The organism is Blautia sp. NSJ-140 (assembly GCF_022868965.1).
Lineage (GTDB): Bacteria > Bacillota > Clostridia > Lachnospirales > Lachnospiraceae > Blautia_A.
On record NZ_JALIFS010000006.1, the window covers coordinates 1 to 57671 of the forward strand.

Below are 57671 nucleotides of genomic sequence, written 5' to 3' on the forward strand. Positions count from 1 at the left end.
TTGCCTTTCTGCCAGGACGACATAGGATCACAGTAGAAAACCCGGGATAAACGAGCTGTATCTCCAGGACGTTCAAATATTTCAGGGTCTTTAAAAGAGGAGCCATTGTCTGTGAGGATAACAGGAAATAACTTGTGGTATAGAGCTGCTCCAAGCTGTTCATACAGCCAAAGGAAAACCTCCCTGACATTTTTACGGTCATCGGCTTCAAGTAGAAAAAGGAGCATAAGGTTACAATTACGGAAGAGCATAGTCAGAAGTACTTTTTCAGATTTTCCACCAGCGCCTTCCACAACATCTAACTCTACAACATTTGTGTCTGGATATTCTTCAAGATATTTTTCAAAATGATGGTATGTCCTATTTTCCCGGCAGCCGGTGTTTTCAGGAGCTTTTCTGGTCTTGCGACGTTTTTTATAGCGTACTTTGCGTGGGAGATCCAAATTGATAGCAGTAAAATATCCATGATCAATGTAGTTATATAATGTACGGATAGAACAATTGATAAGCTGCTGATTGGAAACATAAATATGAGATAATGGCTGTCCTTTAAGGAGAAAAGGTGAAACCAGCTGATCCAGCTGTTCCAGAGATTCGGGTGTCTGGTTGATACCTGAACGGGAAGAAACCTTAATCTCATTATAAAGGTCATGGGCATAATGGGCACGGTAAAAATAGAAGTCATGGGAACAGGTACGTATCTGGTTGCAGTTGTTGCAAACATACGGTGGTTTTTTGAGCCTGTCGCAAAGTACAGGAGTAAAAGCACGGCAATACATGGCACAGCGCTTAGAACGGCACTTAAAGCACAATGACCGGCAGGAAAGGTTGCCACATACATTTCTTTTGTCACAGGAATGAAAGAACTGGCATTCCGAGCGTTTCTTCTGGAGGTCATCCTGATAATGAGGAACATGTATGATATGACGCCGTATCTCCTTTGAGATGGTGGAAGAATCCTTGTTTAACTTGCGAGCAATCTGAGAAAAGTTTTCCCCAATCTGTATACCATGTTCGATAGCAGCACGGTCAGCGAGAGTAAGGTGTTTGCGGTTTCCAATATTATAAGTAGCCATAAGTAAATCCTCCTTTGTAATAAAAATGGATCATTTCCGGTGATCGGAGGATATGGGCCAGTGTACCCTGGCATTTGTTATAGGATAGCTTATTGCAGGACTAAGTTCCACCCCTAATTTCAGCAAAAGAACATAAAGGGCTGAGAGTGGAAATTAGTTTTTCATTTTAGGAAAATGTGAAGAAAGTGTGAAATTAGCACTCGCCTCTTGACTTCGCTAGTAATAAGTGTTATATTACATATAGAACAAGGGAGGAGATAAAAAAAGAACTTCCTGATGTTCAGAGTAAAACCAAACGATCACCACTGCGGAATGACCCGAAGTGGTAACTATATACCGGCAACAGTTGGATTTCTTGATCCACCGGAACGGCTTTTCAATTTGAAAGGAGAAATGACTTATGATGTTCCCGAGTGTATTTGGAGAAAACTTATTTGATGACTGGATGGATGATTTTGGATTCAGAGATAATTTCTTTAGCGGAAAGAATCCTCTTTATGGCAAACATGCAAAAAATATCATGAAAACTGATGTACGTGAAACAGATAAAGGCTATGAGCTGGATGTAGATCTTCCAGGATTTAAGAAAGATGAAGTACAGGTACAGCTGAAGGATGGTTATCTTACCATCTCCGCTGCCAAGGGTCTTGACAAAGATGAGGAAGACAAGAAAGGCAATTATATCCGCCGTGAACGTTATGCTGGCAGCACAAGCAGGAGTTTCTATGTTGGTAATGGTGTAAAAAACGAAGATGTCCATGCAAAATTTGAGAACGGTGTTCTGAGACTTTCTATTCCGAAAAAAGCAGCTGAAGAGATCGAAGCTGATAAATATGTATCTATTGAAGGCTGACATTGACTCACTCTCACAGGAGGAGAATCCATAGAGATTCTCCTCCTCTTTTTTATACACAATAATACATATGGCACTCTCTTTCCAATTTACTGCATGCTCACAAGTACTTTTACTCTATAGTAATGATCCTATTGTCAAAGCTTTCATGATATTGGATATTTTTTAACAAATATACTTGATTTTTCGAATATTTTTTATATATTTTGCATTATATTGTTTTATTTTTTTGAAATCAATGGTATAATATGCACAGCTAATCGGATATTTGCGATCCGCATTTGGTTAATTAAATCTGTTTCGTAATCCTTCAGGATAATTCTCCTGAACAACCACGTAAAACACGATCACGACAGGAGGTTTTTATTATGGATCAGGACAACATCATAAAAATTTACGCGCGCAATGACAACCGCATACAGCTTAAAATGATTCCGGGACACTTCGTAACATCCCAGTCCCATATCACACACTACCTGGATCTCACCACCATGAAATCCAGATGCGCTGAAGCACAGCGTATTGCATCCGCTCTCGCAGCAAATTACGAAGCATCCATTCCGGTAGACACCATCGTCTGCATGGACGGACTTGAAGTGATTGGTGCTTATCTCGCCGAAGAACTGACCAAGGCCGGCGTTCTTTCCATGAATGCACACCAGACCATCTACGTCATCACCCCTGAGTTCAACAGCACCGGACAGATAATCTTCCGCGACAACTATGAACCAATGATCAATGGAAAAAACATTCTCATCCTAAATGGTTCCATCACCACCGGATCCACATTGAACCGGGCTATCGAAAGCGTTCTGTACTATGGCGGTAAGATCCGCGGCGTGGCAGCCATCTACAGCAGTGTAGACAGTGTAGCCACACTCCCTGTACACTCTATCTTCCAGGCCAGAGACATCCCGGACTATCACTCCTACCGCTCTGACAACTGCCCACTGTGCAAAAACCGCCAGAAGATCGATGCTATTGTCAGCAGCTACGGATATTCTGTATTATAAAATTCAGATCAGTCAACGAATCCCCCATGGATAGCAAAACCAGTGGGGGATTCTCTTTATCCTTTCCAATTATAACTGATATTCTCTGTACATGGCTTCACGCATTTCTTTATCTGTAACAACCTTCTGGATCTCATTGCCACGACCATCAAGTATAAGCCTGTTGATCAAAACTCTAAGTCGCTCCTCCCCCTGAGCCATTCCCTGGGCCATTCCCTGTTCTCGCCCCAGTGCTTCAGCCTGTTCTTTAGCTTCCGCCATCAGCCTTGCCCTTTTCTCAGATTCCAGTTCCAGAACATGTCCACCCATAATCTCACCTATTCCTTTCCGGACTTTCTCCTCATTTCTGAAAATATGATCAGATATCCGAGTTATCAGTCCAATCAGATCACTGAACAGTTCGGACCTTCCAGATTCAGTGATCTCTGCTTCCAGTTTACTCCGGATCACTTCATATTCATTCAGTAATTCCTGAAAAAGTTGTGGATCCTCACTCATCTCATGCCCTCTTTTTTCATATCGCATGATATAAAAAGGAAGCAGCATAAGAAGACTCTTTTCAAATATCTTATCTTTTGTATAATTCTCTACTTTAATGGCAGGCACTCTGTACAAATGACATCCTCCATCTGGAAAAACCACATCCACTTCCAGAAAATCCGGCGTATTCCTACTGTTTCTAAGATACAACACACAAGAACGCGGAAACTCCATCCGATACCTCCGTCCCTGCTTTCTGGCAAACTCAACAGCAGTTGCAAAATCATACTCTATCATCCGTACAGCCATTGTCCTGTCATCCGTACTCTGACATTCTATATGATAAATCCGGTTTCCGATCAACAGCCGCGAATCCATAATAATCTCACCATCCACCCGCTGATACTCATTACGCAACTGCACAATCTCCACATCAGCCGGATATGATGTATGAAAAACATCATTGATCAAAGGCACGACCAGAAACGTCATTTTCTCCATCATAGTACGAAAAACATCATCAAAAATCGTATTATCTCTCAAACAATACTCCTTCTGGTATATACAATTATACCATCAATCAAACACTTCAGAAACCCTGTATACAGTTTTTATAAATATTTTTCGAAAAAACGCTTCAGACATTGAAGCAAAAAGAAACCAAATAAATGGCTAGATCTTATAAGATACACAAATCATATCACACATCCCACCACAACACCACAAAAAACCATCTCCAAATTTCGACACCACCATCCAACGTCCAGCAACGCGCCGACCCTCACAATCTCCCTCCAAGCCACAGGGAATCTCACTCTTCCAAACTACAAGCGTCCAGCAACGCGCCGACGCTCACAACCTCCCTTCAAACCACAGGGAATCTCAGCCTTTCCTCCCAGCCATCCAGCGCAGCGCTGATGGCTCATCCAACTCCCGTCAGACCACTCTAGCCCTCCCACCATGACCGCACAGTGTGAGGTTTGCAGCAGAAGTCCGGGTGCTTTGGAGTGAGCCTTGGTCCATACTTAGCGTCTGAGGTGGTTCACGGAGAGGTACCCGGCGGCCACAAGCCGCAGGGTAAGGCCCATCTGTCTGAGCCAGGTACGCATCAGCGTACATGGCGAGTTATGGGCCGGCCGCTCCGTGAGACACCTCAGACGCTTAGTATGACCAGGCGAAACGACGGCACCCGGACTTCTGCTGCAAATCTCACACGTCCGTCCGTGTCATCTTGCCCCCACCAAACACCTGTGCTATAATCAAATTAATCAAAAAACCGAGGTAAACCACACATGAACAAAAAAGAAATCGCAGAAATAAAAAAACAATTCACCCCTGACCGCTGCTCCATCACCCGCATCTGCGGCTGCTACGTAGACGGTGAAAAAAACAAAAAAACCGAACTCAAAGAAGCCTTCTTATCCTTATCAGAGGAAGAAACCTTCAAATACTTCGACATCTTCCGAAAAACCCTCACCGGCACCATCGGAAAAAACCTCATCAACATGGAATTTCCCTTGGATCAGGAAGACGAAGGCGGAACCCAAAACTTCCTCATGAAACTCCGCAAAAGCAAACTCACCGACGACACCCTCACCGAAGCCTTCTACGACAAAATCATAGAAAACTACGACTACGGTGAAAACTACTACATCATCCTCATCCATGCAGTCTACGACATCCCCGGCAAATCCTCCGACGGCGCCGAAATGTTCGATGCCTCCGATGAGATCTACGACCACATCCTCTGCAGCATCTGCCCGGTCAAACTCTCCAAGGCAGGCCTGCATTACAACACAGAGACAAACAACATTGAAGACCGTATCCGGGACTGGCTGGTAGAAATGCCTGACTGGGGCTTCCTCTTCCCACAGTTCAACGACCGCAGTACCGATATCCACGGGCTTCTCTACTACACCAAAAACGCCGAAAATCTCCGCTCCACCATGATGGAAGAAGTCTTCGGCTGCACCACACCACTATCTGCCGGAACCCAGCGCGACTCCTTCAATGCTCTGGTGGAAGAAACACTTGGTGATGACTGTGCCTACGACACAGTCCTTGAGATCCACGAAAAGCTTAACGACCTCATTGAATCCCAGAAGGACGAACCGGAACCTGTTGTCCTCACCAAATCCGAAGTCAAACGTCTCTTCGAAGAATGCGGCGTAGAAGACGAAAAGCTTCAGAACTTCGATGAACAATATGAGCTTGCTGCAGGAGAAAAATCTGCTCTGGTAGCATCCAACATCACCAACACCAGAAAATTCGAGATCAAAACCCCGGATGTGGTGATCCACGTGGCACCGGACCGGGCAGAGCTGGTAGAAACTCGGATCATCGACGGCCGCAAATGCCTGGTGATCCCCATGGAAAGTGAAATAGAGCTCAATGGCATCCGTGTCAGCGCACTGAACTCTGTTGAAGATACATCCGCAGAACCACTTCCTGTTAATGATATTACTGACATTAATAACAATAACACCGAAGAAGAAATCCCATTTTAAAGGAGACCTTATGAACGATAAAAAAATCCTGTTCTTCGACATAGACGGCACACTGCTTACGTCTCACCCATTCAAGGTTCCGGAGAGCACCAGCCGAGCCCTCACAAAAGCCCATGAAAACGGTCATCTTCTTTTCATCAACACCGGCCGCACCAAAGTAATGATGCCTTCTGCACTCTCAGAGCTTCATTTCGATGGCTATATATATGGCTGTGGAACCCACATTTACATGGATAACAAATTGCTTTTTTTCCGCACAGTCCCAAATCTTCTGTGCAAGGAAACCGTAGATCTTCTCCGCAAATGTAAAATCGAGGCACTTTTTGAATCCAACACTGAGATCCTGTATGATGGCGCATCTCCGGCCCAGTCCGAATTCGGAGTCAAAATGCGAAAAGAAATTCCAATGGTCGACATCACGAAATTCAATCGGGAGGATGCCTGCACTTACTCCTATGACAAATTCCTGGTACATATGCTTCCGGATTCCAATGTCGAAAAATTCCGCAGCTTTTGTAATGATCATTACACCTATTTTGATCACGGAGACGGAATCTGGGAAGTCACACAAAAGGGTACCAGCAAAGCCACAGGCATGGAATTTCTCCTGGACCGCCTTTCCATCCCCAAGGAAAACTGCTACGCATTCGGAGACAGTCCCAACGACCTTCCCATGCTGAAAGCTGCCGGAGTCAGCGTTGCTATGGGAAATGCTTACGGAGGCATCGAAAAGCACTGCACATACCAGACAAGCGCAGTGGACAGGGACGGGATTCTTCACGCATTGGAGCATCTGAATCTGATCTGATGATCCGTAAAGCAGGCATGAGCATTACAAAAAACGAGCCGTGTACGATAAACTCGTACACGGCTCGTTGTCTTTTCTCTTATCATTCCATTGCAAACATTGTATCTTATTTCTCAGCTTCCGGTGTAGCAGCTGCCTCATCTTCTGTACTGTCTGCAGTCTCCTCATCAGCCTTTGCAGAATCTCCCTCTGTCTCCGGTGTCTCGGTCACATCGGTCTGCTCCTCAGCTGCCGGTGTCTCGGTTGCCTCAGCCTCTGCAGAATCTGCTGTCGGTGTCTCAGTTACATCCGGGTCCGGTGTCGGAGTTGGAGTCTGGATCGTAAAGCTGTGATTATCTGTGATCTTGATCTTCTTGATCAGTTTTTTCTCTTCTTTGATATCTGCTTTCTTCTTCCATCCATCTGTTGTATCATTATAGAAATCATCCTTCTTGGTGTTTGTCAGAGACTCTTTCTTACTCTCCGTTGCAGTTTCATCATTCTTGGAATCCAGTCTCACAACATACCATACGGAATCTGTCTTGATGATTTCTTCGTTCAGTGCACCCTCATCCAGCTTTCTTAAAGCGGCACGGACCTCATCCGGATAAGTAGTTCCGTTGGCAGCACTGTCATCACCTTCCTCATAGGCAGGGCATGTTCCGGTTGTTGCAGTCATATCCTCGGAAATCTCATCTCCAAGAGTATTGAAATCTGCAGCCGGATCCTCTTTAACCTTGTCATAGAACTTCTGAAGATTCTCTTTATTCTTCTTGATATCATCATCGGAAAGATCATCTCCGCTGACTTTTGCACTTGCATAGCTGAAGGACATCTGCTGATATTCTTTCTCATCCAGCTTCACGTCCGCTTTGGCTTCAATGGCATCCTTCATCTTCACATCGTATGTCTCAAGCTCGAGGAAAGTCTTCACCATATCTTCATCAACCGCAAGCTCTGCAATTGTCTCATCGGAATTGGCAGCCATAAAGTTCTTGGCAGCTTCCTCAAGAGCCTTCTGCTCATCATCTGTAATTTCAACATCATACTCGGAAGCGTGTTCTTTCTCCAGACACATCTTCTCAACAGTCTCAACAGATGTTGTTACCGCATTTTCACCGTAAGTCTCATCGGAATCATCATCCATTTTGGTACTCCAGATAGACATATCGTTTCCGCCGCCAAGATACATCTTGTACATTGCCTCAGCCTGTGCCTGCTGCATACGTGCTGCCAGACTTACAACGCCAAGCGGGATCTCCTGCTTATTGACTGTCAATGCGATCTTTGTACCATCGAGTTTTTTATTTCCGCAGCCTGCCATCATTCCTGCTGCTGTAACGCAGACAAGAGCAGTAACTGCCGCTTTCTTTACTGAATTTCTCATTTCATCCTCCATCTATCCGTCCATAAGAATCACGGTCCGGCTCTTATTCCATAATACTTGATTATAAACGTTTTCACCTTTAAGAGCAAGGAATTTCACGAACTTACACGACATTTCACAAATTATCCACAAGTCTTTCCGGGGAAATATCCGGTATCCACAAACCGGATATTTTTTCCCGTGGATAACCCCGAGCCTGCCTGATTCTTCCCTTTACTCCAGTGGCTCTGCCAGTTTTGCCAGCTCCCCCGCAAACTTCATCAGCTCTTCGATCAGCCTTCCCTGTGGTGTCAGGATAAATTTCGGCTCATGATCAGCCTTAAACTGCAAACCTCTCCTGTACTGCGCCATAATAGCCGGGATACCTGCAGGATCCAGCTTGGCCTTTTCATAGAGCGTGATCCGGACATCTTTTCCAAGCTGCTTGATCTCCGTCACATATCCCTGATGAGCAAGAGCCTTCAGCCTTGCAATGGCGAGAAGGTTCAGCACAGCTTTTGTCGGCTCTCCAAAACGGTCGATCAGCTCCTCCAGCATATCGTCATACTCCTGCTGGCTTTCAATACCGGCAATACGCTTATAAATATCCAGCTTCTGGAACTCGTTGCTGATATAGGAATCCGGAATAAACGCATCAATGTTAAGATCAATGGTCGTCTCAAAATCATCCATAGTCCGGATTCCCTTTGCCTCCTTGACAGCCTCACTGAGCATCTTGCAATAAAGGTCATAACCAACTGCGTTCATATGCCCGTGCTGCTGAGCACCAAGAAGATTTCCTGCTCCACGAAGCTCCAGATCCTTCATAGCTATCTTAAAACCGCTTCCAAGGTCTGAATACTCCCTCATGGCGCTGAGCCGTTTCTCCGCGGTCTCCTGGAGCATCTTGTTTTTGGTATACATCAGGAATGCATAAGCAGTCCTGTTGGAACGTCCTACACGCCCACGTAGCTGATAAAGCTGGGAAAGGCCATATCTGTCCGAATCATGGATGATCATGGTGTTTACGTTGGAAATATCCAGTCCTGTTTCAATGATAGTGGTAGAAACCAGCACATCCACATCTCCGTTGATAAAATCATACATTACCTGCTCCAGTTCCCTCTGACTCATCTGTCCATGTGCAAAATCCACTCTGGCCCCCGGCACAAGTCTGGATATCCGAAGGGCTACTTCGGCAATGTCATTGACTCGATTATATACGTAATACACCTGTCCACCCCGGCGAAGCTCCCTGCGGATGGCTTCCCGGACAGTCTCCTCATCGTACTCCATAACGTATGTCTGGATCGGCACACGATCTATCGGTGGCTCTTCCAGAACGCTCATGTCACGGATACCGATAAGACTCATATGAAGGGTTCTCGGAATTGGCGTTGCTGTCAGCGTCAGTACATCCACATCTTTTTTCATCTGCTTGATCTTCTCCTTGTGAGTAACACCGAAGCGCTGCTCCTCATCAATGATCAGAAGTCCAAGATTTTTAAATTCCACATCTTTTGAAAGAACTCTGTGAGTGCCGATCACAATATCTACCTGCCCCTTTTTGATCCCTTCGATGGCCTTTTTCTGCTGGGCAGATGTCCGGAAACGACAGAGAAGCTCCACCTTTACCGGAAATTCTTTCATACGCTGTACAAAAGTATTGTAATGCTGCTGTGCAAGAATGGTGGTAGGGACCAGATAAACCACCTGCCGGCTTTCCTGTACTGCCTTAAACGCAGCTCTTAAAGCAACCTCCGTCTTTCCGTAACCAACGTCACCACACACAAGACGATCCATGATCCTGGTGCTTTCCATGTCTCTCTTGGTATCTTCAATGGCTGCCAGCTGATCCTCTGTCTCCTCATAGGGAAACATCTCCTCAAATTCCTTCTGCCATACGGTATCTGGTCCGCAGACATATCCCTCTTTCTCCTGGCGTACTGCATAAAGCTCTACCAGCTCTTTTGCGATATTTTTTACCGCACCCTTAACACGACTCTTGGTCTTATTCCACTCCTGACCGCCAAGCTTGTTCAGCTTGGGCGTTTTTGCATTTTCAGAGGATCCGGAATATTTCTGCAAAACATCCAGCTGGGTTGCCAGAATATAGAGATTACTGCCGCCCCGGTATTCGATCTTGATGTAATCCTTCACAACACGGTCAACCTCTACCTTTTCGATTCCACGATAAATACCCAGTCCATGCTTTTCATGAACAACAAGATCTCCAATGGAAAGCTCCGCAAAATCCTGGATCCGGTTTCCGCTGTATTTTTTCTTTTTTTTGCGCTTCTTCTGCTCTTTGCCGAAAATATCGGTTTCCGTCATCACTGCAAATTTGATCAGCGGATACTGGAAGCCACGTCTTGCATGACCATAGACCACCATAATCTCTCCGGGACTGATGATACGATCCATGTCCTGGCTGTAAAAAGCATTCAGACCTTCCTCTGAAAGATCTTTTGCCAGACGCTCCGCCCTGGTCCTGGAACCGGAGAGCAGTGCGATTCGGTATCCCTGCCTCTTATACTGAAGGAGATCCTTTACCAGAAGCTCAAAGCTGCTGTTATAAGAATCTACAGACTTCACTGTAAGATCAAATTCCTCATTGATCTTCCATCCGGAACGTCTGGGAGAGAGTGCGGATACAGCCACACAATTCCGTCTGTTCAGCTTCTTCTGCAGTTCCTGAAAACCACATAGCCACTGCTCCGGAAGATTTGCCTCGCCTTTTTCCTCTCTGTGCATACGACTCTGACGGTACTCTTCCTCCACACCCTCGCCGTTTTCTGCCAGGTGGTTCAGTTCATCCAGAAACACCAGTGTTTTTTCTTCCGGAAAATAATCCAGAAAGGATACCATATCCTCTCCGTCCATCTTTTCCGCGGCCGGATAGATCGTAATTTCATCTACATTTTCCAGGGATCTCTGGCTTTCCGCATCAAAGCTCCGGATAGAATCCACCTCATCATCCCACAATTCGATACGCCAGGGATTATCCTCTGTCAGCGGATAGATATCAATGATTCCTCCACGCACAGAAAACTGCCCCGGAAGCTCTACCTGACCGGTGCGTTCATATCCCAGCTCTACCAGCTCTTCCTTCAGCTGATCCAGATCGATCACACTGTCACTTTTAAAATGAAGAAGCCTGCTTCTGATCTTTTCCAGCGGCATCAGGAAATCCATACATCCGTCAATACTGGTAACAACGGTCACTTCTTCCTGTTCCAGAAGTGCCCGGATCACACGCATCCGCTGCCGGATCAGAAGATTTCCGTGAATATCTGCCTGAAAAAACAGAAGATCCTTTGCCGGATAAAAATATACATTTTTGTCATAGAAGCGGTAATCCTCATAGATTTCCTTTGCATTACGCTCATCATCCGCAAGGATCAGATGATATGGAAAAAGCCCGGAAAGTCCATACATCAGATGGACCTTCTGGGACTCCATGCATCCGGAAACGTTAAGAATTCCGCAATTTGCGCCACAACGCTTTTTTATTTCCCCAAACTCTGCAAGACCCTGCAGAGGCTGCAAAAATGCTTCCATACAAACCTCAATTCTTAGGCTTTTTCCTGTTATACTTATTCATCGCCGCATCTACGCCCTCGGACAGGATCATCTCCACAGCCTCTGCCGCATCATTGATCCCTTCATCCACAAGCTTGCGGTCACTGTCCGAAAAATGCCCCAGCACAAAATCTGCCAGATCCCAGTCTTTCGGTTTCGCACCGACACCAACACGGATACGGATAAATTTTTCAGTTCCAAGACGGCGGATGATATCCTTTATCCCGTTATGTCCGCCCGCACTGCCTTTTTTGCGAATACGAAGCTGTCCAGGCTCCAGATCGATATCATCGTAGATCACGATCAGCTCTGTCTCCGGATCGATCTTGAAATAGCCGGACATCTCCTGGATCGGACCACCGCTTAAATTCATATAGGAAAGCGGTTTCATCAGAATAGCTTTTTCACCGCCGATGATACCTTTTCCATACATGGCATTAAATTTTACGCCACCCTGCGGGATATTATTCTTCTCCACAAGACAGTCAACGGTGTCAAAGCCCATGTTGTGGCGTGTAGCCTCATACTGCTTTCCCGGATTTCCCAAACCTGCAATTAAATACATAAAAACTCCTCAGCTGTAATTTACCTGTTTCAATGCCAGGCCTTCTTATGCCTTAAGGCATACAAATGCTCTGATCGTATCAGTTGAAATATACCATCTCATCAGCAAGTGGCTCGCAAACTTCCACATGCTCTGCGTAAAGTACGATTCCCTCTCCCTGATATTCCATTCTCTTCTCAAACGCAACCTTCGCGGTAACATCCACCCACTGGCCTTCTGCGATCTTCGGAGCAAAAGCGCTCTTGCAGATATAACCAAGGAATGTGGTATCATCTGCACAGCATGTCATGGCTGTTCTTCCGGGAACAAAGAATTTACTTCCCATTCCACGCGGCTTCAGGGCACGTGCTTTAAAGTGAACGGTTTTTCCGACATAGCGGTCCGGATGATCCATGGAATCCACAAACCAGATACCATAATCCTCCGGAAGAATATCGATCACCGGCGCATCAATATCAAATGGCATCTCATCCTCAAAAAGATCACCAAGCTCGCCTTCTTCATCCTCAAAAATAATCTCCGCACGCTGGTTCACCACCTTGATGCTTCTTCTGTAAGAAGGAAGCGGATCATTCTCCTGGCAGCGGTTAAAGATAACCATATCAGCATTGCGGACCATGTCCATAAAAAGGGACTTCATATTCGCCATATAAACCTGGAATGTGCTTGCATCCACACAGGTGATATGCTGCTCCACGCCCCAGCCTTCCGGTTTTTCCATCTCTTCAAATTTACTTACCAGCCACATGCCATTGTACTCAATGATCACCCGCTCCGGCTGATACAGGATTTCCATTGCCGCAAGTCGTTCCGGTGTAAGCTCTTCCTCGCTGTCAATGATCTCCACAACGGTATTGCACTGTTTCGGTGCTTCCTCATCATATTCTTCCTCACCTTCTTCGCAAAGGATCAGAAGTGTTTTTCCATCGATCTGAAAGTAATCCTGCTGCAGGGTAAAGCTCAGGAAAGAGGTCTTGCCGCTTTCCAGAAAACCTGTGATCAGATAAACGGGTACTCTGGTCTCTTCCATAAATCCATCCTGTCAGATACTGTACGATTTAATGTACAGTATCTGTTTCCTTTCTGTAACAATCTATATCTGTATTCCGCTTTGGTTTTGCGTCAAAACGGACATTTATTTTATCATATGCTTTATGCGATCCCGAAAAGCTCTTCCAGAGCATGCTCGTCAAGTTTGGAACCGATCACGCACAGACGGCCTGTATATTCTGGTGCGCCCTCACGGATCTCGGTTTCTTCCGGAACCATATCAAAATAGATCCATGTTCCGTCCTCTGCCGGAAGCATTCCTTTTGCACGGAGAATGATACCATATTTGTCAGACTCGGAAAGTGCCTCAAGGATCTTCTCAAGTCCCTCACGTGTGAATTTCTTAATCGTCTCACGGCCCCAGCTTGTGAAGACCTCATCTGCATGATGATGGTGGTGGTCATGTCCACAGCCACACTCTCCGTCATGATGGTGGTGCTCATGCTCTTCATGATCATGTCCGCAGCCGCACTCTCCGTCGTGGTGATGATGATGCTCATGCTCTTCATGATCATGTCCGCAGCCGCACTCTCCGTCGTGGTGATGATGCTCATGCTCTTCATGATCATGTCCGCAGCCGCACTCTCCGTCGTGGTGATGATGCTCATGCTCTTCATGATCATGTCCGCAGCCGCACTCTCCGTCATGGTGGTGATGATGCTCATGCTCTTCCTCAAGCATCTCCTGCTCCAGGGATACCGGATGCTCCATAACCTCTACCAGTTTCTTACCGTCAAGATTCTCAATCGGAGTCGTGATGATAGCAGCATCCTTATTCAGGCTACGGAGAAGCTCCAGAGACTCCTGAACCTTTTTCTCACTTGCAATATCGGTACGGCTCATGATGATGGCACCTGCATACTGGATCTGGTTATCAAAGAACTCACCGAAGTTCTTCATATACATTTTGCATTTTTTTGCATCAACAACAGTTGTATAGCTGTTCAGTTTAATGTCAACCTCGTCCTGAACACCCTGTACAGCCTTGATAACGTCAGAAAGCTTACCAACTCCTGATGGCTCGATCAGGATCCTGTCCGGATTGTATTTGGTAACAACCTCTTTCAGGGATGTTCCGAAATCTCCTACCAGAGAGCAGCAGATACATCCGGAATTCATCTCACGGATCTGAATCCCAGCCTCTTTCAGAAATCCGCCGTCAATACCGATCTCACCGAACTCGTTCTCGATCAGAACTACCTGCTCACCCTGAAATCCGTCCTTCAGAAGTTTTTTGATCAGAGTTGTTTTTCCGGCACCAAGGAAACCGGAGATAATATCAATTTTAACCATTTTGTATACACTCCTTTTAACGTAGTTTGACCAGGAAGTATTATACCCCCTGGTTGTATCCTGTTATGATCATGATGACAGAGAAAAACTATCTGTTTCTGTATCTGCTGTCATTATATCCATTTTACAAAACAGACATTCATATTCTGCTTTATATTCAGATTAATAGAGGGATGTGAAAAGCTCACATCCCTGAAAATCGTTCTTCCTATCAGCCGTTGATCATAAAGTTCATAAGCTTGTCGATATCCTCTTTCTCTGCTGCAACGATCTCAAGTTCCGGAATTTCCCCGGCGGAAAAGATGTTTGCAAGAGATACATACTGGGAAAGCTTGGATTTCAGGTTCAGTCTGTCTCCCTCTCCTGTTACAAGCTCTACTCTGCCTTTGCAGCTGTCAATTACCTCAAAAAATTTATCGATATCTGTAATATGTGTTACTTTCATTTTAAAAATCTCCTTTCTTATCAAAGGGCTGTTCTTAACTCTTTCCATTAAATTATACCCCAGTGTTTTTAAAAAAGCAATCCCTGCCGGGCAAAAACACTTCACAGATATTCTCTGCGGATCTATATATATTTCGTCATATTTCTTCAATTTCAACAGTACAGTCTTTTCTTCCTTTGTTCCATTTCATGAGATAAACCTTAAATCCCAGAGAATCTCTGGCAATGGTAAACGGTTCTTCTCTGAATACTTCGGATCCGATACCCTGCTTTTTCAGCTCTGCCTGTTTTGCACTGGCTTTTTCCGTAAGAACTTTAATTTCTTCGTCAGCTTCTTTTCCAAAAGACCGATCCCCATATCCTGATGACGCTTCCCTCAGCTTTTCGGAAAGGCACATCGTTACCTGAATGTGTTTTGTACGGTGAAGCATTCCTGCCAGTTTCCGTGCTACCCATTTAAACGGAAGTTTCCGGTAAATTTCAAGCCACCTGACAAAGGTACGGTCTCCTGCCTGCCTTGCGATCTCTCCCATTACCTCAATTGCCTTTTCCGAGGGAATCCACGGATTTTCCCTGGGAACAATATACTTTTCCGGAACAGACGGATAACAGCAGTAATTCAATGGCGGAAATTCCACCAGTACAGAAAGCTTCTCCTCCAGAGCGTTGCAGCTGTCCCCGCCTATATAATCATATTTGTCGCGGAGGATTGCCAGGCGATATTCCAGCTGCCGTAAATATTCATACCCTTCTATCCAGAAATGACCGATCCGGCTGTAATCGTAGAGATATTTTTCCAGAGACAGGGTTTCAAAAAACAAAGTCACCACCGAATCATCCTGGTGAACCACAAGGATATATTCTCTGCCCTGCCGGCTTAAATCTGCCAGGATCTCGCCCTCGTAATCCGGTTTGTATACACCTGTCATACGGGCATTTCCAAAAACAAGAAAGCTTTCTACCGCATCATTCATAAGATACACAAGGCGGATTTCTCCGTTTTTTACATAAGAATCCACTTTGTATATATTGTCATCGGACTTTTCCGCAATTGCTTCCGAAAAAGCACTCTCTGAAGCTGCTTTCTGATCCTGCGGGCCTTTCTCATCATTCACTGCCACCAGTTCAAACTGATCTTCTCCAAGCAGCTCTGCAAGCTTCTGAAATGTATCTGGCAGCTCTTCAAATGCCTTCTCTGAGACATATCTCTCCGGTGCTGTTTTTTCTGCAGTATTATTTCCAGTATCCATCAATTACCTCTTTATTCAGTTTTTCCCCAATAACGATCATGATCTCCTGTCCCAGCTTTGCTGGCCGGATGCAGATCTCATGGCGGGTAGCATTCAGCTCCAGCCACTGTCCATCTTCTTTTCTGAGAAAACCTTTTACGCGAAAAACATCTCCGCAGGATGGATCATTCAGGATCCTTTCTGCAGTTTCATAGAGTTTCTCCTCACTTTTATGAACGTTCATAAAAAACAGAGAATCAAATCCACCGCCTTCCGCATAGGATTCCTTCACATAAGCTTCTGACACATACCCACAATTCAGGATCTTTTCCAGGTCTGTGTCCGTGAGATCATTCCAGTTTCCGGTGAGGATCTCACTGTCCAGACAGCGCCTGCACTGGATCTGGCCAAGTGCACGGTTGAGATGCTCTTTTGTGCTGCTGATCTCTTCCACCGTAGCTTCCTGGCTCCTGCTCAGTAATACACAGCCTGCATCTGCCACCTCAGAAGCCAGCAGATAATCAGCTTCCGCAGAAAGATCCTCTGCCAGCTTCGCATCCACAATGGCGATCACATTTCCGATCTCATACCATTTATCCAGCGGTTCCTCATGGAGGGCGTCAAAGAACTCATCCACATCAAAGATTCCGGATGGTTCTACGATGACACGGTCGTAACCGCACATTCCCATAGCGATCAGCTTCGTCTTAAATCGCCGTCTGTGACAGTCCGCATCACAACCGCCGGAAACCATCTCCAACTCACAGTTGTCACCCATCAGATCCTGAAGCAGCATCATATCCACATTCACTGCCCCGAAATCATTTTCCAGGATCCCGATGTTCATGCCTTTTTTCAGAAGATAGGAGGCATATTTTTTTATAAATGTTGTCTTTCCGGATCCGAGAAACCCGGTTATCAGATCGATCTTTATCATATTTCTTCCTTTACTTATGTTCCGTCCATATTTCAACAATCTCCCGCCCGACAAATGCCGGACTGCTATCAGTATATAATCTTTTTTCCGCAAAGAAAAGAGGCGGTCCTGAAAAATTCTCTCAGAACTGCCTCTTTCCGGCTATTTTATCTTTTTATAAACATATATGAAGATTACTTTGTAAACAGATCTACCAGATCCTGACCATCATCATAGCCCTGTTTTTTCAATTCCTGAACAAACCAGTCATCTACACCGTCTACTGCTTTCTTAAAGGAATCGATATCCATGTCCTTTTTCTCTGTGAAGGTCACACCGTTTTTGTCTGCCCAGCGTGCTTTGATCTCATCATCACTGGAGCGGTTGATGTAACGCTCATATTCAACAGCCTTCTGACCACACTCGTCAACAACAGCCTGCTGCTCCGGTGTCAGCGCATCATAAATATCCTGGTTGATGCAGAAGAACAGGCAGTCATAGATTGCATCCCACATGGAGCAATATGGCTGTACCTCCTGTACACTGGCTGCATCGATGGCGGGCAACGGATTCTCCTCGCCCTCTACCGTATTCTGCTGAAGTGCCGTGTAGGTCTCGGACCAGTTCATATTTGTGGCATCTGCGCCCCATCTCTTATAACACTCCATAAGAAGATTAGAGCCGGCTACACGAACCTTCAGATTCTTCATATCATCTACAGATTTTACCTCATGCTTGCTGTTTGTCAATTCACGGAATCCGTTCTCTGCAATACCCATGCAGTGGAGTCCGTAGCCGTTAAGGATTTCCTTCAGCTTATCTCCAGCCTCTCCGTCAAACTTCGCATCTGCATCATCATAGGAATCATAGATGAACGGCAGGGATACCACATTGAAGCGTGGATCAAATGCAGAATAGATCAGATTGGAATGCATGGAGATCTGTACCGGGTCTCCGTTCATCAATGCCTGGATTCCTTCGGACTGATTTCCGTTTGTCAGCTGATCCGCTGCGTAAATGTTAACCTTGACCTTTCCTCCGGTAGCCTTTTCCATGAGTTCACCGAACTTACGTCCTCCATCAGCCCAGGTACTTGTCTCTGTTGTGGAGCATGCAAAGTTCCAGGTTGTCTCAGGCCAGTTCAGATCACTGTAATCCTCCACGGTATCTACCGAATCCTCTGTAAACAGATCTACAAGATCCTGTGCATCGTCATAGCCTGCACTCTTAAGCTCGTTTACAAACCAGTCGTCGATTCCGTCTACTGCTTTCTTGAAGGAATCGATATCCATATCCTCTTTCTTTGTAAAGGTCACACCGTTGCTCTTCTCCCAGCGGCTCATGATCTCCTCATCGCCGGAACGGTTGATATAACGCTCATACTCAACAGCCTTCTGGCCTGCCTCATCAACAACCTGCTGCTGTTCCGGTGTCAGGCTGTCATAGATATCCTGGTTGATACAGAAGAACAGACAGTCATAGATTGCATCCCACATGGAGCAGTACGGCTGTACCTCCTGTACACTGGCTGCGTCGATCGCAGGCAACGGGTTCTCCTCACCCTCTACCGTATTCTGCTGAAGTGCTGTGTATGTCTCGGACCAGTTCATGTTTGTGGCATCTGCCCCCCATCTCTTATAACATTCCATGAGAAGATTGGAACCGGCCACACGAACCTTCAGGTTCTTCATGTCGTCTACTGTTTTTACTTCATGCTTGCTGTTTGTCAGCTCACGGAAACCGTTCTCTGCGATTCCCATACAATGAAGTCCGTACTCACCAAGGATCTCTTTCAGCTTTTCTCCGGCCTCACCGTCAAATTTTGCATCTGCGTCATCGTAGGAATCATAGATAAACGGCAGGGATACTACATTGAATCTCGGGTCAAATGCAGAGTAGATCAGATTGGAATGCATGGAGATCTGTACCGGATCTCCGTTCATCAGTGCCTGGATTCCCTCGGACTGATTTCCGTTTGTCAGCTGATCTGCTGCGTAAATATTAACCTTGACTTTTCCGCCGGTTGCTTTTTCCATAAGCTCACCAAATTTACGTCCTCCGTCAGCCCAGGTACTTGTTTCGGTTGTAGAGCATGCAAAGTTCCATGTCATCTCCGGCCAGTCAAGATCACTGTAATCAGCGATGGTATTAAAGGAATCACTTCCGTCCCCGGAATCCTTGGAACTCTGGCTTTCTGTGTCAGAAGACTGGTCTCCTGTATAGGAGCCCTCTTTTGCAAGGGCCTTCGGAAGAGCTGTGGAAACAGCCGGAATATAAGTGATGATCAGAAGAACTGCAACGGATGCAGCGATCATCGGCATAACTGCTCTGGAGATCTGCTGAAGAGTAACCTCCAGACCTTTTTTGATCTTGATACTGATGGCAACAAAAAGGTTTACACCTACCGGAGGTGTTACCTGTCCGATCGCAAGGTTAACTGTTGCCATAACACCGAATGCTACCACATCATAGCCCAGAGCCTTACATACCGGAAGCATGATCGGTACAAAAATGTACATCGCAGAGTTTGCATCAATGAAGCATCCTGCAATCAGGAAAATGATGTTTACGATCAGAAGGAAGGTAAACTGATTATGTGCAATGCTGGCAAGAAGCTCAGATGCCGCATTTGCAATACCAAACTTGGTACATACAAAAGAGAACAGAGAAGCACTCGCTACGATCAGCATGATTCCACCGGTTGTCTTTGCAGAGTCAACAAGAATGTCAAACAGGTCTTTAAGCTTAACCTCACGGTAGATCACCATACCAACAAACAGACCGTAAACAACAGATACGGCTGCAGCCTCAGTTGGTGTAAAGATACCACCGTAAATTCCTCCGAGGATGATAACCGGCATCAGGAATCCCCAGAATGCATCTTTAAATGTATCCCAGCGCTCTTTTGCGGAAGCTTTTTCACGGGATGGCTGAATATTATGTTTCTTTGCCTCGATCATAACGATGATCACAAGAGCAACACCCATCAGAAGTCCCGGAACGATACCAGCCATAAACATATCTGCAATAGATACGCCTGTGATGGAAGCATATACAACGAATGCGATACTTGGCGGTATGACAATGGCGATGGAACTGGAAGTTGCCATCAATGCCGTGGAAAACGGTGCGGAGAAACCGCCCTGCTCAACCATAGCCGGGATCAGAACTGCTCCAAGTGCCGCAACAGTTGCAGGACCGGAACCGGAGATTGCTCCGAAGAAGCAGGCTACGATAACACATACAATGGCGATACCGCCCTTTTTATGTCCTACGCAGGTATCTACGAAGTTGATCAGTCGTTTTGAAATACCGGCTTTTGCCATAATGTTTCCGGACAGAACAAAGAACGGGATAGCAAGAAGCAGGAATTTACTGATTCCGGAGTACATATTTGTAGCTACGATCGTCAGAGATGTGCCGGAATAAAGGATGGCACATACAGATGACAGACCTAAGCAGATCGCAATGGGAAGTCCCAGGATCAGGAAAACAAAGAAGGAGATAAATAAGATTGCACTGATCATTTATTTGTCCTCCTTTTCATCATCTTTTTTCAGGCAGAAGTCCAGACAGTACTCAATAAAATGAAGGATCATGCAGCCTGCTCCGATCGGCACGAAGGACCAGAATATCCACTCCGGCCAGTTCAGTACGAAAGTTCTCTTGCCGTTTGCCAGCTGTGTAAGAACTTTGTCCATTCCATACTTAAATAAAATTGCGGAAAAAACAATGCACAGGACCGTGATCAGGATCACAGATGGTTTTTCCAGTTTTTTCGGAAGACGGTCCGTAACCAGTGTCAGACTTACCAGTCCTCCCTTTTCACGGCAGGCAAGTGCTGCTGCCAGAAGTGTGATGAGAACAAACACCGCTACAACAAGCTCTTCTGTAAAAGACCATGAGCGATGGATGACCTTACGGGAAAATACATTTCCCACAGTCAGCACAAGGATCAGCAGTGTGGAAATGACCAGTACGATTTTTTCTACTGCTGCAAGTGCGTTCATGAGTTTTTTGTACACTTTCATACTCTTTCCCCTTTTGTATATTTTTCCGGTTTCAGATCCTTACCCCGTGGTTTAAAATGTTTTTGAATAAAAAAAATCCGTCCCCTTTCAGGGACGGATATAAAATTCCGCAACCACCCTGTTTCTCAATTGAAACAAGCACGATTCTGCAACGTACCGGCATACGCGACTTCTGTAACGGGAAGCACCCGTGAAAACCTACTTACTTGTCTGAAACTTTCGGCTTTCCTTCTCAGGGATGATATTCAAGGCAGTTCCGACGCTGTATCACACCAGTCACAGCTCTCTGAAGACGGTTCCTCTGTCTTTACTGATTCCCTTCATGGAATTTGCTTCTGTTATGTGTTAACTCTTTAATGAGCTAAACTAATTCTAACTCTGTTTGTTTTGATAGTCAAGTTTTTTTTTCAAAAACTCCTTCAGGCGTTCTTTCCTTCTCCGGCGAAGTACTCCTTCACAAGCTTTACAACCACACCGGAAAGCAGGAATACTGCGATCAGGTTAGGGATCGCCATCAGACCGTTGAAGGTCTCTGCGATACTCCAGAGAAGTCCGAGATCAACAGTTGCACCGATGATCGCTATCAGAGAGTACAGTACCATAAAAGGCCTGATAGCTTTTTCCTTAAAAAGAAACTCCGCACATCTGGCTCCGTAAAGTCCCCATCCAATGATAGTGGAAAATGCGAAGCAGCACATGGCAACTGCTGTAAAGATGGAAACCCAGTTTCCGTATGTACTGGTAAAACCGCTGATGGTAAGCTCCGCTCCTGCTGCTGCGCCATAACCGATCGGCACCTCGCTGCAGAGGATGACAAGTGCTGTCAGCGTACAGATCACGATCGTGTCCGTGAATACCTCAAAAATCCCGAAAAATCCCTGTTTTACAGGTTTTCTGGTGTCTGCACAGGCATGTGCGATGGAACCGGTACCAAGACCTGCCTCATTGGAAAAAATACCTCTGGAAACACCTTTTTTCATACTCATGAAAAAGCTTCCTACTACACCGCCTGTCACAGATGCCGGATTAAATGCTCCTCTGATTATAGAGCTGAAAACACCCGGAACATTTTTCCAGTTGATGATAACTACACCGATCGCAAGAATAATATAAAACAGTGCCATAAACGGTACCAGCTTTTCTGTAACCTGGCCGATCCTTTTGATTCCGCCAAGCAGGATAAGTCCTACAAGTACTGCAAGAATGATTCCCATAACAAGGTTCACTATGGAAGTATTGTCTGCAGTGACCACATTGTAATTGATCAGCGCAGAATCAATAGCAGTTGTGATAGTATTGACCTGTGTTGCGTTTCCGGTTCCGAAAACAGTCAGCACACCGAAAGCTGAAAACAGATATGCCAGCCAGTGCCAGTGTTTTTTTAGACCATTCTTAATGTAATACATTGGTCCTCCAACCAGATCTCCATTGGCATTGGTTTCGCGGAAATGTACCGCAAGTGTTACTTCTGAAAACTTTGTACACATTCCAAGAAGTGCGGAAATCCACATCCAGAATACGGCTCCCGGTCCTCCGATGGCAATAGCACCTGCCACACCTGCAATATTTCCCGTTCCCACGGTAGCAGCTAACGCCGTACAAACAGCCTGAAACGGTGTCAGACTTCCATCGGAAGCTTCTCTTTTCCGAAGCATACGTCCGATAGTAACCCTGATGGCATAGGGAAATTTCCGAATCTGGAGAAAATTCGTGCGGATACTTAAATAAAGACCTACACCAATAATACAGATCATCGCAGGAACGCCCCAGATAAAATTGTTTACAGCAGCATTCACTGATTCAATAACAGATAACATTCTATAATCCTTCCCTTATTTAATTTTGTCTTTTTGGATTGTACGTTTGTTTGTACAAAAAAGACGATTCGTTAAATTATATCACATTTTCTGTCGAATGTATAAGAGAAAAGCTTTATAATTTTACTATGATAAAGAAAGAAAGTAAATAAAAGCTGCCAATCCTGTTGTCAAATATGTGATACACCTGTAGTAAAAATACTTATCTGTGATCAATATCATTTTCCGTATCGTCCAGGAATGTAAATATATATCCCCAGTATTTCTCCAGGATCTTACCTCTGCTTCCATAGATCTCATGCTTTGTTCCGATCATATGGATATAATCACAGCTTGTTTTTCCCTGGCGATTGATCTTTCCGGCAAAATTTTTCAGGGCACGGACAGACACCAGATCTTCCGCCTGGGCCTGGATGAGCAGCATTGGTGCCGTATATTTTTTCCATCCGTAGAGACGCAGATACCAGCTCATTTCCGCAGAAGCCCAGAGCCAGCCGTAGGATGGAGACCAGGTCTGGAGCTCCTTATGTTCTGCACGGAGATTTTTGTATCGCTCGTATCTTGGTTTTGATGTTGCGGAGCTTGTCTCAAAAGAACCGCTGCCATCGTAAGGCTTTCGGCCAGCTACATATTCCTCATCTTTTCCGAAAATGCATTTCTCCAGAGCTATGCCAGTGGCTGCCGGCCACGGAACATTATCTGTAAGAGGACGGATCATCGGAGAAGAAAGGATCACCTTGTGAAACCAGTCCGGCTCCCAGGCTGCAGCAATACCACCGATGGCACCACCCATGGAATGTGCATACAGGTTAAGTGACAGATCCGGATGTGCTTTCTTTATGTAGCGGCATGCTTTCAGAAAATCACGGATATATCTTCTCCATGTATCGATGTGGACCAGAGACGGGTCTGCGGTAAGGCGATAGCTACGGCCATGACCGCAATGCTCCGGAATATATACATGATAGCCTTCCTTAAGAAAATAATAAGCCACTTCATCATATTTCACTGCTGATTCTGTGAACCCGTGGCTGATGACTACCACACCTTTAGGCATATCAATATCAGACAGATACTGCAGCATATGGATCTTACCTGTGATCCGTTTGCTTTCGTTACGAAACGGATAATCCGCACCTGGTACATAAAGTTCCCTTCTGTGTGACAGAAGATATGGCGTTACGATATTTTTCATGGTTTCTTCGTATTCATTTTCATGTATGATCTGCATATTGGTTAAAAACCTCCCTACTGTATTGCTTTTTTTCTCCCAAACTCTGCTTTCCAAAATCCTTCCATGTTGTTACAGCTGTTTTCTTACAGGATAACAGAATTCATTCCTTCAGGCAATCCTTTTCAGACCATTTTGCTCTTTAATTTCCATTAAAAAATGCCCGAACATTTTGATATGTACCGGGCATTTCTTCTATTATTTAATAGAATCTCACAATATCTTCCACATCTTTACGTTTCGGTCTTGCAGGCTCTTCGGCTGCTTTTCCGATGGCGATCACTGCCACTACCGTTTCTGTTTCCGGAATGGAAAGGAGCTCACGGAGTTTGTCTCCGTCACGAAGTCCCATGATCAGGGTTCCATATCCAAGCTCCTTTGCCTTCAGGATAAGATTCTCGTTCTGAAGTCCCAGATCATAGCAACCCCAGCCGTTTCCGAGCTCATTATCCGGTGTTCCGTCTTTCTGAAATCCGGCATGGTTATGTACAAAGGTTGTAACGATCAGGGAGGCATTCTTTGCTTTTGCCTGGTTCATTTCCGGCAGACATTCTCTGCTGACCTTCTCCACCATCTCTTCGGACATTACACAATAATATCTTCCGGTCTGGGAGTTTTTCCAGCTGGGTGCTTCCTGAGCGGCCCGGATCACTGCAAGAAGATCTTCTTTTGTGATCCTGCTCTCCGGGCTGTATTTACGGATGGTCCTTCTCTCTTCGATCAGTTTCTGAAATTCCATATTTTTCCTCCTTATCTGTCCGGTGCAGGATTTGCTTCCGGATCCTGCAGTTATTCCGGCACGGATTTATATGTTCACACTTTTTATGGAACTATTTTAACACAATGCCGTATTGAAATCAATTTTCAGAACTCCGGCATCGTTACTGTTCGCTCCGTTCTCAGTAACACACTTCAAAAAATATTGCCTGGGAACAATAACTGCAATATCATTTATGAAGATTTTTTTTGATTTACCACATAAATTCCCACACAGACAAGAAACAGTGCGATGAGACTTCCCATATTAAATGCCTGACGTACCTCTCCCAGAACCAGTGCAGACAGGATCACACTGAACAAAGGATTTACAAAGCCAAAGATAGCTACCCTGGATACATCGTTCCAGGCAAGCAGCACTGACCACAGTGTATAGGCCACCGCAGACACCATTGCCAGATAAAAGATGATCCCGATACCGGCAGCATTTACGCTTCCGAGATGTCCTCCCATCCCTTTTCCGATCAGGAACAGAATGATCCCGCCCATGGTAAACTGCGTTCCGCTGAGTACCACCGGAGATATCTTTCTGGAAAAAATATTGATCAGCACCGTGGACATTCCGTAAGAAAACTGCGCGATCAGAATAAATCCTTCTCCTGTAAGCCTAAAACCTGCATCCAGAGAATTTCCCATAAGATTGATCACGACCACGCCTGCAAAACCCAGGATACAGCCAAGCATCTTTCGCCCGGTCATTTTTTCCTTGTGAAAAGCAAGGCAGGACAGCAGGATCGCAATAAAATTCCCAAGACCTGTGATAATAGCGCCTTTTACACCGGAGGTATGTGCCACACCTATATAAAAGAAGAAATACTGACATACTGTCTGAGCCATACATACCGGCACCGCATATTTCAAAACAGTCCGATCGGGAAGCAGAACCTTGCGCTCACGCAAAGATGCAAAGATCAGTACGAGGATTCCTGCTAGTGCAAAACGCACTCCTGCAAAAACGATCTGACTTGCCGTATCTGCAGAATCCATCTGCATCAGACGGTATCCTGTCTTGATCAGCGGGATCGCACTCCCCCAGAGGAGACAGCAGACGCAGGCAAGCGCTGCCACCACCCAGGTTTTTTTTAATATTGTTTTTGTTTGTTCCATTTGTTTATTCTCTCTTTCTCAAAACTTCTTCCATCTGACTGATCACAGCTTTTATTTCATTTATTGCACTGATACTTACGTCCCGGAAATCAAGCTTTTTCCCCTTTCCGTATAATTCCGCCTCATAAGCGCTGGCTTTCTCTTCATCTTTATCCTTGTATCGGGCTTTTCCGATCAGCCAGGCACTGGAATCCGCACAGTCCGGATATTCCGTATTTCCCCGGATCAGAAAATCCTCTGAAGCTTCCGTCAATGCTGTTTTCAGTTTTTCTGCTTTATCCAGAAATTCTTCCGTTGTCTGCGGATAATGTTCTTTTATATAGAGGAGATTTTTATGAATACAGGTGGCACTTTTTTCCATTAATTTCCGTTCTTCCGGATCTTTGAAATTATCATATTCCCCAGGCCGGACTTCCCACCCGCGGATGGATTTGCTTAATTCCATCAGCCAGTATACATGACGGGAAATATCGTCCGGAAACATAAAATACGCAGAAAATTCATGGTCGATCATAGGTGCAAGACTTATGATCCCGCCATCTTTATCACAGAGAAATGCTACATTTTCATAATGATAATTCTGGTCTCCTTTCAGGACAGAGATCAGTACCTGCATGGCAAGCTGTTCCGCCATTTCCTGATGCTCCTGAAAAAAATCAGCCTCAAAAATATCTCTATAATCATAAAACATCTGGCAATAGTTTACATAATTATCAATATCTACCTTTTCATCCGGATATTTCCGAAAAAATTCCAGAAGATTCAAAAGGCTTTCCCCTTCTTTATATGCCATGGGTACTGTCGTTCCGTAGTCAAGATATTTTTCATTTACTGCCTCATACCCTTCACAAATGGCCAGTTCATATCTGGGCGCAGGCATGAAATATTCATTAATGATCGTTGACCAGAATACCTCTGCATAAGCATACAGTGGCGTGGAAAATGGTTTAGATTTCGTCAGTGGCTTGAAGATCATATTTCCCGGAAATATAGGGAAATGTTTTTCCCCGCTTACCACGCCTACAGCTTCAGCCTTAAGGTTTCCGATTCGATTTTTGTATTGATAGTGTCTGACTTTATAATACATAGCAGTCATATCGTATTGCCTTCCCCTTCAATGTATAAGACGGCTCCCGGCCGGCAAGACATTCACTTTTCAGCGGACGCTTGACGATGATCTTATCCGGATTTGCTCTGATAGCTGCATCAAAAAGATCCTTTTCCCCGGAACACGGTGGTTCCAGCTTCTGGATCAATTGAAGTTTCTTGTTGATCAGGCTGGATTTCTGTCTTGCCGGAAACATAGGATCCAGATAGATCACGTCTACAGGATCAAGAAGCTTTGACATACCTTCTACACTGTTTCCCTCGATCACCTTCATACGACCGGCAATATCTTTCAGATCCATATTTTTCCTGGCACGGCGAATGGCATCTTTAAGAAGGGCTGCAATCACCGGATTCTGCTCGTACAACGTCACCTCATAGCCCTGGGCTGCCAGAAGAAAGGCATCCTCACCCATTCCTGCCGTAGCATCGATGGCCTTCCTTCCCTCCTTATCTGACTTCACCGCCTTCACCAGCATCTCATGCTGAAGTCTGCCTCTGGTAACTCTGTGAAGCATCGTCTCCACAAAATCCCCCTGATAGGTCAGCCCGAAACCGGACAGCGAAACGCCCCTGGAATCAAACCGCACCGTCAGAAAATCTCCCGGCTTATCCTGAAGCTGCGCTCCGGTCCTCCTGCAAAAGGCTTCCGCCATATCTCTCTGTCCGCCCTTTCCAAGACAGACTGCGATTTTATCATTCATTTCCCGATTCTCTCTTTCATGACTCTTTTTCATAAGCTCTTTCATTCTACAATTTTACAAAAGAAATTGCAATTCATCTCAAATAAAAGCTGTCGCTTTGCAATCTATTAACCGCTAAAGCGACAGCTTTCTTCTCAGCCGTATATTTATTTTGAATTTTTCTTTCCTTTTCTGACTTTGATCCTGCGGATCATCCTTCGGATCAGAAATACCACAAGCACAATGATCACTATAAGGATCAGACAAATACCTGCGATCATTGCCGAAAACTTATTCAGCTGCTTCACCAGATCAATGATATTTCTGCTGTCCTCCACAACCTTACGTCCATGTGTCGTCTCATAATATTCCGGCACATTGGCAATTCCGTCGCCGTCTGTATCCTCAAAGGACTGCATATATCTTGCGATTGCATCCCAGGCCTTTAATTCCCTGTCACCCTCCATGATCGCCTGATCTTCCAGATTTTCAATGGGATTCCCATCCCTGTCCTTCGGTTCAAGAGACAGCATTCCATAGGACATTTTCGTCACAGAACCAAGCATCTGGCCGGTATACAGGTCTGTCACAACATGATACAGTTTGTCATCCTGGATCTCGATCCGCTCTCCGTCTGCCCTGGTGAGATAACAATCTGTCACCTTATTCAGAATCATCCGATGTGGATTGTATGCAAAATTCAACCCACTGCAATATAACCTTGCCGTTGTCATAAAATCCGATACAGAAGCGTCCACCTCCGCTGCCAGCTTCAGCTCCTTTCCGGTCAGGTATGCACTGATCAGCGGATATCCGGCAACACCGTCCTTTCCGATCCCCAGTGAAAAGGAATTAAAAACATCCTCTACTGTGATATCGCCCTTTGTGTATGTATCCCGCACGGTTCCGCTTGGAACAACGGCTACATCAACCGGATCACCATCATAATACTCGGAATTCTCCACTGCATATATGTATGCATCGGATATGATATCACCAAGATTCAACTCTTCGTGCATCGTGCCCATTTCTTCCAGACTGTTGAATTCAACATCATTTTCAGCAAGAACCTCTTCTCTTGTATAGCCAAAATCGGCAAGATAATTCTTATCCACCGCATCCATCAGGGCATCGATCTGTTCCTGTGTCGCCTGGTCCGGTTTTATCTCCTCAGAAACAGGAATCAGCTCATAGGATGTCAGCTCCCACCGTCCGTCCTGCTTCTGTGTCATGGAAAGTGATCCCAGATTTCTTCCGTATTCACCGCAGGATACGATATATGTGTTCCCATGCTGAATTGCCTCTTTCAGCTCTGAGTGCGTATGTCCGCTGATGATCAGATCGATATCCGGCACCTCTTTTGCAAGGATCTCATCCTCCGATTTGTTCTCATCCTCCCAGGTTCCTCCATGGGACACACAGGCGATCATATCCACTTTTTCATTTTTTCTGATCTCTTCTACCGTCTGTTTTACGGCCTCAACCGGATCCTTGAACTTTAATTCACAGGTCGGTGCACATTCCAGGGCATCCTTACCGAACACACCGACTACTGCAGCCTTTACATCTCCCTTTTGAACTACCACATAATCCTTCACACCGTAGGTTTCAAATGCTGATCGGATCAATTTCTGTCCATCACTTAATCCGGACTGCTCCATGCTGTCCCAGTCCACATTGCATACCACCAATGCCGGTACTGTCTCACCGGAATCCTTCGCAGCCTCCAGCATATTTGCCAGTCCCTTTGAACGATAATCATATTCATGATTCCCCAAAGTCGTCACATCATACCCCAGACATCCCAGCATTCGAAGCTCTGCCGCCTCCGTATCGTATACGGTCTGGATCAGGGTTCCCATCGAAAAATCACCGCCATCCAGCACCAGGGTGTCCGGATCTTCCTGCTTCTTTTCATCAATCAGGGTTTTGATCCTTGCAAATCCGCCAACCTCTTTTTGTTCTCCATCTACGATGGTTGAAAAGCTGTTCAAATGCGAATGTGTATCATGGCTGAACAAAACATCGATCTGTTTTGTCTCGGCTGCTTCCACCGGAACATTCCATGTAAAGGGAAGCAGTAATGTGGCAACAAGCATGATCACCAGAAGCCTTGCTGAAATTTTCTTTCGTGTTTTCATAACCCTCTCCTTTTGTATATAGTTTTCTTATGCCTTTTTACAAAACCATCAATAATGTTCCTGCACCGATCAAAATACATCCGATCAGCGATTTTGCTGTAAATTTCTCGTGTAAAAAAACAAATGCCAGTACCAGCGTGATCACAACACTCAGCTTGTCTATCGGCACAACCTTAGATGCATCTCCTATCTGCAAAGCACGATAATAACATAACCATGAGGCACCTGTTGCCAGACCTGAAAGTATCAGAAACAGCCAGCTTTTTTTACTGATCGCAGTGATTCCACCTTGTGTATTTGTGAGAAAAACCATTCCCCATGCCATGACAAGCACCACCATCGTTCGAATCGCTGTTGCAAGATTCGAATTAACACCGGTAATACCTACCTTTGCCAGTATGGATGTCAGAGCTGCAAATACAGCAGACAGCAAGGCAAACACAAACCACATAGTAACTCCCCCTTCTTGGCCCGCCGCTTAGTGCTCCATACACCTAAAGCGGGGAATACTTATTCTGCATTCATCGTATCATTTTTCTTCTGATATGTCACTATTAACAATTTCATAAGGCATACTGTACCAGATTTTATCATATTTATCTATAACTCCATTTAAAACAGATTTCATTATCTCATAAATTCTTGCAGCCTGATCCTCCATATTGTTATCCACAGTTCCATAGATTTCCCCGAGTCGGATCTTCTGATTCATTTCCTGACTGTTATTAATTCCAATAATAACCGGAAGTTTCATCTGATGTTTTTTGTAATAATCATAGACCCCAAGTGCCATGTCATCATTGTTGCATACGACTGCCTCCGTATTCCGGATCGTCTCTTCATCCAGCTTCGCAAATTTTTCCAGGGCAATCTCCCGTTTCCAATCCGCAGTCAGGTTTCCCAGCTGCTTTAACGGCAATTCTCTTCCTGACTCCAAAAATCCGTTAGTTCTCCGAATCGTATCATAATGAGACTCTTCCCCCTCAATCAATATGTAGTCCAGCTTTCCGTTTTGATTCCGATCCACGCTCTGCTTCTGCTTATCCCAAAGCTCCTTCAGCAGCTTTCCCTGTATCTCTCCGGCAGCTTTTCCGTCTGTTCCTACATACCAGACATCCTTCACGATCTGAAGATCCTTCTCGGCAACTTCACGGTTATACAAAATGACGGGGATCTCCTTCTCCTCCGCTTCATTCAACACACTGGCTGCAGATGCAGGCTCTACCAGGTTAACCAACATGATATCATACTCCTGCGCATACATATACTGCAGCTGTTTTTCCTGTTTCTTATTTTTTCCATCTGCATTATAGATTTCGTAGGATATTTTCCTTCCTGCAATTTCTGTTTTTTCAATCATATCCTGCAAAGTCCGTATATATTTCTCCATAAAGGTATCATTCAGATCATATACCGCAATTCCCATGTGGATATAACAGTCTTCTCTCTTTGGTAGCTTCCATGCCACGATCAGACCTGCCATCAGCACAAAAAGACCTGCCAGTATAAAATTATATTTTTCAGTTTTCCACTTCATCTTCTCCCTCTACCTTGCAAGTAATGCATCCAGACTGCCCGCTTCCAGAATTTCCCGATCAAGCTTTAACGGCTGCAGAAAGATACTCTCCATCTTTTTTTTCTTTCCGTAAGTTTCTATCATCTGCATACATTCATAGCCAAGTCTGTATGTATTTTCCATATAAACCACTTTCTTACGGCCACTTTTGATCTGTCCCAAAACAGTTTCACTGATTGGCATCCTGTATGTTTCTTCTTCCTGTTCCCTCCGCACAAATGCCGCATAATGCAAATATGACTCCTTCATGGTATCTGTAAGTGCCAGTACTTCCTTATATTTGTAACCATTCTGATTTTTTTTCAGATAAAATTCCGGATATACCAGAAGAATTCCCATGCTTCGATTCTGCTTTTCCTCTTTCACCAGCTCTGCAAAACTTTTTTCGGACATCTGCTTTTTGTACCAGACATCCAGCTTTATCTGATGGTCATAAGCATAATCCCGGATTCCCTCCTGGACACTGCTTAAATCTTCCTGTGTGTTTTGTGGCAGGACGATGGTAATTCTGCTTTTTTCTGCCCTATGGTTTCGCACTGTCATATACCGAAAGGATATAAGTGCGATCAGAACCAGAATCAGAATGATATGTTTTTTCTTACTGCTCATCCATTTCCTCCATTTTCGGGATCGTGATCGTGGCAACGGTTCCCTCATCCAGTTCACTACTGATCGTAATTCCATAATTTTTTCCATAGATCAGCTGTATCCTCTCATTTACATTGCACACTCCGATTCCGGAACCACGTTTGCTGGATACTACTTTATTGTGCATGATATAATCTATTTTTTCCTGTGTCATACCGGGTCCATTATCTGACACATCGATTTTGATATCTCCATTCTTTTCATAGATCCGGATCTCGATTTCTCCATCCTCATACATTCCATCCATTCCATGATAAATAGCATTTTCCAGCAATGGCTGAATAGATAGCTTGGGGCAAAAATATTTCAGCAGTTCCGGATCTGCGTCCACATGAAATTCAAATTTATCCTTGAAACGAATATTCTGGATGGCCAGATAGCTGGAAGCATGTTCCAGTTCTTTTTCCAGAGTGATCATATCTTTTCCCTGACTTAAGGAGATCCGGAAAAATTTAGCCAGAAGAGAGACCATCTCCCCGGCACCATCATATTCTTCACTTCGGATCATCCAGATAATGGAATCCAGCGTATTATACAAAAAATGAGGATTGATCTGCGACTGCAGAAGCTTCTTCTCCATCTTCTGCTTTTCTCTCTCATTTCTGCGTATCTCTTCCATTTGCTCCTGAAGCTTATCTGCCATAATATTAAAATGTATACTTACATTTTTCAGTTCGCCGATTCCTTCCTCCTGTGCTCTGGCATTATAATCGCCTTTTCCGAATTTTTCCATTGTCCGAAGCAGCCTGTAAATCGGATTTGTAAAATTGTGAAACACAAGAGTATCAAGAAAGATCAGGATCACTCCGATCAGAAGGAGTATAAACCATACAAGATAATGAAGATTATGGCTTTCCAATACCAGACTGTCCATAGAATTTACAACTACCATATTCCATCCTGTGTAACCGATCTGCTGACCCTCTATCAGCCACTGCTGACCATCCGCCTTTTCTATCCTATAATTTTTGCAGGACAATGCAGACTCTATGGTCTTTTCTTTATATAATCCGGATGCGATCTCTTTATCAAAAGGATGATAGAGCATATTCTTCTGATCATCCAGCAAATAGCAATAAGCTGATTTCTGATTTCTGTAATGCGACAGTATCTCATCCACAGAATCTGTATAATACTCCATCAGAAGAATTCCTGATCTCATATTCCCATCCTTGATATATTCTACATAACGGCTGATCTCAAATACATAACTATCCTCCTGAGGACGTACCAGTCTCCGCCGTCCGTAACTGATCGTCTCAATATTCTCCTTTGCCTGTAAAAACCAGGCCATCTCTTTCGCATCCTCTTGTTCTGCAAATGTCCCTGAATGCCATATACTTTCTCCGTCTATATCGTATAAGGCAAGTCCATACAGACACTTTTCTTCAAGAAATATCTGCTGTTCCATTTCCTCCGCAAACCTGGCACTGTCCACATCATATTTCTTTATATTCTGATAGTAGATCCTGTTGATCAGTACATTGATATTTTCAATCTGTGTCTCCAGACTCTGCGCCAGAAAATCCCTTTGCTTTCCTATTTTTTCTATGGCATCCTTCTGAAAATATGTTGAAAAATAGTAGGAAAACAGAAGAATACAGCTGATGATGCAGGCTGCAATGGAAGCAGACATAACCACCGGAAAAATGATACGGATACTTATCTTTTTATTTTTCATTTTCAGCTCCTTGTATATTATTTCCGATCTATGTATCTGACTGTGCAGATTTTCTGTATTTTACAGGTGAGATTCCACAGTTTTTTTTAAATACGTAGCTGAAATAATTTGGCTCCGGATACCCTACCATCGCTCCGATGGTCTGACTCTTATAATCAGTCTGCAAAAGCAGTTTTTTTGCTTCTTCCATACGTCGACTGATCAGATAATTAATGAATGTACCTCCTGTTTCCTGCTTGAATATTTTCGAAAAATAGGAGGTACTAACATGTAACTCTCCACATATCGACTCCACACTCAGCTCCGGATTCCGGAATTTTTTTTCCACGATCTTCATTGCATTTTCTGCCAGAACCACATTGTTGTCGATCTGTTTTTTCTGGATCAGTGATCGTATCAGAAGGCAGTAATTCAAAAGCCAATGATCTAATTCTTCCCCTGTGCTCAACGAAAGGATCTTCACCGCCATCTTTTTGGATCCCGCAAATTCTGCATCTGATGTAATCTGGTATTTCTTATAAAATCTGGCAACAGAAAAAGAGATTTCCAGAATAACGATCTGATATTCATTCAAATTATAGTGACCCTTATGCAGCCATGCGATCAGATCACCGACCTGTTTTTTCAATTCTTCTTCCGTACAATACGTGATGGATTTTCCGATCATTTCCACCTGAGAGTTCCAGTCCTCTTCCTCCTGCTGCGGCATGATATCGTTATAGTAAGTATAGCTCTCCTCCGGCAAAACAAGATTATAATCCAATGCTTCTGCTGCCTGAGCATACAACGCCGGCATATCTTTCAGATTCTCTCCGCTGTTGCTGATCCCGCAGGAAATCCTCGCTCCGAAAATACGCTGGATCATAACTGCTGTTTCCTGGATACTTCGTGTGATCTTCCCAATCTCATGTCTCTTGCTGCCACCAAGGAGAAATACTTCTTTATCGCCCATACCAAATTCATGAACGTGTGCAATTTTTTCCAGTGCTTCCTTCAACGTTTCCTTCATTGACAGTTCGCTGAGAATGTCCTTCTTCCCTTCTTTTCCCACTTTTACTGCTATAACTGAGTACACCTGATCCGAAAGATCCAGCTTCAGATTTTTTATCTGCCGCCTGCATTCCTTCTCCTCCATAACCTCTGTCATAAGCCTGGAAAAAAACTGCTGACGCAATAACGGCAGGCTCTGTGTATATGCATTCTCCAGCCGGACACGGTTTATTTTTTCATTATATTCTTTCTCCAGTTCCTGATACATTTTTATGAGCAGACGTTGCATCTCCTCGTAATCAATGGGTTTCATCACATATTCCGAAACTCCATAACTGATAGCCAGACGTGCGTATGTAAAATCATCCCATCCGGAAAACAGGATCACCTTTGTATTCATATAATTTTCATGGATATTCTTTGCCAGCTCCAGACCATCCATGAAAGGCATTTTTATGTCACTGATCACTAAATCCGGATGAAATTCATCCATCATATCAAGCACTTCTTTTCCATTCTGTGCTGTTCCAACTACAGAGAATCCAAGGCTCTCCCAGTCTATTCCCTTCTGCATTCCATATAGGATATTCGGTTCATCATCTGCCAAAATAATACTAAATACTCTCACACTCCATACTCCCTGATGTTTTACTGTATTTTATGATAGCATATTATCAATATACATAAAATACAAAAAATCCCCTGTTTATTGTTTTCACAATTAAAACAGGGGACTGCTCTTATTTCTCTTCTGAGCCGTTCAGTTTCGCAACAACTTTTTTCATAAATTTATCATCTAATTTATATTTGCTCTTAAATACAACATATGCAAGAATAACTCCGATAGTCGGCACTACACACATCAGAACACGAATAGAATTCTGTGTTGCAAGTGACTGCACTGTGTTCGGAACATATCCTGTAAGCTCCAGTACAAATCCAATAGCCAGCGCTGTAAATGCTGCTGTCAATTTTACGATCAGGGTCTGCAGAGAGAATACAACACCCTCGTTTCTGTTTCCGAGAACATATTCTCCATAATCCACAACATCCGCAAGGAATACCGTTGCACATCCAAGCTCCAGACCGGTTCCTGTCTTAACAATAATACCAGCAATCGCTGTCAAAACAATATTATTCGGACACACAATTCCTACCACCAGAAGAAGAATCAATCCGATCGGTGGCAACACACACGCAAACAAAAACGCCTGCTTTCTGGACAAGATCTTTGTTACCTTCGGGAAGATCAGAAGTCCTACAACCTCTGCAACAGATGCACTGATCATAAATGCAGATAACATTCCGGCATTGTTGCATACATAACTGAAGTAATAGGTCGCAACTCCCATGATTGCCTGAATTGCCACATTATATAAAAGAATCAGCAATACTGCCCATCTTAACTGGTCATTTTTTCTGATGACTGTGAAGATGTCTTTAAATTTCATTTTTTCTTTTTTCTCAACATCATGCTGGATCTTTGGCAGATTCAGTACACATACAGCCATTGTAAAAATAAATGTTGCTGCAATGATCAAAGCAAATCTATGATATCCTGTATAATCACCGCCAAGACCTTTGATGATCTGTACTCCAAATCCGGCAATGATCAGTGACTGTCCGATACTTGCAAAAATTCTTGGCAGTACGGATACTTTTTCACGCTCCTGTGGATCAGATGTAAGATTCGGGATTACTGACCAGTATGGAATGTCCATAATTGTATAGGTCATTCCCCATAATACATAAATAACAGATGCAAAAACACAAAGGCTTACGCCTGATAAATGAAAATCTGTAAATACAATTACAAATACAAATGCGTTGATCAACGTTCCGATCACTAGCCACGGTACAAATTTGCCAAAACGGCTTCTTGTATTATCAACAACCATTCCCATGAAAAGATCATTAAACGCATCCCAGATCTTTGCCACGAAAAACATGGTTCCGATAAACGCCGGCGCTACTTTAATGATATCTGTAAAATAGATCATGGAAAAAGTTGCTATCATTCCATAGATCAAATCCTTACCCAATGCTCCAAAAGCAAACGAGTACTTTACTCTTCCAGGAATCTTACCTTGGTAAACCACACTGCTTTTATTGTTGTTATCCATTCCTCTATCTCCTCTTTTATGCCCTTTCTTTGTACACATTTCTTTACCGTGTGATAGTTTAGCATTTTGGGATGGATATGAACATTTGATATTCTATTCAAAAAATATGATTTTTTGTTTTTAACTCTATTTTTCAAACAATTTACTTTTCTTTTGCCTTGCCATCTCTTGTCAACATTTTTTTTGAACTTTTGAAGGTCTCTGTTCTTTTCCTGACGTTTCTTCTATAGCAGCAATTTCCTCCGCCGTATATTCCTCTATTTCTGTCTTTGTTACCTGTTTGATATGCTTTTTTTTCAGGCGCAGATATACAAATTCCCGAAAAATAGTATAGAACACGGAAAGCAGCGGAATAAAAACAAGCATACCCACAATTCCCATAAGGTTTCCGCCAATCGTAACTGCTGCAAGAACCCAGATCGACGGAAGCCCTACAGATTCACCCACAACATGAGGATAGATCAGATTTCCCTCGATCTGCTGCAGCACCAGAAATACTATAATGAATAAAATTGCCTGTTTCGGATTTACCATAAAGATCAAAAAACTTCCCACTGCACATCCGATAAAGGCCCCGAAAATCGGAATCAATGCAGTAAACGCAATCAAAACTCCGATCAAAAGTGCATATGGCATCCTCAAAATACTCAGTATCACAACAAACATACAGCCGAGGATCACAGCTTCCAGACACTGACCTGCAAGAAAATTCGCAAATGTCCGATAAGTCAGAGAACAAATTTTAAGAAAAGCATCTGCCTTTTTCTTTGGAAGAAAGGCAAAAAATACTTTTCGGATCTGCACATGCAGCTTCTCCTTCTGAAAAAGAACATAGCAGGCAAATGAAAATGCAATAAAAAAGGTTGCCAATCCACTGACTATGGAACCCACTGCTGACATTGTGGTATTCATCATATTTCCTGCACCATTTCCAAGAAGACTTATTCCCCACTTGATCGCCTGATCCGGATTAAACTGCACCTGATTTACCAGCTTCATGATTTCCTGGTTATTATGGGAAAATTCCCGAATCCAGCCTTGCATCTGCGGAATGAAATCAGCGATACTCATCATCAGAGTTCCCATTGTCCGCGTAAGCTGCGGAATCACCCCGAACATTACCAGTACGATTACACCAACCGCCAATATGATCGTAAGGAGCAGACTTATCGGTCTTGCCAGTTTTCCAACTGTCTTATTTTCTTTTTTTACTCTTCCGAAAATTTTCTTTTCCAAAAAGCTCATTGGCACATTTGTTATAAAAGCGATCGCCCCGCCAAGCACAAACGGAAATATAATCCCCCATATTGCTTTTAGCACGCTGAGCACCACATCGAATTTCCATAGGGCAACTACAAGAAGTGCCGTAAACACAATAAGCTCCCTGATTTTTTTTATAGATATTTTGCTTAAATCCACTATTTTTCCTCTCTTTTTTTCAATTTCATACGTATCCATTTAAGCAGCTGAATGATTGGAAGACTTGCAAACGCATACAAATATACACAGCCAAGCTGCATCAGATCCAGCGTCTCTACTTTAAACAGGAGATGAAATCCCGGAACCGTCAGTACAACGGTAATGAGTACTGCCCCAAGTGCAAATGCTCCCTGAAGCCATTTATTATTAAAGAAACGTTTTGTAAAGATAACCGGATGATCCGATTTGCAGTTGAATCCATGGAACAAACGTGCCAGACAAAGTGTTCCGAAGGCATAGGTACTGCCAAGCAGTGCACCATTCTGGTTATATCCTGTCAAAAATCCTATCATCGTCATCATACCGATCACCAGGCCTTCCAGACCGATTTTGCCAAGAAAATCCTTTGTCAGTATTGACTCGTCTGCTGATCTTGGTTTCTCATTCATCACCTCACTGCTGTGCGGCTCCACGCCTAATGCAATCGCCGGAAGGCTGTCTGTCAAAAGATTGATAAACAGCAGATGTACCGGTGCAAAGGGAACCGGAAGTCCTGCCAGGGATGCACAAAGAACTGCCAGGATCGCACCAAAGTTTCCTGACAGAAGAAACTGGATCGCATACTTGATATTCTGATATAAATTTCGTCCATTTTCCACTGCTTTTACAATTGTTGCAAAATTATCATCTGTAAGCACCATTGCTGCAGCATCCTTTGCGACCTCTGTTCCGGTCACTCCCATTGCAACACCAATATCTGCCTGCTTCAATGCCGGAGCATCATTCACACCGTCTCCGGTCATTGCCACGATCATCCCCTTCTCCTGCCATGCACGGACAATACGAATCTTGTGCTCCGGTGACACTCTTGCATACACAGAAATATTCGGAACAAATTCCCTCAGCTGCTCATCGCTCATATTTTCAATATCAGCGCCCTCGCAGGCCTCCGACAGATCGTGTAAAATTCCGATTCTCTTTGCAATTGCCGCTGCTGTGATCTTATGATCTCCAGTGATCATGACCGGCCGGATCCCCGCTTTTATACATTCTGCAACTGCAGCCTTTGATTCTTCCCTCGGCGGATCCATCATAGCGATCAGACCAAGAAATACCAGATGGTTCTCATCTTCTGTCGTCAATACATGCTTCTCCGGAATTTCACGATAGGTAAATGCCAGTACCCGTAACCCTTCCATTGAAAATTCCTGATTCTGGCGCTGGATCTTTTCTTTATCTGCTTCTGTGATTTCCCGAACTCCGTCCTTTGTCCAGATTCTGTCTGTCAGCTCCAGAAGCCGGTCAACCGCACCTTTTACGATCATCCGGTTCTCACCATCAATTCTGTGAAGTGTTGACATCATCTTACGGTCACTGTCAAAGGGAAGCTCTCCTTCTCTTTGATAAAGCTTTCTTACACCTGCAGCCTCAATTCCGTACCGGCTGCCCAGATTGATCAATGCCGTTTCCGTCGGATCTCCGATCTCCACTCCATTTTCATTTGTTGAATCATTACATAAAATGCTGTAGTTCAAAAGACATCTCTGCGCCGGATCTGCTACATCAATTGCATCTGCTGTGATTCTTTTTCCATCAATATAATAATCTTCTACTGTCATTTTGTTCTGTGTGAGTGTTCCGGTCTTATCCGAACAGATAACAGAAACGCTTCCAAGACCTTCCACAGCCTGGAGCTTACGAATGATCGCGTGCTCCTTTGCCATCTTCTGTGTTCCGAAAGAAAGGACGATCGTCACGATGGAGCTTAAAGCTTCCGGAATCGCTGCGACTGCAAGTGCTACTGCAAACATAAATGCACTGCTGATCTTCTCACCGCGGAATACACTGATCGCAAACAGAATTCCGCAAAATATCAGGATCAGAATGGAAAGCTTCTTTCCAAAATCATCCAGATTCGCCTGAAGTGGCGTCTGTTTTTCCGAAGTCGATTTCAGAAGTCCCGCAATCTTTCCAACCTCTGTCTGCATTCCTACATTCGTTACAACCGCTCTGCCACGCCCATATGTGACAAAGCTTCCGGAAAACAGCATATTGGTCCGATCACCAAGCGGTGCTTCCTCCAAAATAATGTCCATACTCTTTTCAACCGCAAGACTTTCTCCGGTAAGAGCACTTTCATCGACCTTAAGACTTGCATTTTCAATCAATCTTCCATCCGCAGGGATCATATCACCTGCTTCAAGAAGGATCACATCTCCTACAACCAGTTCTCTTGCCGGAAGCTGTACCGCCACACCATCACGCAATACCTTTGCCTCCGGACCGGCAAGCTTCTTTAAACTCTGCAGAGACTGCTCAGCCTTTACGGTCTGCACGGTTCCCAAAATCGCATTGATCGTAATAACGATCACGATAACTGCTGCACTTTCCACATCTCCGAGCATACCGGATATCACTGCCGATGCGATCAGGATCAACACCAGAAAATCCTTATACTGCTCAAAGAAGATCTGCAAAATACTTTTTTTCTTTCCTTCTGCAAGCTCATTCCATCCGCACTTCTCTCTGGACCGTCTGACCTGTTCATCGGTAAGCCCTGATTCCCTGCTTTCCACACGCTCGAGAACTTCTTCTGCTGTCTGCTGATAAATTTCTTTCATTACCTTTGCCTCCTTTTTTGCAAATATTCACCGACTGTAATTTTTTTATGCAATAAAGGATTTTTTTGATAAAATGATATAAAAAAAGAAACCCTTATTGCACAACAAAAAATGCAATAAAAGTCTCACCATTTCCCTGCAGCGCCGGATGTTTCCACCGTACTGACGACACTGCAAACGCAGATTTCCAAACGTAGGTTACTCCCCTTTATCAGTTTTAATAGTATAACAGAATCGGTACCTCTGTCAAGATACTTTATAAATCACACCTTGCAAATATGATACTCCGGTAACAGAAAAACTCCCATTTTTTGAATGGAAGTTTTTCTGTTACCCTGAAAGTATTATAGGCCTGCAGCCGTTTTATTACCTTTTAAGATTTATTACTCTGATCAGCCACAATATTACCCTGCACAACTCTTCCCTGATCTTTTCCTTTTCTCAGTCCTCGAACTACCTGCACATTTCCAAGAATCAGATAATCCATTTCTCTCTTAGTGATTTTCGCAAAATTTTTCTTTGAAACAAAATAGAAAGTAACTCCCATCAGTACCCACACGATCAGCGCTGCAAAGGACTGTGGAGCCATGAATGCTGGAGAACCGGGCACGATCAGGAGCAGCAATATTACAACAGAGATCACGCAGCCGCCCATTGCTACTGCCGGATGGATTTTATTTGTATCTGTATCATCGCCATATTTTTTCAGAAGAATATAAGCACCTGCACAGGTAAAGAAATATCCGAACGCAGTACCTACGGAACACATATCTACAACCCAGCCGATCACTTCTCTGCCGAAAAATGGGCAGATACAGCAGATGATCATGGTAAACCCAACACATATGGACGGAGTTTTATGCTCCGGATGAACCTTTTCAAAAGCTGACGGAAGCATTTTTGCTCTTGCCATACCAAATAAAAGACGGCTGGATGTCATAAAGAATCCGTTCATACCGGTAAAAATCCCCATGCACACTGCCAGTGCCACAAAGCACACACCAACTTTTCCCATTGCAAGATCAAGAACTGCACCTGTATGCCATTTTACAAGAGTTCCATCCGCATCTGTCATAGTCAGAACCTGCTGCCAGGGAACAACACAATCTGTCACCAGTGCCATTGCACCATAGATCAAAGCACCTACGATCAATGCTGAAATGATCAGCATTTTGCACTTCTGTGGTGGAAAATCATATTCTTCTGCCGCCTGTGGAATACAGTCAAATCCTACATAAAGGAACGGAGCCAATGCCAGGATAGATACAAAACCGCTTCCAAGAGACTTGCCTTCGGCTCCGTATGCCGGCTGCAAGTTTGAAGCATCAAAATGTCCTGTTGCGATCACGCCAATGACTGATACAACAACCGCTGCACACATGATAAGGACCATCGCAAGCTGAAGATTTCCTACAGATTTCGCACCTTTGTAATTCATGATCCCGAAAAGTATGATAAAGAACAGGGATAATCCGACTTCACCCATATATACATCATATCCTGCAATTGTATACAGGTAACCTCTGTTAAAGACTCCAGGAAAAATATAGGATGCCAATACCGGAAGTGCCGTTGCATTCAAAGCTACAATAGACAGATATCCAAGCGACAGCATCCATCCGCATATGTACGAAGCAGTTCTTCCAAAGCCTTTATATGCATAGGCAAATTCACCACCCGCTACCGGAAATTTTGCGATCATATAAGAATAGCTGTAGCCTACCACGATCATTAAAAGACCGCCTGCCAGAAATCCCAGAAACAGCGGGAGCGGTCCACCTGCACGTTCTGTCCAGAGACCACCCTGTATAAAACATCCCCATCCAATGATGGAACCGACTGCAACTGCCCAGATCGAACCAGGTCCCATGGATTTTTTTAATTTTGTTCTTTTATTTCTTTCACCCATATATATCCTCCTGCTTCATCAAGCATATCATTCATCATCATCTTCTCTGGTTTCTTCACTGATCGTATATGCCTCACTGATATCGGAAACAAAAATTTTTCCATCACCATAATGTCCATACTGCCCACTCTTTGCACTGTTAATGATAATATCTACAACCTCATCTTTTTCTTTGTCCCCAACAGTAATATACAGCATGTTTTTTGCCATTTCCTGATAAAGGACATCACCTACCTGAATACCTTTTTCCTTACCTCTTCCTGAAATTGCCCATTTTGAAAAAGCAAAATATCCTTCCTGTTCCAGTGCTTTGATGACATCCATTACTTTCTCAGGTCTTACGATTGCTGTGATCAGTTTCATAATCTTTCATCTCCCATCCATAAATACAAAAAGAGCCCAGATACCAAAGTATCCGGACTCCATCGTCTCTTTCTATATTATCATTATTTCTTTCAACATTCAATCAAAATCTTTCACTTTCCGGCCAGATATCGATACATCTCATCCAGCATCGCATCTGTGATCTCTACCGGATTGTTATAAAGGTTCGGGTGTCTGCTGATGCGAACCAGCTCCGCAATCTGATCATCGTCAAGCTCCAGATCCTTCAGATCACACCGCAATCCCATTTTTTTCTTTAATTCAAGAACTGCATCCGCCATCTCTTCTGCATCTTTGAATCCAATCCTTCTGGCAAATTCCTCTACACGTTCACCACCTTCGCCTTTTGCATTGATTCTTATAAAATAATCCAGGGTCAGGCCACACGCCTCGCCATGCGGGATGTGATAAATATTGGTCAATGGAAATGAACACGCATGGGAAGAAGTAGTTTTCGGTAAAGTAAACGCCAATCCTGCAATCAAAGATGCTTCACACATTTTCTCCCTTGCTTCCTCATCATCTGGCTTCCTGTATGCTCTGTAAACATATTTGAATACCAGTTCTGCTGCATGCATCGCAAGCACATCACAGATCGGCTGATGACCTTTGCTCCAATAGCCTTCGATCGCATGGGAAAGAACATCAATTCCTGTTCCTGCCGTAACCTGCGGTGGCATTGTATAAGTAAGTTCCGGATCAATGATAGCTGCTGCCGGATAAAATCCCTCTGATACGATCGGCGCTTTTTTTCCATTTGCATGATCCGAAAGAACTGATACACAGGTCACTTCACTTCCTGTTCCTGCAGTCGTAGGAACTGCGATCAGTGGAAGATGTTTCTCCGGCATTGCTACTCCGGTTTCATGATACTTACGGATGGAATCCGGAGTCAAAGCTACACTGGCAGCTGCTTTGGCACAATCCATGGGACTGCCTCCACCCAGTGCTACCACAAATCCGATATTTTTCTGCCGGATCACTTCCGCACAGGCATCTACCTCTGCAACGTCCGGGTTTGGAGAAACATCTCCAAAAGAAGCAACGATCATTCCTTCTGACTCTTTTATGACCTTTTCGGCAAGACCGCTTTTAAAGAAAAACGGTCCTGCCACCAGAAGGCCTCTTTCGCAGCCAAGCTCTCTGGCTATTTCTTTGATTTCTTTTACTCTACCTTTGCCGAAATGAATTTTTACCGGCTGTAGATAATCCCAGTTCATAGGCTACCTCCTGCTTTATCAGTCACAAAATTTTTCATCGACCATTGTAAGCACTTCATCAAGGATCGGGAGATACTCTTCCAGCTCCTCTTTCGTGATGATCAGTGGCGGACAGATTTCAATAAAGTTCTCACGTCCGAAAGTTGCAAAGCCACGTTTCTTTAATTCTGCAAATATCCACGGCATTACCGGTCCGGGTACGCCGTATTCCTGCATCGGTTCTCTGGTTTCTTTATTCTTGACTACTTCAAGTGCGCCGAACAAACCGATACATCTTGCTTCACCAATACATTTATGCTTTCTTACCATCTCGTCCATAAACGGAGCAACGATCTTGTGCATCTCAGCTACATGTCCCTCGATGTCGTGTTCTTTATAATATTTCATTGCTGCTACACCAGCCGCACATGCAAGTGTATGTCCACTGTAAGTAAGTCCGCACTGAAGAACATTTTCCTCAAAATACTCCGCAACCTTTTTACTCACAATACATCCGCCCAGCTGTACATAACCACAGGTAACACCTTTTGCAAATGTAATGATATCCGGTTTCATGTCGAAATTCATAAATGCAAACATTTTTCCTGTACGGTAAAATCCTGCCATAACCTCATCACAGATCAGAAGGATTCCATATTTGTCACAAAGTGCACGAACACCTTCCATATATCCGTCTGGAGGAAGAATGACACCGTTTGCACCTACTATAGACTCCATCAGGATCGCTGCCACATTTCCGGGGCCTTCATATTTGAGCTGCAGATCCAGCGCATCCAGATATTTCTTCGTTACCTCTGCATCATCAACTCCTTTTGTATATCCGTCACGATACATCTGAGGGTTCATAAAGTGTACGAATCCATTTGCACCACCGATCTCTGCTGCATATCTTCTCCAGTCACCAGAAGCATTGGATGCTCCAAGTGTAGCTCCATGATAGCTTCTGTAACAGGAAAAGATCTTGGTTCTTCCGGTTACCATACGTGCCATTTTAATAGCATTCTCATTGGATTCTGCTCCACCATTTGTGAAGAAAACTCTCTTGTATGTATCTGCTCCTGCTGCTTCTACAAGCATTTTTGCCAGCATGCTCTTAGGCTCGGATGCATATGCCGGTGCCATGAAGCACATCTTATCAGCCTGTTCCTTGATTGCTTCAACGATCTCCGGCAGCTCATGTCCGAGGTTGGAACACACCAGAAGTGAAGCCATATCTGCATATTTTTTTCCATCATAATCGTAAAAATAAATTCCCTCAGCTCTTTCTACCGGTAAAGTATCTGCTCCTGATCTTGCCCATGACTGCATCACATAATCTTTATGCATCTGTGCTACTTCTTTTCCTGTTAAACTCATAATAACTTCCTCCTCTTTATCTGTAATTCAGTTTTAAATATTGTTCATTTTTGCGGTAAACAAACTTATTATTTGTTGTAGAATAAGAAAAGCGCCCGGCCCACATTCATTTGTGAACCAGACGCCTTTGTCTTATCTGAGTCATATATTACTCTCGACACTGACTGTCTGCAATAGACATCTATCCAATTATTTTTGTGCTGCAGCACAATCGTTATTATTCTGCTGCCGCATTTTCCTTTTACATTTCATTCATCTGATATAACAGGAAACCCAGCCTCAGCTGAAAACGCACATCAAAATCAGAAAGATTTTTTCCAAGTATCTCAGCGGCCTTTCCAAGCTTATAATTAATTGTATTTCGATGTACGATCAATTCCTGTGACGCACTTTTGACACTGCAGTCGTTAGCCAGGTAGCACTGAAGTACTCTGACCAGATCTGAGTGGTTCATCTCATCATATTCATACAATGGAGCTACTGTATCTGCCAGATATTCTTTTATTGCTTCCTTATCTGTAAGTGTGAGCAGTACCCTGTAAATCCCAAGATCTTTGTAAAAAATAATCTTTCCGCCATCTGTGCTTTGCTCGCCCGGAACCTGACAGACACATAATAAATCAGACATTTTTTCCGCAAACTGATAGCTCTTATAAATCTGCCTGATCCCGGAAATCTGCTTACTTACACTTACAAAAATCTGTTCCTTCTGACATACCATCCTGCATAGTATCTGAAAAATCCTCTCTGTAGTTTTTCTGCATGCTTCATCAGAATAATCACACAAAACCAGAAGGATCTGCTTATCCTGGGCACAACACAAAATCCCATTATAATTGCAGCGGATATGACTGCTCAGTTTAGATAAAATCTGCTCTAGCCTTGTTCCTGTTACACGATCATTGTCTTCCAGAACACACACATTCACAACCGTATATGCACTGTCTGTAAAATACCCTTTTCTCATCAGTGCCGAAACATACAGTTCTTCCTGAGACGGACATAAAAAGGCATTGTTAAGTGCCGTCGCAACCTCAATTGCGTTCTGCTGCTCTTTTGTTATTGCAAAACATATGATCCGCATGATTTCAGCCATTCGAACCCTCCACGGTACTTCAAATACCGGGAATCCCTTTTCATTTGCAAAATCAATAACATCCTGTCCGATCTCACTGATATAAGGCCCTGTATTGATCACGATTCCACTGGCTTTGTTTCGCCATACTTCCTTTACCAGACGAAGAAGAGTCAGATTTTCATTCAATCCTAATCCAGTTGTAAAAGTAAGCTCCTGTCCCTGCAGAAATGCAGAAATCGTGTCGCTGTCTACCATATGCGTCCATGACACTTCATGATCCAGTCCTGTCTCACCTGCTACCAGCTTCATCTCCAGATGCTGTACCTGTTTTATGATCTCACGCAATGTTACTGCCATATTTATACACCTTTCTCCACCGCAGCTTCCTGTGATCAACTGCATCAGACGATCAAAGATACTCCAGATATCAGAAGCAGTATATAAGTCAGATTCAGAAATACCTTCTGAGATACTTTACATACCAGCTTTTTACCTAACCATGTAGCTATAAGTAATGGCAGGATACTGATACAGATCAGTCGAATATCTGCCGTTCCAACCAGGCCGCTCCTGAACTGGGTAACCATCAAAAAAAAATTCAGCACCACCCATACAGGGGCCACTGTCGCACGAAATTCTTCTTTTTCTTTCAGTACCTGTGTTGCATAGATCACAAGTAAAGCCCCTCCTGATACAAACATACCATGAATTATCCCTGCCAGGATCAGAACTATCCACAAAATGAGATCCGGAAGTTTTTTCTCTGTATGGATGCACAGATTCTTTAATGCAACTACGACGATTATGATTCCATATATTGTCAGAAGAATATTTTCAGATTTCACGATCCGGCAGATCTGTATCCCTGCAAACATTCCAACCAACATGACCGCAGACATCTTAAGCAATTCTTTCCAGTTTATATGTCGATATCCGGTCACTGCGATCATCAGTCCGGACAGCCAGGCCATAACATTCAGGACCACCTTTGCATGATCCAGCCCAAGCAAATAAACGGAAGGTGGCATCGCCAATACCGTGCCGGCAAACCCTGTGATAGCCTGAATAACATTAGAAACAAACAATACAAGCAAAAATAACAATTCTTTCATAGAGCATTCTTCCTTTTCTGTATTATCTGTTTACCGCACACTCTTTATCACTGCTGATAAAATAAAAAGACGCTTTGCAATAATGACTGCAAAACGTCTTTGTTTTTCTACATTCTTGATTTTAACACGCTAAAAGGCAAAAGTCAACAGTTGCCTTTCTCCATTACCTTGACACATTCTTTTGTATTATTATTTTTTGCTATTTTTCTTAATGACAGCTATGGCTTCCACATCCATGCTCGCCACATGTATGTCCTTCCCCGTGGCTGTGCTCATGATGAGAACACTTAACATCCGGATTATAATCGAGTGTTTCATTGATAAACGCTTCTACTGCTTCATCCGCATCTCCGGAAACTCCTCCGAAAAGCTTAATGCCGGCTGCCGCTAACGCTGTCTGTGCGCCGCCTCCGATTCCGCCACAGATCAAAACATCTGCATTCAATGCTTTAAGAACTCCTGCCAATGCGCCATGTCCGCTTCCATTCGTATCTACTACTTCTGAATGTACTACTTTTCCTTCCTCTACATCATAAATCTTAAATGTTTCTGTGTGTCCGAAGTGCTGAAAAATCTGTCCGTTTTCATACGTTACTGCTATTCTCATGATACCTTCTCCTTTTTCTGCTGCATATTTTTGATGAATCTCCTGCTTGTAACATCCTCCAAGTCCACAGTTACTGCTCTGACCATCACAGATTTTGAAATCTCCACCTTCAATTTTAAGCGGATATCCATCAATGAGTGCATCTGCTATTTTCTTCCTGGCAATCTCATAAATTCGCTGAACAGTTGTTCTTGCTACTTGCATAGATACTGCGCACTGCTCCTGACTATAACCTTTCTTGTCCAACAGACGGATGGTTTCATACTCATCTACCGTCAGAACAATAGGTGTTTTTTTCTCAGTATCATCTGCCGGAAAGAATTCTAAAACATTGGGGAAATGGCAAACTTTTCTGCATTTTACTGGTCTCGGCATAAACTGCTCCTTTCTTGCTTTTCTTATATAATAGTTCTATAAAAGGCATATGTCAATAATGTTTTTGACATATGCCCATATAACTCAGCTAATAGTATTATATACAGCATAAACTTCTCCTCACGACACATATATTTCGATGTTTTTCCGCAAATCAACTATTGATAATGGCATAGAAAAAACAGTCTGTCATAACAGAAATTAATTCCATCAAAACAGACTGTTCTTTTTGCCATCTTCTTTTACTGCGCCTTCGATCTGATATGCACTCGTTGCTGCACCCCAGACAAAATCCTCTGAAAACCCTGAATACTTTCTATTTTCTTTCTCCATTGCTTTCTTCCTTTTATTAAATCATTTCTTTTGCTATTTCCATTCTTCAATTCCCAGATTCTCTATATAATCAGCAAGTTCTCTCGCCATCTCATAGGTCTCCGGAATTCTGAGATGTCCCGGAGTTGCTGCTCCGTTTCTCTTAATAATTTTCAAAAATGTTTCAAAAATCATTCAAAAAAACTTTCATATATATCGCGTGGAACATATGGATATAAGAAACTACAAATCCGCCTTCATCTTTATCTTCCACAATTTCCATACGATAGGACATTGCCATATAATCATTCAGCGTCTTCATCATTCTTCGCCTCGCTTTCTACAATCTGCTTTACCATTTCTACATATACTTTCTTGATTGGTTCATGCTTTGGTATTACCTTTATTTCCTGCATTTCTTCCTACATCTACAAGATAATCTGCTACATGAGAAATAAATTCTATATTATGTTCAATAATTAATACAGGTATATGTATTAAGTTAAAAGAATAAACCCATAAACAGCAGATCCCCTGCAAAGCTTGAAAACTCTGCAGGGGAACACATAAATTTTATTTTCCCTATGTAATCATCTCCGGTTTCATCTTTCAAAAACAGGTATATCCGAAACATCCCGCTTTTCATTACGGATATAATCCTGATTATACGGGAATCTGGCAACCTTTGCGCGAACCTTCATCTGGCGGGTTCCCGGCGTTCCCCAGAGTATTTCAAGCTCCGTCCCTTCTTTGGCATATTCTGCGGAAATGAAGGCCAGAGAAATCATGCTGTTATAGGTATAAGAGATGATTTTTCCGCTTGTGATCCCGATCTCCTTATCTGCAGCCAGCACCTTATCCGCCCGGTACTCAAAACCAAACTCTCTGACACAGAAATAGTATTCAAGCGCGCATGGTTTGGTAATATCCTCGCAGGGTTCCTCCCCAGGGCTGAGCATGGTTGCAAAGACTTCTGCCACATCCTCGGCGTTCCACTCCAGGGTTACGCATTTTTTTTGGGGCTTTTTCGACATTTCAAGGAGGGCTTCTTTTCCAATGAAGTCATGATTGTATTTAATCAGGAAATCCCATCCCACATCATAGGGAGTAACAAAGCGAGCCTGAAGATCATCCCCCACACTTCCGAGAAGCCTTCGATTGAGATTGAACATGGATAACTGAGGCACTGTGCGCATATATTCTGTCATTTTCTCGCTGGTTTCCAGCCACGGAAGCGGATAGTGAAGATTGATATTCGGGAATCCGGCCTCCGTATGGTTAAACATGTTATAAGCCTGGAGCCCAAGCTTTCTTGCTCCCAGCTTTTCACCTGCCGCCCATACCAGATTATAGATCTCCGCATAATCCGCCATATCTCCGTGAATTTCATAAGCAAGGTTGCCGGACATGCCAAGCCGGATGATGCGTACCTGTTTTCCGTTTACCTCCTGGATTCTATGTCTGCCGAATTTGATGTCGTGAAGATTGGCCTGGAATGCGTTTTCCAGAATCTCTAAGGACTTTTCACCGTCAATCTGGATAAAATATTCCTTTCCGCTCATGTTTTCGCCATGCACATCCAGATCTGATGTATTGACATAATAAGAGATCACCGGATCAAGCCAGTAGGTTCTGTAACGATCTTCTCCGATACGGATTACAACGCCGTCTGTCAGAATCTGACCTTTCTCATTGCACATTACGGCATGGCGTATGCCGTTCATTCCCAGCGTGGTAAAATCATTTGTACAAACCTGTCCCATTAATTTAACGGCATCCGGTCCGTATACATCATAAATGGGGGATGTCATAAGCGCCGTTCCAATCCATGCGCTGGTCTGATATGCCTTGATCTCATCCTCCACGCCCGTATAAGCATATGCCGTAATAAAAGATCCCTGTGGGAACAATAAGGTGGCGCCTTCCAGCGCCGGATTCATCATTTCTGCCATTTTTCGTCCTCCTACTGTTTTTAATTATCTGTAGATGTTCTTGTTCCGATTAAATGATTTTCCATATCTTCAAACATTTCTCTTACCGTGATGGGCTTTTGCCCTGTCAGCTTTTCAAAATCATCTGTAAATGTACTCATTTGATTCAGACGGATTGCCCTGCCAAAGGACACCATTCCATCTGAGCAAAATGGAAAGTTCTTCGCCGTGTCCGCCCACATTTCCTCCGTTGTCCTTGGAACGCCGATGGAGTCAAAGAACTCATACATCTCATCATCGTTGATATATTGATATTCCGTCTTTTTACCCGTAACCTCCGAGGCGATTGCCATGTACTGTGCAATTGTCAGAAGCTCGGCTCCATTTATATCAACAATTCGATCTTCCCAATCAGACATTGCCGCACAGGCCGCCGCAAGCGCACAGTCATCCCTCGAAACAAATGCCATTTTCCCATCTCCCATGTTATTGCGGATGATGCCGTTTGTATTTTCAACTGCTTCCACAAATGTGGAGACCATTGCTTCCGCATATTGGGAATCCCGAAGAATCAAATAATGGATGGGCTGTTTTTTGATATACCTTTCGGTCCATACATGATCGTTTACTTCGTAAGCATTGATATCCTCATGTCCGGCTCCTACAATCGATGTATAAACCAGTTTGTTTACACCTGCCGCCACAGCCGCATCAATTGCAATTTTATGTGCCGCTCTTCTTTTCGGTCCAACGAATGGCATGGAGATCAGAATAACTGTATCCGCATCTTTAAATGCTTCCGTCAGTTTTTCCGCATTGTTAAAATCGGCAATTCTGGTTTCAATGCCCATTGCCTGGTATTTTTCAAGACCATTTTTTGTTGGAGCCGTAAAAATCAAAGCTTCATGAGGATATTTTTCCAGCAATACACGGGCTGACCTGCTTCCAAAATTTCCGTCTACTCCATTTAACAATATCTTTTTCATAAAAAATAATCCTTTCAACTATATAGTTATAATATTAAAAAATCGATACCCCTTTATAGGATGCTCCCTCAGCTCTTTTTATTGCCTCCCTCCTTTTGTCTGAATTATATTATCTCTTCTCTAACTGTCGGCGCCTGAACAGTGTTTCCTATATATTTATAGTAAAGCAGTTGCCATCTCCCGTCATCAGTTATATAATTCATTTATACTGTCTTTTTTCGTCAAAAATAACCAAAGGAGTTTTTTGCAATGAAATCTATGAGTATTTCTGTCATCCTTGACTGGATTCCTGATAAATACAGGATTTTTTATAAATCTACGGGCTTAGATCAATTATTCCGGCATGCCCGCATGCTTGATGATTCCATGGAAATAATTGATAATGATTTTCTGTATTTAACACAAGAGAGCTCTTTCCTTGATAGGGAATGGGATATACGTAAGCCCCGGTTCCTGATTTTCTGTACCAAAACCGGATCAAAGGAGGGACAGATAAACCCTTCCTGGATGGAGCATGCCGCCATCTTATATACGGACGAGCCTTTTCATAAGGTATTCCGTGAGTTTCTGGATATTTTTGATAAGTACTATGCCTGGTATGAGCAATGCCTAAATATAATTATCGAAAACAAAGATGTTTCAGATCTGCTTGATTATGCGTCCACCTTTCTTTGCAACCCGATTGCCCTTTTTTCTCCAACCGGAAAGCTGCTGCATTATACCGGGAAATTTCAGGAAAAAATCGTGGGAACTCTCTGGGACGAGGTTATCAATTTCGGCTTTACACCGACAGAATCCATATATCCTGACGAACACCAGAGAGTTATGCAGGAAATTCACAGCGGAAACCGCTTAATCTCCAGCGTCTTTCGTCAGGATCCATCCCATCACTCTCTGACCGCTCCGCTTTATTTTGAGGGAAAAAACTTTGGAGCATTCGGTACGACAGATATAAACGGTCCCTTTACGGAAGCACAAAAGGCTTTGTTATTAGAAGTCGTTCATTTTACAGAGCTTGCTATGAAGCACCAGATTCAGGCTTTTCTTTTGCAGGATGAAGAAAACTATTATGTTATACGGCTTTTACAGGGATATCCGGCAGATGAGCTTTCTACCTCTTATTATCTCCAAGCCAGAAATTATACGAATGAGGATATTTGGTATCTTTATCAATTTTCCCTTCCGGAATCTGACGTCTCGGATACCCGTCAGTCTGCCTATATTCATCAGATAAAAAACATTCTGCCTCATGGAGTTGTCCTCTATTTTGAACATTCTATTGTTGCGGTTTGCCGCAGGCGGGATTTTGATCCTGATTATGAAAAATCATACGCCGCACTGGATGATTTGCTAAAACGGCTTTCCCTTAAGGTCTATATAAGCACCCGTTTTTTTAGATTCACGGAGCTTTCCATGGCATATGGGCAATGCAGGCTTATGAAATCTTACCCTTTGGAGCCTCAAAAACATATTCAAAGGTTTGATGAAGCCTTTCTGCATGTTTTATATGGTGTCCTTAAGGAAAAAAACTCCTTGCCGGGCTTCTGCCACCCAGCTGTTTTATCCCTGTGGCAAAGCCATATGGAGCAGGATCTCACACTCATTCATAATTTAAAATGCTATCTTATCAACGGAAGAAATATAGCGGAGACTGCCCGGACGCTTCATCTTCATAGAAACACCTTGATCTACCGGCTACGAAAAATCGAAGACCTGCTCCATATTTCACTGGATTACCTGGATGAAAATATGCTTCTCTATTTATTAATATCCTGCCTCATCTGCGAAACACTTTAATTTGGACATCCTCCTATGCTTGAAATTTGGCTTGCGACAGCAATTTCATTGCAACATAGGAAGATTTTCATTTATTTTGTGATTCTTACTTTTGATTGTTTCCAAACTGAGGGAGTAACAGCCCACAGAGGAACATAATTACCATACATATGGATGCAAGCATAAACAACAAACTATAATTTTCTCCCGCAATCGGTGTTAAGATATAAGTTGGAATCAAAACAGCTCCAAGAAGCTGTAATGTAGAGATGACACCCGCCGCACTTCCTGCATATTTAGTTCCAAGTCCTTCTAACAAAACCGGTGCGGAAAGGAAAATAGGCATTGACGCTCCAAGCATAATTCCAGTATAAAGAACCAGTATGTGTAAAACGAATATGGACGGAAATCTCCAACACATAATAATTCCGGCAAAACTCAACACGGCAGCTCCTGATACAAACACTTTAACATTTTTGATTTTAGAGAATACAATGGGACCTGTAATAGAGCCAATACAATTTCCCAATGTCAACATAGATGCAATCGTACCACATACTTTCATATCTATTCCATACATGGTCTGCAATGCCATCGGCATAAAAGTGGATAAAGTTACCGTACTGCCAAGAGCCATCATAATGCAAATAGAAACCAGCCATACACCTTTATTAGAAAGTACTACCTTAAGAGAATCCCCAATGGAAGGTTGATTTTCCTGATCTATCTTCTCCCTTTCTTCCATTGTATCCTCTGGCTTATCTTTCACAAAAAGCAACCATAAAACAAATACACTAATACAGAATATTGCTGATACAATAAAAGCAGATGTCCTGCTATCAAACAAAACTGCCGTCGTTGCTGTCGCAAAGGCTCCCGGAAGTTGTCCGCAAAATCCAAATATGCCCATCAAAATTCCTAGCTTTTCCTGCTCAAACCAACTTGCAGTAATCTTGGATGCATTAATATTGACAAACATATTGGAGAAACCGGTTAATGCCATGCAAAGAAAAAATGGCATATAGCTATTTGCAAAAACTCTCCCAATCATTCCAATTCCAGCTATAACAAATGAAATATTAATGACTTTCTTTGAACCAACCTTGTCAGAAATCATTCCTCCTACAAAACTCAAGAAAATTGCTACAATCATAGGCGCCGTAAATAAAGATGAAAACTGCGATGTTGTAAGTCCAAAAGATTGTATTAGTTCCGAGGCATACACGGATAACTGGTATTGTGCATAACTTCCCGGCATATATGCAAGACACATAATCGTAAATACCAGCCATTTTCTATTTTTTTTACTCATGGAAACTCCCTTCATTCTTCAAAGCCATACGGACAAGAACTAATATCATAATTTTTATTCTCAACCAGATCATTTAATGGAAATTTTGCAATTACTGCACGGATATCCTTTATACGCTTTCCATAATCGCCCCATTTTACAATCACTTCTTCGCACTCTTTGGCATATTCCATATCTATGGTACATTCAGAAATCATTTTATGATAATGGGAACTATATGCCGCACTACTGGATAAACCAATAACCTTGCCATCCCTTGTGGTAACATAGTCCTGATGTCCTCCACACATGCCCGGAACGCAACAAGGATACTCCATCTGCTTATAAGGCTCCCCCTCTCTATACAAAGATGCCTGTACATCTAAAATATCTTCCGGATTCCAAATTAAAGATACAATCATCTTTTGAGGATTTGACATTTCTTTCTCAAGAGCTTTTCTTCCAATAAAGTCATGATCCAATTTTGCCATCCATTGCCAGCCAACCTCTACCGGCGTCCGGAAACGTGCACGAAGATTCTCTGGTTCAACACTTCCAGTATATGAAATATTTGCAGGTGACATTTCTACAACCTTCGGATCTTTATAGGAAGCGCTCTCAAATGATACCGTAACTTGCGGATATCCTCCAAAAGCATGATTCACCGGATAACTCCGCCATCCAAGCCTCTTTAATCCCATAGGTTTTCCGATCTCATAAGCCGCATGATATACATTGGGACCATCTTCTTTTAAACCACGAATTTCATATGCAAGTGTTCCACTCATCCCAACCCTGTTCACTTCCACTTCAATATTCAGTCCCGGAATACTTACCTTACGAAATTGCAAAAATGCTAGATCATGAAGATTCGTATTCGTAAGTTTTTCTATAATTGTTAATGACTTTGGTCCTGAAAATTGAAAGACAAAGATATCACGCATGGTCATTTTCACATCATAAGCACCAGTCTCCAACAGTTTCATTGCTGCAAATGGAAGTGCAGCCGTAATCCGATATGTATTATCGTCGTCTTTCATACTAAGACAATGAGCTGCTATCAATCCTTCTTCATCAAGCATAACCAAATGTTTATTTTTTCCGTTTTTCCATTTGCTAATGTTATTCATACAAAGTTTTGAGAGAAACGCCTGTGCATCTTTTCCTTGGAATGTAATTTCAGCCCCACTAATCCCTGCATGAATATAACATGTTTCTGCCCACGATTTACAAGTTTCATACCAAGGATCAGCCTCCCAAGTATAAAGATTCCCAATATTCTGAAAATAGGTTAAAACATCTTTATACTTGGGTTCATAATCTACTCTCGCTCCAATATAATCCTTCACTACACTTTCCTCCTTATTCCGCTAATATCCCAAATCATTCCCAGCTCTGTTCCCTCTTTTGCATAGTCCGGGTTGATAAAGCCCAGTGAAATCTTGCTGTTGTAATGATAAGAAATAATCCCACTTTTTTTAATCTTGCATCACAATTATTTACTCAAATTTTCTTAACCGTCGGCGCCTGAACAGTCACATTTGATATTTATATTCTAAAACGATTGATCATCTTTGTCATTGGTTATATGATTCAACTACTAATACCTTTTTCGTTATTTTTAACCCGATTAGATAATCTTATAAAAAATACATTCATCTATTATTCTTGATTCACTTTAAAATACCACAAAGTTTTTATGACCTCTTCATAATTGATATATCGTTTATTCAATCAAATCTCTTTGAAACCTCAACAAAAATTTTATATATTTAACCAATGGCATATCCATACTAAATCGTGATCGACGTGAATCAGCACCGCCAGATTGATGCATGTCCCATTCGGTCTGCGATTGCTAATACCGGAAATCCCATATTAATCAATAACGATACATGGGAATGTCTCAAATCATACACACGGATTCGCTTCACCCCAGATATTTTTGAGCCTCTATTCATTTCATGATGCAGATAAGATTTGGAAATTGTGAAAATCCGTTCGTCCTCTTTCGGCTCATACAGCATTTTCAGGTAATCCTGCATCTCATCACACAAAAACTGCGGCATCTTAATGGTTCGATTACTTTTTAATGTCTTTGGCGGTGTAATCACATCTTCCCGGTGCAGTCTCTGATAGTACTTGTTAATCCGTAGTGTATGCGTTTCAAGCTTCTCGTTTTGCAGGAAATCCTCTTTTGGATGGCTGGTGCGTTTCTCCT

General features: G+C 43.3%; 45 protein-coding genes, 4 pseudogenes and 1 other annotated feature (1 of these 50 running past the window's edge). Of the genes and pseudogenes, 5 read left to right on the plus strand and 44 right to left on the minus strand.

The features are described from left to right. A partial coding sequence (locus MUB50_RS08330) for a helix-turn-helix domain-containing protein (RefSeq protein ID WP_244790997.1) occupies window positions 1-1076 on the minus strand: 1076 nt, incomplete at its 3' end. Between the two features lie 400 nt (window positions 1077-1476). Here MUB50_RS08330 and MUB50_RS08335 point away from each other — a divergent pair. Further along, window positions 1477-1929, plus strand: a complete 453-nt coding sequence (locus MUB50_RS08335; protein ID WP_015525518.1) for an Hsp20/alpha crystallin family protein — start codon at window positions 1477-1479, stop codon at window positions 1927-1929. A 368-nt stretch (window positions 1930-2297) separates the two neighbouring features. Next, window positions 2298-2942 carry an orotate phosphoribosyltransferase gene (locus MUB50_RS08340; protein ID WP_118514147.1) on the plus strand — a complete coding sequence of 215 codons (645 nt, stop codon included), beginning with the start codon at window positions 2298-2300 and terminating at the stop codon, window positions 2940-2942. Between the two features lie 69 nt (window positions 2943-3011). Here the strand turns inward: MUB50_RS08340 and MUB50_RS08345 are convergent, their stop codons facing one another. Continuing rightward, window positions 3012-3965, minus strand: coding sequence for a hypothetical protein (locus MUB50_RS08345; protein WP_118625298.1), 954 nt, complete (start codon window positions 3963-3965; stop codon window positions 3012-3014). Between the two features lie 749 nt (window positions 3966-4714). On the opposite strand from MUB50_RS08345, the gene MUB50_RS08350 reads away from it, so the two are divergent. After that, entirely contained in the window at window positions 4715-5929 is a 1215-nt protein-coding gene (locus tag MUB50_RS08350; protein WP_118514151.1) for a DUF4317 domain-containing protein, read from the plus strand. Between the two features lie 10 nt (window positions 5930-5939). Further along, entirely contained in the window at window positions 5940-6737 is a 798-nt protein-coding gene (locus MUB50_RS08355; protein ID WP_158293303.1) for an HAD family hydrolase, read from the plus strand. A gap of 106 nt (window positions 6738-6843) precedes the next feature. On the opposite strand, the gene MUB50_RS08360 is transcribed toward MUB50_RS08355, so the two are convergent. The 38 genes and pseudogenes from MUB50_RS08360 to MUB50_RS08545 form a co-directional block, all read right to left on the minus strand. Then, on the minus strand, window positions 6844-8103 hold the full coding sequence (locus tag MUB50_RS08360; RefSeq protein WP_138276681.1) for an FKBP-type peptidylprolyl isomerase: 1260 nt from the start codon (window positions 8101-8103) through the stop codon (window positions 6844-6846). A 213-nt stretch (window positions 8104-8316) separates the two neighbouring features. Continuing rightward, window positions 8317-11643, minus strand: coding sequence for a transcription-repair coupling factor (mfd, locus tag MUB50_RS08365; protein ID WP_244790999.1), 3327 nt, complete (start codon window positions 11641-11643; stop codon window positions 8317-8319). Between the two features lie 7 nt (window positions 11644-11650). Further along, window positions 11651-12229, minus strand: coding sequence for an aminoacyl-tRNA hydrolase (gene pth / locus MUB50_RS08370; protein WP_118514159.1), 579 nt, complete (start codon window positions 12227-12229; stop codon window positions 11651-11653). A 79-nt stretch (window positions 12230-12308) separates the two neighbouring features. Continuing rightward, window positions 12309-13259, minus strand: a complete 951-nt coding sequence (locus MUB50_RS08375; protein ID WP_244791001.1) for a TIGR03943 family putative permease subunit — start codon at window positions 13257-13259, stop codon at window positions 12309-12311. 122 nt (window positions 13260-13381) lie between these two features. Next, on the minus strand, window positions 13382-14572 hold the full coding sequence (locus MUB50_RS08380) for a CobW family GTP-binding protein (RefSeq protein ID WP_244791003.1): 1191 nt from the start codon (window positions 14570-14572) through the stop codon (window positions 13382-13384). 211 nt (window positions 14573-14783) lie between these two features. Continuing rightward, window positions 14784-15017 (minus strand): hypothetical protein, encoded by a 234-nt coding sequence (locus MUB50_RS08385; protein ID WP_015525508.1) that lies wholly within the window; start codon window positions 15015-15017, stop codon window positions 14784-14786. A gap of 136 nt (window positions 15018-15153) precedes the next feature. Further along, on the minus strand, window positions 15154-16266 hold the full coding sequence (locus MUB50_RS08390) for a DUF3878 family protein (protein WP_118607887.1): 1113 nt from the start codon (window positions 16264-16266) through the stop codon (window positions 15154-15156). Further along, entirely contained in the window at window positions 16250-17182 is a 933-nt protein-coding gene (locus tag MUB50_RS08395; RefSeq protein ID WP_118625286.1) for a GTP-binding protein, read from the minus strand. The genes MUB50_RS08390 and MUB50_RS08395 overlap by 17 nt, the downstream gene beginning before the upstream one ends. Before the next feature lie 173 nt (window positions 17183-17355). Next, entirely contained in the window at window positions 17356-20688 is a 3333-nt protein-coding gene (locus tag MUB50_RS08400; RefSeq protein WP_186582222.1) for a TRAP transporter large permease subunit, read from the minus strand. Then, the gene (locus MUB50_RS08405) at window positions 20689-21192 is read right to left on the minus strand and encodes a TRAP transporter small permease (RefSeq protein ID WP_118514171.1); all 504 of its coding nucleotides are present in this window, start codon (window positions 21190-21192) and stop codon (window positions 20689-20691) included. A gap of 86 nt (window positions 21193-21278) precedes the next feature. Further along, window positions 21279-21525: a binding site (T-box leader), on the minus strand. Between the two features lie 86 nt (window positions 21526-21611). After that, window positions 21612-23009, minus strand: a complete 1398-nt coding sequence (locus MUB50_RS08410) for an alanine/glycine:cation symporter family protein (RefSeq protein ID WP_244791005.1) — start codon at window positions 23007-23009, stop codon at window positions 21612-21614. A 202-nt stretch (window positions 23010-23211) separates the two neighbouring features. After that, window positions 23212-24240, minus strand: a complete 1029-nt coding sequence (locus MUB50_RS08415; RefSeq protein WP_186582220.1) for an alpha/beta fold hydrolase — start codon at window positions 24238-24240, stop codon at window positions 23212-23214. A 202-nt stretch (window positions 24241-24442) separates the two neighbouring features. Then, complete coding sequence (locus MUB50_RS08420; RefSeq protein ID WP_244791007.1) at window positions 24443-24979, minus strand: nitroreductase family protein; 537 nt, start codon at window positions 24977-24979, stop codon at window positions 24443-24445. A 212-nt stretch (window positions 24980-25191) separates the two neighbouring features. After that, window positions 25192-26124 carry a DMT family transporter gene (locus MUB50_RS08425; protein WP_244791009.1) on the minus strand — a complete coding sequence of 311 codons (933 nt, stop codon included), beginning with the start codon at window positions 26122-26124 and terminating at the stop codon, window positions 25192-25194. Window positions 26125-26128: 4 nt separating this feature from the next. Then, entirely contained in the window at window positions 26129-27220 is a 1092-nt protein-coding gene (locus MUB50_RS08430; RefSeq protein WP_244791011.1) for a hypothetical protein, read from the minus strand. Beyond that, window positions 27201-27935 (minus strand): class I SAM-dependent methyltransferase, encoded by a 735-nt coding sequence (locus tag MUB50_RS08435; RefSeq protein ID WP_244791013.1) that lies wholly within the window; start codon window positions 27933-27935, stop codon window positions 27201-27203. Before MUB50_RS08435 ends, MUB50_RS08430 begins: the two co-directional genes overlap by 20 nt. 146 nt (window positions 27936-28081) lie before the next feature. Next, on the minus strand, window positions 28082-30055 hold the full coding sequence (locus tag MUB50_RS08440; protein WP_244791015.1) for a bifunctional metallophosphatase/5'-nucleotidase: 1974 nt from the start codon (window positions 30053-30055) through the stop codon (window positions 28082-28084). Window positions 30056-30092: 37 nt separating this feature from the next. Beyond that, window positions 30093-30506 carry an EamA family transporter gene (locus MUB50_RS08445; protein WP_244791017.1) on the minus strand — a complete coding sequence of 138 codons (414 nt, stop codon included), beginning with the start codon at window positions 30504-30506 and terminating at the stop codon, window positions 30093-30095. A 78-nt stretch (window positions 30507-30584) separates the two neighbouring features. Beyond that, window positions 30585-31592 (minus strand): substrate-binding domain-containing protein, encoded by a 1008-nt coding sequence (locus MUB50_RS08450; RefSeq protein WP_138276689.1) that lies wholly within the window; start codon window positions 31590-31592, stop codon window positions 30585-30587. A gap of 9 nt (window positions 31593-31601) precedes the next feature. Continuing rightward, window positions 31602-32240, minus strand: coding sequence for a hypothetical protein (locus MUB50_RS08455; RefSeq protein ID WP_244791019.1), 639 nt, complete (start codon window positions 32238-32240; stop codon window positions 31602-31604). Continuing rightward, window positions 32230-33960 (minus strand): sensor histidine kinase, encoded by a 1731-nt coding sequence (locus MUB50_RS08460; protein ID WP_244791021.1) that lies wholly within the window; start codon window positions 33958-33960, stop codon window positions 32230-32232. Before MUB50_RS08460 ends, MUB50_RS08455 begins: the two co-directional genes overlap by 11 nt. 28 nt (window positions 33961-33988) lie before the next feature. Then, complete coding sequence (locus MUB50_RS08465) at window positions 33989-35578, minus strand: response regulator (protein ID WP_118062294.1); 1590 nt, start codon at window positions 35576-35578, stop codon at window positions 33989-33991. A 112-nt stretch (window positions 35579-35690) separates the two neighbouring features. Beyond that, window positions 35691-37073, minus strand: coding sequence for a melibiose:sodium transporter MelB (gene melB, locus MUB50_RS08470; RefSeq protein ID WP_118514188.1), 1383 nt, complete (start codon window positions 37071-37073; stop codon window positions 35691-35693). Window positions 37074-37244: 171 nt separating this feature from the next. Further along, a complete protein-coding gene (locus MUB50_RS08475; RefSeq protein ID WP_243119216.1) occupies window positions 37245-38492 on the minus strand; it encodes an AI-2E family transporter in 1248 nt (415 codons plus the stop codon). After that, window positions 38492-41113 (minus strand): cation-translocating P-type ATPase, encoded by a 2622-nt coding sequence (locus MUB50_RS08480; RefSeq protein WP_244791023.1) that lies wholly within the window; start codon window positions 41111-41113, stop codon window positions 38492-38494. Before MUB50_RS08480 ends, MUB50_RS08475 begins: the two co-directional genes overlap by 1 nt. A gap of 373 nt (window positions 41114-41486) precedes the next feature. Next, entirely contained in the window at window positions 41487-43022 is a 1536-nt protein-coding gene (locus MUB50_RS08485; protein ID WP_118625262.1) for an APC family permease, read from the minus strand. Window positions 43023-43049: 27 nt separating this feature from the next. Next, on the minus strand, window positions 43050-43385 hold the full coding sequence (locus MUB50_RS08490; RefSeq protein ID WP_015525489.1) for a P-II family nitrogen regulator: 336 nt from the start codon (window positions 43383-43385) through the stop codon (window positions 43050-43052). Window positions 43386-43498: 113 nt separating this feature from the next. Then, the gene (locus tag MUB50_RS08495; protein WP_118625260.1) at window positions 43499-44626 is read right to left on the minus strand and encodes an iron-containing alcohol dehydrogenase family protein; all 1128 of its coding nucleotides are present in this window, start codon (window positions 44624-44626) and stop codon (window positions 43499-43501) included. Window positions 44627-44644: 18 nt separating this feature from the next. Next, entirely contained in the window at window positions 44645-45982 is a 1338-nt protein-coding gene (locus MUB50_RS08500) for an aminotransferase class III-fold pyridoxal phosphate-dependent enzyme (protein WP_118625258.1), read from the minus strand. Between the two features lie 241 nt (window positions 45983-46223). Then, window positions 46224-47417, minus strand: coding sequence for a PucR family transcriptional regulator (locus MUB50_RS08505; protein ID WP_182433985.1), 1194 nt, complete (start codon window positions 47415-47417; stop codon window positions 46224-46226). A 44-nt stretch (window positions 47418-47461) separates the two neighbouring features. Beyond that, the gene (locus MUB50_RS08510) at window positions 47462-48172 is read right to left on the minus strand and encodes a sulfite exporter TauE/SafE family protein (protein WP_021652660.1); all 711 of its coding nucleotides are present in this window, start codon (window positions 48170-48172) and stop codon (window positions 47462-47464) included. Window positions 48173-48380: 208 nt separating this feature from the next. Beyond that, window positions 48381-49154 (minus strand): NifB/NifX family molybdenum-iron cluster-binding protein, encoded by a 774-nt coding sequence (locus MUB50_RS08515; RefSeq protein ID WP_118625256.1) that lies wholly within the window; start codon window positions 49152-49154, stop codon window positions 48381-48383. A gap of 216 nt (window positions 49155-49370) precedes the next feature. Then, a pseudogene (locus MUB50_RS08520) lies at window positions 49371-49487 on the minus strand (family 1 glycosylhydrolase); the annotation flags it as partial. Between the two features lie 33 nt (window positions 49488-49520). Then, window positions 49521-49661: a hypothetical protein gene (locus MUB50_RS08525; RefSeq protein WP_244791025.1), complete on the minus strand. Its 141-nt coding sequence runs from the start codon at window positions 49659-49661 to the stop codon at window positions 49521-49523. Window positions 49662-49701: 40 nt separating this feature from the next. Then, window positions 49702-49788 (minus strand): annotated as a pseudogene (locus MUB50_RS17170) (toxin-antitoxin system HicB family antitoxin); the annotation flags it as partial. Beyond that, window positions 49772-49864 (minus strand): annotated as a pseudogene (locus MUB50_RS17175) (toxin HicA); the annotation flags it as partial. The pseudogenes MUB50_RS17170 and MUB50_RS17175, both read right to left, overlap by 17 nt. A 204-nt stretch (window positions 49865-50068) precedes the next feature. Then, window positions 50069-51418 (minus strand): aminomethyltransferase family protein, encoded by a 1350-nt coding sequence (locus MUB50_RS08540; protein WP_118368515.1) that lies wholly within the window; start codon window positions 51416-51418, stop codon window positions 50069-50071. Between the two features lie 20 nt (window positions 51419-51438). Then, window positions 51439-52383 (minus strand): NmrA family NAD(P)-binding protein, encoded by a 945-nt coding sequence (locus MUB50_RS08545; RefSeq protein ID WP_118514200.1) that lies wholly within the window; start codon window positions 52381-52383, stop codon window positions 51439-51441. Window positions 52384-52632: 249 nt separating this feature from the next. Here MUB50_RS08545 and MUB50_RS08550 point away from each other — a divergent pair, with 249 nt between their 5' ends. Continuing rightward, window positions 52633-54180 carry a PucR family transcriptional regulator gene (locus MUB50_RS08550; RefSeq protein WP_118625254.1) on the plus strand — a complete coding sequence of 516 codons (1548 nt, stop codon included), beginning with the start codon at window positions 52633-52635 and terminating at the stop codon, window positions 54178-54180. A gap of 85 nt (window positions 54181-54265) precedes the next feature. Here MUB50_RS08550 and MUB50_RS08555 read toward each other — a convergent pair whose 3' ends face one another. From MUB50_RS08555 to MUB50_RS17180, 4 genes and pseudogenes are all read right to left on the minus strand, one after another. Next, the gene (locus MUB50_RS08555; protein WP_173715791.1) at window positions 54266-55471 is read right to left on the minus strand and encodes an MFS transporter; all 1206 of its coding nucleotides are present in this window, start codon (window positions 55469-55471) and stop codon (window positions 54266-54268) included. 11 nt (window positions 55472-55482) lie between these two features. After that, on the minus strand, window positions 55483-56799 hold the full coding sequence (locus tag MUB50_RS08560) for an aminomethyltransferase family protein (protein ID WP_118625252.1): 1317 nt from the start codon (window positions 56797-56799) through the stop codon (window positions 55483-55485). A gap of 477 nt (window positions 56800-57276) precedes the next feature. Beyond that, window positions 57277-57609: pseudogene (locus tag MUB50_RS08565) on the minus strand (tyrosine-type recombinase/integrase); the annotation flags it as partial. Window positions 57610-57616: 7 nt separating this feature from the next. Then, a protein-coding gene (locus MUB50_RS17180; RefSeq protein ID WP_243164920.1) for an Arm DNA-binding domain-containing protein crosses the window boundary here: on the minus strand, window positions 57617-57671 show its final stretch. The gene runs 65 nt beyond the window's last position; only the last 55 of its 120 coding nucleotides appear in the window; its start codon lies beyond the right edge, outside the window; it ends in the stop codon at window positions 57617-57619.

Coding starts and splice junctions, on each gene's coding strand:
- MUB50_RS08525 (WP_244791025.1), bottom strand. CDS start 49,661: ATGATTTTTGAAACATTTTTGAAAATTATTAAGAGAAACGGAGCAGCA.
- MUB50_RS08420 (WP_244791007.1), bottom strand. CDS start 24,979: ATGGAATTTCAGAAACTGATCGAAGAGAGAAGGACCATCCGTAAATAC.
- MUB50_RS08340 (WP_118514147.1), top strand. CDS start 2,298: ATGGATCAGGACAACATCATAAAAATTTACGCGCGCAATGACAACCGC.
- MUB50_RS08445 (WP_244791017.1), bottom strand. CDS start 30,506: ATGTGGTTTGTGTTTGCCTTGCTGTCTGCTGTATTTGCAGCTCTGACA.
- MUB50_RS08555 (WP_173715791.1), bottom strand. CDS start 55,471: ATGAGTAAAAAAAATAGAAAATGGCTGGTATTTACGATTATGTGTCTT.
- MUB50_RS08410 (WP_244791005.1), bottom strand. CDS start 23,009: ATGTTATCTGTTATTGAATCAGTGAATGCTGCTGTAAACAATTTTATC.
- MUB50_RS08550 (WP_118625254.1), top strand. CDS start 52,633: ATGAAATCTATGAGTATTTCTGTCATCCTTGACTGGATTCCTGATAAA.
- pth (WP_118514159.1), bottom strand. CDS start 12,229: ATGTATTTAATTGCAGGTTTGGGAAATCCGGGAAAGCAGTATGAGGCT.
- MUB50_RS08395 (WP_118625286.1), bottom strand. CDS start 17,182: ATGATAAAGATCGATCTGATAACCGGGTTTCTCGGATCCGGAAAGACA.
- MUB50_RS08500 (WP_118625258.1), bottom strand. CDS start 45,982: ATGAGTTTAACAGGAAAAGAAGTAGCACAGATGCATAAAGATTATGTG.
- MUB50_RS08455 (WP_244791019.1), bottom strand. CDS start 32,240: ATGAGCAGTAAGAAAAAACATATCATTCTGATTCTGGTTCTGATCGCA.
- MUB50_RS08415 (WP_186582220.1), bottom strand. CDS start 24,240: ATGCAGATCATACATGAAAATGAATACGAAGAAACCATGAAAAATATC.
- melB (WP_118514188.1), bottom strand. CDS start 37,073: ATGGATAACAACAATAAAAGCAGTGTGGTTTACCAAGGTAAGATTCCT.
- MUB50_RS08390 (WP_118607887.1), bottom strand. CDS start 16,266: ATGGATACTGGAAATAATACTGCAGAAAAAACAGCACCGGAGAGATAT.
- MUB50_RS08440 (WP_244791015.1), bottom strand. CDS start 30,055: ATGAAAACACGAAAGAAAATTTCAGCAAGGCTTCTGGTGATCATGCTT.
- MUB50_RS08385 (WP_015525508.1), bottom strand. CDS start 15,017: ATGAAAGTAACACATATTACAGATATCGATAAATTTTTTGAGGTAATT.
- MUB50_RS08515 (WP_118625256.1), bottom strand. CDS start 49,154: ATGCCGAGACCAGTAAAATGCAGAAAAGTTTGCCATTTCCCCAATGTT.
- MUB50_RS08485 (WP_118625262.1), bottom strand. CDS start 43,022: ATGGGTGAAAGAAATAAAAGAACAAAATTAAAAAAATCCATGGGACCT.
- MUB50_RS08435 (WP_244791013.1), bottom strand. CDS start 27,935: ATGAATGATAAAATCGCAGTCTGTCTTGGAAAGGGCGGACAGAGAGAT.
- mfd (WP_244790999.1), bottom strand. CDS start 11,643: ATGGAAGCATTTTTGCAGCCTCTGCAGGGTCTTGCAGAGTTTGGGGAA.
- MUB50_RS08425 (WP_244791009.1), bottom strand. CDS start 26,124: ATGGAACAAACAAAAACAATATTAAAAAAAACCTGGGTGGTGGCAGCG.
- MUB50_RS08480 (WP_244791023.1), bottom strand. CDS start 41,113: ATGAAAGAAATTTATCAGCAGACAGCAGAAGAAGTTCTCGAGCGTGTG.
- MUB50_RS08360 (WP_138276681.1), bottom strand. CDS start 8,103: ATGAGAAATTCAGTAAAGAAAGCGGCAGTTACTGCTCTTGTCTGCGTT.
- MUB50_RS08375 (WP_244791001.1), bottom strand. CDS start 13,259: ATGGAAGAGACCAGAGTACCCGTTTATCTGATCACAGGTTTTCTGGAA.
- MUB50_RS08400 (WP_186582222.1), bottom strand. CDS start 20,688: ATGATCAGTGCAATCTTATTTATCTCCTTCTTTGTTTTCCTGATCCTG.
- MUB50_RS08380 (WP_244791003.1), bottom strand. CDS start 14,572: ATGGTTAAAATTGATATTATCTCCGGTTTCCTTGGTGCCGGAAAAACA.
- MUB50_RS08335 (WP_015525518.1), top strand. CDS start 1,477: ATGATGTTCCCGAGTGTATTTGGAGAAAACTTATTTGATGACTGGATG.
- MUB50_RS08350 (WP_118514151.1), top strand. CDS start 4,715: ATGAACAAAAAAGAAATCGCAGAAATAAAAAAACAATTCACCCCTGAC.
- MUB50_RS08460 (WP_244791021.1), bottom strand. CDS start 33,960: ATGAAAAATAAAAAGATAAGTATCCGTATCATTTTTCCGGTGGTTATG.
- MUB50_RS08495 (WP_118625260.1), bottom strand. CDS start 44,626: ATGAACTGGGATTATCTACAGCCGGTAAAAATTCATTTCGGCAAAGGT.
- MUB50_RS08545 (WP_118514200.1), bottom strand. CDS start 52,383: ATGAAAAAGATATTGTTAAATGGAGTAGACGGAAATTTTGGAAGCAGG.
- MUB50_RS08510 (WP_021652660.1), bottom strand. CDS start 48,172: ATGAAAGAATTGTTATTTTTGCTTGTATTGTTTGTTTCTAATGTTATT.
- MUB50_RS08405 (WP_118514171.1), bottom strand. CDS start 21,192: ATGAAAGTGTACAAAAAACTCATGAACGCACTTGCAGCAGTAGAAAAA.
- MUB50_RS08430 (WP_244791011.1), bottom strand. CDS start 27,220: ATGACTGCTATGTATTATAAAGTCAGACACTATCAATACAAAAATCGA.
- MUB50_RS08505 (WP_182433985.1), bottom strand. CDS start 47,417: ATGGCAGTAACATTGCGTGAGATCATAAAACAGGTACAGCATCTGGAG.
- MUB50_RS08490 (WP_015525489.1), bottom strand. CDS start 43,385: ATGAAACTGATCACAGCAATCGTAAGACCTGAGAAAGTAATGGATGTC.
- MUB50_RS08355 (WP_158293303.1), top strand. CDS start 5,940: ATGAACGATAAAAAAATCCTGTTCTTCGACATAGACGGCACACTGCTT.
- MUB50_RS08540 (WP_118368515.1), bottom strand. CDS start 51,418: ATGGCAGAAATGATGAATCCGGCGCTGGAAGGCGCCACCTTATTGTTC.
- MUB50_RS08450 (WP_138276689.1), bottom strand. CDS start 31,592: ATGAAGTGGAAAACTGAAAAATATAATTTTATACTGGCAGGTCTTTTT.